We start from the raw sequence: 54,308 nt of genomic DNA, 5'->3' as shown, positions 1-54,308 counted from the left end.
CCCTGCGGGCTGATGCTAAAATTGCCCCATACTGCGTTACAAATCTCGCTAAGGCATCTGCATTATCGTCGCTTTGTGCCTTGTCTGGAACAATTTTAGCAATCAGCAGTGCCTATTTGCGAATGTTCAACACGCCCTAAATCAGCCACCCAAACAGGTGGCTTTTTTATGTTTGATAAAACAGTTGGGTGTGAGGCCGCTTATAAAACTAGTGCTTTAGCAGTAGTAGGCTTCTTTGTCTTTTAGCGCGTCTTGCAAATGCGCGACCAGTTGTTTGAGCTTTTGGTCAGGCTGGCGCGCTTTAGGATACACCGCGTACATGCCCATGCGTTTACGGGTAAAGGGCTGCAAAATCTGCGTGAGGCGCTGCTCTTGTAACGCGTTATAGACCAAGGCTTGCGGCAAAAAGGCAATGCCCAAATCACTAAGCGCGGCGTGCTTGATCGCGCTTAAATGATTGCTATAAAAGCGTCCATAGACAGGCAGCAACAGCTCTGTGCCGTCTTCAAATAATGGCCACAAGTCGCTGCAGGTATTGTCAAATTTATAAATCAAGCATTCGTGGTTTTGCAGTTGTTTTGGTGTCTTTGGCGTGCCGTATTGGTTGAGATAGTTTTGCGTGGCGCAGATGACCCATTGACTGTCAATCAAGCGTTTGGCAATTAAGGAGGAGTCCTCAAGCTCGGCGGTTCTGATGGCCAAATCAAAGCCTTCTTCGACCAAATCTATGATGCGGTTGGTAATCTTTAGCTCAACGGTGATTTCAGGATATTTTTTACAAAACTCGGCAATCGCTGGGCTTAATAACAAATCTGCGGACACCACAGGGGTGGTGATACGGATATGACCTGTCATATTTTCGCCGTAGCCTGTGACCGCGTCTTCGGCCTCTTGTAGCGCGAGCCTCGCGATTTTGGCTTTGTTGTACAGCGTGCGCCCTGCATCGGTCAGGCTGAGTTTGCGCGTGGTGCGATACAGCAACTGCACGTTGAGACTGTCCTCCAAGCGAGCGATGCGTTTACTGACCACTGAATTGGTGAGCGCTAGCTTCTCAGCAACGCGAGAAAACGAGCCTTCATCCACCACCAAAACGAACAGTATCATGTCATCAGCTTTGGTCATCCTTGTCCCTGCCTGTTCTATAATTGGAATAATAAAAATTTGATTATAGCAAAAAAAGAAAAAAACATTGTCTGTAAAGGCAATTTATTTTGAGGAGAACAAAGCGTAGAGTGTCAGGTTTCTGCCCAATAACCATGCAGCCATCAAGGAAAAAGATGGGTGATGTGCTGGCAGATATGTCAAGGAAGCATTCACGATAACAGGGAGAAGGGACTGTGAATCAGACCATCTACGGGCTACTTGCCCTCTTGCCAATAGTACTTTGTGGTATTTTTCTTATCGGCCTTCAGTGGTCCGCCAAAAAAACCATGCCCATCATCTTAGCGGTGACGGCAGCCATCGCGCTATTTGTGTGGGACATGACGTTTAACCGTGTGTCGTCCTCGATTCTTGAAGGCAGCGTAATTACGGTATCGGTGCTGTGGATTGTGTTCGGCGCGCTGTTCTTATTAAATACGCTCAAGCACACGGGTGCTATCGGCGTGATTCGCGCAGGCTTTATTAATGTCTCACCTGACCGACGTGTGCAAGCCATCATTATTGCGTGGTGTTTTGGTACGTTTTTGGAAGGTGCATCGGGCTTTGGCACGCCAGCGGCGATTGCCGCACCGCTTTTGGTGGCAATTGGTTTTCCAGCGCTGGCGGCAGTATTAATGGGCATGATGATTCAGAGCACGCCCGTGTCTTTTGGTGCAGTGGGTACGCCGATTGTGATTGGCGTCGAAAAAGGCTTGGATACCACCGCGATTGGCGCGCAGCTGGCGCAAGAGGGCAGCAACTGGGCGGCGTTCTTGCAGACGATTACCAGTGAGGTGGCCATCATTCATGCCGTGATTGGCACCTTTATGCCGCTGTTTATGGTGATGATGCTAACGCGCTTTTTTGGTAAACATAAAAGCTGGAAAGAAGGCTTGGAGATTTTGCCATTTGCCATTTTTGCAGGTCTGTCCTTTACCATTCCTTACGCATTAACGGGCGTGTTTTTGGGTCCTGAATTTCCGTCACTGATTGGCGGATTGGTCAGTATTGCCATCGTGATTCAAGCAGCCAAAAAGGGCTTTTTGGTGCCCAAAACCACATGGGATTTTGAGCCACAAAAGTTGTGGCCGAGCGCATGGATGGGCAATTTGGTGGTCAAAAAAGAAGACGTCGTTCTGCCTGAGGACAGCAAAACCATGTCAACGCTCATGGCGTGGTTTCCTTATCTACTGGTCGCAGCGCTGCTCGTGTGCTCGCGTATGTTTGCAGGCTTTAAGACCTTGCTAAACAGTGCGACGATTGATTTTACGACCATTCTTGGTGAGGCGGATATCAGCGCGAGCTTTAGCCCCTTATATTTGCCAGGCGGTTTGCTACTGATTAGCGCCTTAGTCGCTGCATTTATGCAAACCAAAACACCGACCAAAGCACTGAGTAAAGCCTTTGGCGAATCGGGAAAGACGGTTATAAGCGCAGGATTTGTACTGATTTTTACCATTCCGATGGTGCGTATTTTTATCAATTCAGGCGTGAATATGTCAGACATCGCCAGCATGCCTGTCGCCAGTGCCGAGCTGTTTACCAGCACCTTTGGCAATGCGTTTCCGCTGGTCAGCTCGACCATTGGCGCGCTTGGGGCGTTTATCGCAGGCTCTAACACGGTGTCAAACATGATGTTTAGCCAATTTCAATACGAGGCGGCGATGAGTCTGAATATCTCGCCCTCTATCATCATCGCGGCGCAAGCAGTCGGTGCGGCGGCGGGCAATATGATTGCGATTCATAACGTGGTGGCGGCGTCGGCGACCGTGGGCTTGCTTGGTATGGAAGGCGCGACATTACGCAAGACGATTTTACCAACGATTTATTATGTCACCTTTAGCGGTATTATTGTGATGGCGGCGATTTATATTTTTGGTTTCCAAGGGCCTTTGGCATGATAAATACGATGACGCAGCAACTGGCAACACACAGCGCGCAGCATTATATGTCTAATGCAGCAGTGAACCGTGAGCTTAGTTCGTCCAAAATACTCGATAAGTTTACTCAGATATTGGGCGCAAACCATGTGCAAGCCGACCCTGAGAAAAATGAGCACTACCGTAAAGGGTGGCGCTCGGGCGAAGGCAGCGCGCTTGCGGTATTGTTTCCGCAGACCTTATTTGAGATTTGGCAGTGCTTGGAGGTGTGTGTAGAGGGTGATTGCATCATCATCATGCAGGCGGCCAAGACAGGGCTGACCGAAGGTTCAACGCCGAGTGGCAATGACTACGACCGCCCTGTGGTGGTCATCAATACGCTCGCGGTCAATCAGCTGTATTTGATTAATAACAACGAGCAAATCATCAGCCTACCAGGGGCGACACTGCATCAGTTGCAAAATGAACTCAAAGCGGTCAATCGCGCCCCGCATTCGGTGATCGGCTCGTCCACGCTGGGCGCATCTATCGTTGGCGGCGTGTCCAATAATTCAGGCGGCGCGCTCGTGAAGCGTGGGCCTGCGTATACCGAGCTGTCTTTATTTGCCCAAATCAATCGGCACGGTCAATTAATGCTGGTTAATCATCTGGGTATGCAGCTTGGACGCTCGCCTGAAGAGATATTGACCAATTTGCAACATGGGCATTTTGATATGGATGGCGTGCCAAGCAGTGACAAGCTGGCGTCGGACAAGGAGTATATCGAGCGCATCCGCGATATTGATGCCAGTACGCCGAGCCGCTTTAATGCCGATAAGCGCAGACTGTATGAAGCAAGCGGCTGCGCGGGCAAGATTGCGGTATTTGCGGTGCGTCTAGACACGTATCCGACAGCGAAAGCGGAGCAGACCTTTTATGTCGGTAGCAACAGCGTGCGCGAGCTTACCGAGCTAAGACGGCAAGTGTTGTCAACGTTTAAAAATATGCCTGAGGTGGGCGAATACCTGCACCGCGATATCTTTGATGTGTCAGCAAAGTATGGCAAAGATACCTTTTTGAGCATCAAGCATCTGGGCACGGACGCGCTACCCAAACTGTTTGCTATCAAAGGGAGCATCGATGCCAAGCTGCATAAGTGGTCATGGCTGCCCAATCATCTGACCGATAAACTGATGCAAATGACAGCACAAGTCTTGCCGCAGCATTTGCCCAAGCGCATGCTTGAGTACCGCAACCAATATGAGCATCATTTGATTATTAAAATGAGCGATGCGGGGGTTGATGAGGCGGCACACTTTTTACAGCAGTTTTTTGCCGCATCAAGCACGGGCGATTATTTTGCCTGTACGCCCAAAGAGTCCGAAAGCGCGTTTTTGCACCGCTTTGCTGCTGCGGGCGCGGCGATACGCTATGAAGTCATGCACGAGGAAGAAGTCGGGGAGATGCTGGCACTCGACATTGCTATCCCGCGTAACGAACTCGACTGGCTGGAAATCTTGCCCGAGTCCATTACCCAGCATTTAGAAAAGCAGCTGTATTACGGACACTTTTTTTGTTATGTCTTTCACCAAGACTACATCCTAAAAAAAGGCAGCGATGCCAAAATGGTCAAAAAAATGATGCTCAAACTATTAAACGAGCGCGGCGCAAAATATCCCGCTGAGCACAATGTGGGGCATCTGTACGAAGCTGAGCCTGATTTACAGCAGTTTTATGAGCGCCTTGACCCGACCAATAGCTTTAACCCAGGTATTGGCCTAATGCCAAAAACCAAGCGCAATTGCTCGTGTTGTTTATAACCTTTTAAAGACCGTTTTTTTACGCGTCACCTTGCCCAATACGTTCCGCCAACGCTTGTAACTTAGGCACAATCAGCGCCGCATAGTCATCGCTGTCTCGGCTGGCACGCGGCACGCTGGCGTTCAGCGAATAGGCATATGCGCCTGTCACCACATCATATACTCCCACCGCAACCGCAAGAATATCGGGCGAAAACTCGCCATCGGACAAGGTATAGCCGTGCGTTTGATAATGCACGGTGGCGTCCGCCAATTGCTGCTTTGCTTTGGTAAAGGCAGGGGCGGGCAAGTGCTCTTGTAATCTTGCTTCAATGTCCGCGCGCTTGCTCGGCGTGCTGATGGCATAAAATGCGCGTCCAATCGCCGTATCGTCAACGGGCACTGCCGAGCCAACTTGCAGATTGACCGACAGGCGAGCAGGACTACGGCAGCACGCCAAATAACGCATCTCACCATCCACTTCGGTCGCCAGATTGACCGACACTTCATGCGTGCGCGCAAACTCACGCAGCAGCGGCTCAGCGAGCGCCACCATATCATGCCGCCCCCACGCTGCCATGCTCAGGCGTAGCGCACTGCTGCCCAAGCGGTATTGTCCATCATTTGTCGTCGCCAAAAATCCCAATGTTATTAGCGTATGAATCAGGCGCGTCACTGTGGCTTTAGGCAAGACGGCGGCTTGACACAATGCCTGATGGCTTAACTGGTCGTGATGTTCAAAGGCGGCAAGTAAGGCAAGCCCGCGCCCAAGTGCGGTCACAAACTGGCGGTCGCCATTGTCTTTACTGTCCGCAAGACGGGTATTTAAGGTCTCAAGTAATGGGGTCGGGTACTGATTAGATACGCTCATTTTATCGCCAATTCATAAATATGGGTTTACAAGATACAGGTATTCTGCTTAAATGGTTTTGTAATGTGAAACTTAGTTTCGCATAATGGAACTAAATTAGCAATAAGCAATTATTAAGAAAAAGATGGCAAGAATAAAACGGCAAGGCAAAGATAATCAAGCAAAAGCAGTAAGCTGAGGACAGACCGTCAAAGTAGCGCTCGCTGTTTTATTCTTCCGTTTTTATTTATCTATGACACGCACACCAAGGACAAGGGGCACGACATGGCACAGCAACAACGCGCACACTTTGATTGGCAAGACCCATTTTTATTACGCGAGCAGCTCACCAGCGATGAACGCATGGTCACTGACAGCGCACATCAGTTTTTTCAAAAATCATTGATGCCCAATATCATCGAGGCAAACCGCAACGAGCACTTTGACCGCAACATCATGCGCGAAATGGGTGAGATGGGACTGCTCGGCGTGACCATTGACGGCTACGGCTGTGCGGGGCTCTCCAGCGTCGCTTATGGCTTGATTGCCAAAGAAGTCGAGGCGGTGGATTCAGGCTATCGCTCGGCGATGAGTGTGCAATCGAGCCTTGTCATGCACCCGATTTGGGCGTATGGCACCGAGGAGCAAAAAGAAAAATACCTGCCTAAGCTGGCAAGTGGCGAGTATGTCGGCTGCTTTGGCTTGACTGAGCCTGACTCTGGCTCTGACCCTGCGTCGATGAAAACGCGTGCGCGCACCGTGGACGGCGGCTATCAGCTTTCAGGCTCGAAAATGTGGATTACCAACAGTCCGATTGCCGATGTGTTCGTGGTTTGGGCAAAGGACGATGCGGGCGATATTCGCGGCTTTATCTTAGACAAAGGCATGAAGGGGCTGTCCGCGCCCAAGATTGAGGGTAAGTTTTCATTACGTGCCTCGGTTACAGGCGAGATTGTCATGGACAAAGTCTTTGTGCCCGAAGCCAACGCCTTTCCTGATATTCGCGGTCTTAAAGGACCGTTTGGCTGCCTAAACAAAGCGCGTTACGGCATCGCATGGGGCAGTATGGGCGCGGCGGAATTCTGCTGGAAAGCGGCGCGCCAATACACCCTCGATCGCACCCAGTTTGGTCGCCCGCTGGCTGCCACTCAGCTGATGCAATTAAAACTTGCCAATATGCAAACCGAAGTGACGCTTGGGCTACAAGCCGCACTGCGCGTCGGTCGCTTGATGGATGAAGGCAAAGCCGCGCCTGAGATGATTTCGATGATTAAGCGCAACAACTGCGGCAAGGCGCTCGATATCGCGCGACAGGCGCGGGACATGCACGGCGGCAACGGCATCTCGGACGAGTACCACATCATCCGCCACGTGATGAACCTAGAAGCCGTCAACACCTACGAGGGCACGCATGACATCCACGCACTGATTTTGGGTCGTGCGCAGACGGGTATTCAAGCATTTTATTAACAGCAGTATCAGACCGCCTCAAGCAGGACGCAACGGGCGGTCATAGATAACAAAGCATAGCAGCAAAAAAGCGGTACAAGGGAAATAGCAAACCATCAGCGATAAGGGATAATCATGAGCATGGCGCACAACAAGCAGACAACCCACGCGGTGCAGGCAGGCGAGTACAGCGATAGCGAACAACCGAACTACCCTGCCAAAGGCGCGTTGCATGGCATCAAAGTGCTGGATTTGTCCCGCGTCCTCGCAGGTCCGAGCTGCACGCAAGTACTCGCAGACCTAGGCGCAGAAGTGATAAAAATCGAGCGCCCCAACATCGGTGATGAAACGCGGCATTGGGCGCCACCGACTTTTAGTGACGACACCTCCGCCTATTACGCCACCATCAACCGCAACAAACAATCCCTCACCGTAGACATCACCACCGCGGAAGGACAAGCCATCATCAAGCAGCTCGCCGCAGACAGCGACGTGCTGGTCGAAAATTTCAAAGTCGGTGGTCTAAAAAAATACGGCTTGGATTACGCCAGCTTGCAAGCCATCAATCCGCGTCTGATTTACGCCTCACTCACAGGCTTTGGACAGTCAGGCCCCGATGCCAGCCGCGCAGGGTATGACTATATTATTCAGGGCTTGTCAGGGCTGATGAGCGTCACAGGGCCAAGCGATGGCGCACCGCACAAGGTTGGCGTCGCGGTGGTGGACTTGTTTGCAGGTTTGCAGCTGACCATTGGTATTGAGGCAGCGCTGATTGCGCGCACACGCACAGGCGAGGGGCAACACGTCGATGTGGCGCTACTCGATAGCGCCATTGCCATGCTTGCTAATGTCGGTATGAACCATCTGGCGACAGGCGATGTGCCGCCGCGCCTTGGTAATGACCATCCGAACATCGTACCATACCAAGTGTTTGCTGCGGCGAATGGGGGTTATTTTATTTTAGCTTGCGGTAATGATGCCCAGTTTGCCAAGCTTTGCCAGTTGCTTAACATTGACCTATATCAAGACGAGCGTTACGCCACCAATCCCGCCCGCGTGGCACAGCGCGAACCATTGACCAAGCTCCTTGCCGACCATTTTATCCAGCAGCCGCGAGATTATTGGCTAGACAAACTCAATGCTGCAGGTGTGCCATGCGGTGCGATTCATAACGTCATGGAGGCTCTAGCCATGCCGCAATTACAAGCGCGAGAGATGATTGTGGACTTTACCGACAGTGGCAGCCCTGTTCGCGCCCTTGGCAATCCGATTAAACTCTCAGCCTCGCCTGTCACCTATCGTAGCCCGCCGCCACGCCTGAGCGAGCATACTGACAGCACGTTACAAGCGCTCGGCTATGACGCTGCAACCATTGCCAAGCTTAAAGCGGATGGGATTGTATAATCGATTCATAAAAACCCCACGCAAAGGAATGCCCCACATGAAAATCTATAGCCATGATAATTTAAGCCTGCACCGTCCGCTACCGTATTATTCTTATGGCAAAATGTTCGAGCCATTAGAGATACCCGAGCGCATGACCGAGCTATTAAAAGCGCCCGCCGCGCTTGGCTTGGATGTGACGACTGCCATAGACATTGGTATGGCACCGATATTGGCGGTGCATGATTTTGGTTATGTGGACTTTCTAAAAAATGGCTATCACGAATGGATGGCACTGGAGGAAGACTTGGGCGCGCAGGTGCAGACAGGCATTTTTGTGCCTTATGACAATCCAGCCATCGGCATTATGGCAAAAGCCGCCAAGTACCAAGCCGATGACAGCGCGCCCATCAGCGAGCATTCTTGGACGTCAATTTATTGGTCGGCACAAACGGCACTAAACGCCGCCGAAGCCTTATTAAATAATAGTGATGATAAAGACACGCACATTCAGCTGTGCTTTTCGCGTCCGCCGGGTCATCATGCGCGCAAAAGTGCGGCAGGCGGATTTTGTTATCTGAACAATGCTGCCATCATTGCTGAGCATCTACGGCAAAAATACGCCAAAATCGCCATTATAGATACTGACATGCACCACGGGCAGGGCATTCAAGAGATTTTTTATGAGCGCAGCGATGTGCTGTACACCTCGGTACACGGCAGCCCTGTTAACTTTTATCCTGCGGTTACAGGGCACGAGTTTGAACAAGGCAAAGGTGCAGGCGAGGGCTACAATGTCAATTATCCCATGCCGCATGGCACGGACGAGGCAGGATTTTTTACCTATGTAGATAAGGCACTGGACACGGTTGCCCTGTTCGATGCCGATGTGATTGTTCACGTTTTGGGCTTTGATGTCTATGAATCTGACCCTGAAGCGCGCTGCAGCGTCAGTACCGAAGGCTTTAAGACATTGGCACAAAAGATGGTCGCGCTGAACAAACCCATCATCATCTTGGTCGAGGGCGGCTATTATTTGCCCAAGCTTAATGAAAATTTACAAGCGTTTTTGTCGGGGCTTCATGGCTTTAATGAATAAATAACGGATAAACTCTAAAGCAAATCGATACTGTTTTGACTGGCTGCTTTTATTGAAAACCATGGCGGAAACCGCGCCGCCATGTCCCAAAACACCTACTAACCACTGTGCCCAAAGCCCAAACGCTGCTCCATCTGTTTGGCCAAATCAATCAATAGCGCGCTGACCTCTTCACGTTTCATCTCATATTCTGCTTGCAAAAAGCTCACCGCCATCGCTGCCACCGCCTGCCCCGACGCATTACGCACATACGTGCCCATACAGTACATCCCATCGCGCAGCTGCCCATCATCGAGTGAGATGCGCGTTTTTTGTACTTCTAACAGCTCTGCTTCTAGTGCCTCAAAGCTCTGCACACCATTATGATTGAGCGGGGTGGGGAACACACCGCCATACAACGCCTTAATCGCAGGCATCGACATGGTCGAGAGCATCGCCTTACCCGTCGCCGAAAACACCGCAGGAATACGCACGCCAGCACGAAACGTAAAGCCCAGCGGCGCGGGCGTCTCATGACAGGTCAAAAACACCACCTCACCCACATCGAGCTTGGACAGCGTTACTGTATGTTGGCGCAGCGCAGGATACTGCACGATTAAATCTTTAAACAATTCAACCACGCCATGCTGCTGCTCATACCTTCCCGCCCAATACAGCAAATACGAGCCAAGGTGGAAGCGGTTTTCGGTATCTTTAAATATCACATGCTTATCAAGCAAGCTTTGCAAAATATTGTGGGTGGAGCTGCGGGCAAAGCCCAGCGTCTTGGCAATCTGCGCCGCGCTAAGGGGCTGCGGGTGCGCAGTAATCAAATCAAGAATGTCAAAAGTCTTGTCTAAAGCGGGAACCGTCGTCGTACTCATAAAAAAAGCTCATAAATATCAAAAAGAGAATAAAAAAGGCAAAAATAGCATCTAAATCAAGGCAAATCACCCATCAAACCACAAAAAATCCCATAAAAGACAATAAATGCAGATTTTAAATCGTAATAAGGGTTGCAAAATACAATCCGTTGTTTCTATAATGATGTCTCATATATTGAATCAATGTTCATTATACTGAACAAGTAGGGAAGCATCAATCATTAAATACACTAAAGATTAGAATTTCTAACGACAGATAGATTGATGACCAAACCACATCACAAGGAGTGTTTTATGCAATCGCTAACCAACCCCGAACTGTTTAAAGAACAGTGCCTTATCAATGACCGTTGGCAAGATGCCAGTAATGGCGCTCGTATTGAAGTGACCAACCCTTTTGATGATAGCGTCATTGGTCATGTACCTGATTTAACCGAAGATGATGTCAATGCTGCCGTTGCCCATGCCACCACCGCACAGGTGAGCTGGGCGGCCAAAACTGCCGAAGAGCGTGGCGCACTGCTACAAAAGTGGGCAGATTTGATTGACGAAAATAAAGAAGATCTCGCTATTATCATGACCACCGAACAAGGTAAGCCAATCGGCGAGTCACGCGGTGAAATTGGCTATGCCAACAGCTTTATCCGCTGGTTTGCGGAAGAAGGCAAGCGCGTCTATGGCGATGTTATTCCTGCACCAAAATCTGAGCTGCGTTATGTGGTTTTAAAACAACCTGTTGGCGTCTGCGCTGCCATTACACCTTGGAACTTCCCAGCGGCGATGATTACGCGTAAAGCCGCGCCCGCACTGGCTTCTGGCTGTACGATGGTCATTAAACCTGCTTCGCAAACCCCTTATTCTGCACTTGCCTTGGTCGCGTTGGCCGAAAAAGCAGGCATTCCAGCGGGCGTGATTCAAGTGGTGACAGGTGATGCGGCGATGGTCGGTAACATTTTGACCTCAGATGAGCGTATCAAAAAGCTGTCATTCACAGGTTCAACCAACATTGGCCGTAAATTGATGGCGCAGTGTGCGCCTACCATCAAAAAACTGTCACTAGAATTGGGTGGCAACGCGCCATTTATCGTTTTTGAAAGTGCAGATCTTGAAAAAGCGGCTGAAGGCTTAATCGCTTCAAAATTCCGTAACGCAGGTCAGACATGTGTTTGCGCCAACCGTGTCTATATACAATCAAGCGTTAAAGACAAATTCTTAGACATCTTTACTAAGAAAGTTGAAGCCCTAAAAGTGGGTAACGGCATTGATAAAGACACCGATATTGGCCCGCTTATCACTGAAGATGCGCTGAAAAAAGTCGAAGGTCTGCTAAAAGACGCGACCGATAAAGGCGCGACCATCGTGACAGGCGGCAAGCGTCATGACGCCTCGGCATTGACCTATATGCCAACCGTTATCAGCGGTGTGACCGACGATATGGACATCGCTTCTGAAGAGATTTTTGGCCCAGTAGCGCCGATTTTCTACTTTGATGATGAAGCTGAGGCGATTAAAGAAGCCAATGATACCATTTATGGTTTGGCAGCTTATTTCTACAGCAGTGACTTTGCTCAAGGCTGGCGCGTGACTGAGGCGCTAGAGTACGGCATGGTTGGTCACAATACAGGTATGATTTCAACACAAGTTGCGCCGTTTGGTGGCGTTAAACAATCAGGCTTTGGCCGCGAAGGTTCAAAGTATGGTATGGATGAATACGTCGTCACCAAGTACTGGTGCGCGGACGTCAGCTAAATAATGTCTTGCTGGCAGGCAACTGCTGTCTGCCAGCAAAGCATTGTAGGACTAATGATATAAAGACAAGGATATTTTTATGAGCACCAATCAATCACTACTTGAGCGCCGCCTAGCGGTATTGCCAAAAGGTCTTGGCGTTGCGTTTCCTATTTTTGCTGAGCGCGCCAAAAACGCTGAGCTTTGGGATGTTGAAGGCCAGCGCTATATCGACTTTATTGGTGGTATCTCTGTATTAAATACAGGTCACAGCCATCCAAAAATCACCCAGCGCGTGCATGAGCAGATTGATAAGTTTACGCATACTGCGGCGCAAATTGTCAGCTATGAAAGCTATGTTGATTTGGCAGAAAAGCTGTGTGAAAAAGCACCTATCAGTGGTGAAAAACGCGCTTTGTTCTTAACCACAGGTGCCGAAGCGGTCGAAAACAGCATCAAGATTGCCCGTGCAAAAACAGGCCGTCCAGGTGTGATTTCTTTTGTGGGTGGCTGGCATGGCCGTACCCTGATGTGCATGAGCCTAACGGGTAAAGTATTGCCATACAAAAAGAACTTTGGCCCAATGCCAGGTCCTGTTTTCCACGCGCTATTCCCAGCAGAAGAGCTGAACGTCACCGAAGCGCAAGCATTACACAGCCTTGAGATGATTTTCCAAGCGGATATCGACCCAAGCGAAGTGGCAGCCATGATTATTGAGCCAATACAAGGCGAGGGCGGTTTCCACCAAGTCACCCCATCATTTGCCAAAGCGCTGCGCGAGATTTGTGACGAGCATGGCATCGTGCTGATTTTTGATGAAGTACAGTGCGGCTTTGCACGTACAGGTACGCTATTTGCGGGTGAGCAGTTGGGCGTTGAGCCTGACTTGATGACCACCGCGAAGAGCTTGGCGGGCGGCTATCCGATTTCGGCGGTTGTTGGTCGTGCAGACATCATGGATGCGCCACAAGTTGGCGGTTTGGGTGGTACGTATTCAGGCAGCCCAATTGCTATCGCAGCAGCATTAGCAGTTATCGAAGTCATCGAAGAAGAAAACCTACTCGAGCGCAGTGTCGAAGTGGGCGATAAGATTGGTAATTTCTTAAAAGACTTGAACTTAGACACCATTGGCAATATCCGCTACAAAGGCGCGATGCTGGCATTTGACTTGGTGGACAGCGAAGGCAAGCCTGACCCTAAAGCCACAGCGAATCTAAAGCAAAAAGCCTTTGAGCAAGGTCTATTATTGGCTTCTTGCGGCATGTACGGCAATGCCATCCGCATCATGGTACCACTGACCGTTGAAGACGAGGTGCTACAAGAAGGTCTTGATATCATCAAGTCTATACTCGTCGCCTAAGTTGCTTTAAAACCATCCTTTGATGGTGTGTGAATCCTTTAAATACGCAAGGTCACTTTTGCAGCATAGCGCGTCATGCATATGCTAGATAACGGCGCCTTGTAATAACAAGGCGCTTTTTTATTGGCAGGACGATTATTCTGCTACGTGTATTAAAGGCTAAAAAAATAACGATATAGGGATAAGACGGTGCAGGTTCGTTGTCCTATCTAGCGTATACAAGGCTGCACTCGCTAGCTGACATATACCACGCCCAAAGTCAAAAGCAGTCAGGAATAGACCGCTAAGGAATGGTCGCTTTTGATAGGGGCAGATAAGGATTTTGCAAAAATGAATGGTGCATACCGCGATAGGACAGTACGTTACCGCAGATGCATCATGATATATAGGGACTGTTTGAGCAGGGCAAGCTTATGCAGTCTGTAAAGGATTGAGATGGATGACAAACGGACAAGGAGTAGAGTATGTCTGGTTTAAAAAAATCGTTAGGGGTATTTGACATTGTCGCGCTGGCATTTGGCGCAATGGTCGGTTGGGGCTGGGTCGTTCTGGCAGGCAGCTGGATTATCTCAGCAGGTATTTGGGGCGCAATCAGTGCCTTTATCATCGGCGGTCTCGTCGTTATCTTAATTGGTGTGACCTATGCAGAGCTTGCCGCATCCATGCCGATTACGGGGGGCGAGCACACGTATACACACCGTGCCCTTGGTGTGAACGTGTCTTTTATTTGCTCTTGGAGCATTTTATTCGGTTATTTTTCTGTCGTTGCTTTCGAGGCAGTGGCACTACCTACGGTGGTCGAGTACATCGTGCCCAATTATAGCCAAGGCTATTTATGGAATGTCGCAGGCTGGGACGTTTATGCCACATGGGTCGCGGTCGGGATGCTCGGCTCTATCATTATTACATGGCTCAACATCCGTGGTATGGAAGTCAGTGCTTGGTTCCAAAAGCTTGCGGTTGTGGGCATCTTCTGTGTCGGTATCTTGTTGTTCGTGGGCGCATTGCTGTTTAGCCCTGAGACCTCAGATTCGGTACAAGCACCGAACTTTATCGGCGGTATCGGCGGCATCATGACCGTCATGGTGATGGTTCCTTTCTTATTCGTTGGCTTTGACGTGATTCCACAGGCCGCCGAAGAGATTAACCTCACCCGTCCAAACATCGGTAAATTTTTGATTGTCTCTATCATCATCGCGGTACTGTGGTACATCGGCGTGGCATGGAGTGTGGGCAAAACCTTGCCACTATTACAAGCGCAAGATTCTACCTTAGCCACAGCGGATGCAATGACCAATGCATGGAATGGCAAATGGGCAGGTATCTTACTGGTTATCGGTGGTGTTTTGGGTATTCTATCGAGCTGGAACGCGTTCCTTATCGGTGGTAGCCGCTTGCTATATGCGATGGGCAAAACGCACATGCTGCCACAGTTTTTGTGCAAATTGCATCCAAAGTACAATACCCCAGTCAATGCAATTTTATTGATTGGTGGTCTAGCGACACTTGCGCCCCTGTTCGGTCGCAAAATGCTGGTTTGGATTGTCGATGCGGGCGGCTTTGGTATCGTCATCGCGTACACCTGTGTGGCGATTTCATTCCTAGCGCTACGCTATCGTGAGCCTGAGATGGTACGTCCATTTAGAATCCCTGCGGGTAAATTGGTCGGCGTCATCACCATTATCTTAAGCCTTGGTATGGTTGCGCTATACCTCCCTGGTATGCCATCTGCGCTTGTGCCTATCGAATGGTGGATTTTCCTAGGTTGGACCGTGCTTGGTATCGCGATGTATGGCTATGCGTCAATGAAAAACCCAGGTAAGAGTAAAGAAATCATGGATCATGAGCTGGTAGAGCTTAAAGCCTTGAACCAAGAGTGGCTAAAAGAGCAAGGCTATAAATAAGCTTAAAGGTTACCTTTAAAATCCCTGCTGATTACTTTAAGAGTTGAATCCATTAAAGTAACGCCGCTTTTATAAGCATTCTTATAGAGCCACAACCCAGCGTTGTGGCTTTATTTTTTTTGTGTATGTAAACATTTAAGCAGTAAATAAGGCTTACAGCCGAATTTTTATAAAATAGATATAGCGAGATAGAACGGCATTTTTCGCAGCCTCTGGAGACGTAGTCACAGCAAGCAAGAAAAGTGCCGTTCTATTGAGCGCTTTATTCACACTTGGCTATATCTCATTATCAAACGACTTTACTCTTATAAGCCAATACATCAAAGATTACGCACTCTTTGGTGACTTATCACGGATAAGCTTGTAGTTTAAAAACTCCGTGATGCCAAGGTTGCCCAGCTCACGCCCAAAGCCTGATCGCTTGACACCGCCAAATGGCGTGTTTGCCTCACTGCCTGAGTCTGAGTTAATGGTGACCATGCCCACATCCAAACGCTCGGCGATGTCTTCGGCAAGGGCGCTGTCTTGAGTCTGAATCGATGCACCCAAACCAAACGGCACATCATTAGCAATACTGATGGCGTGGTCGATGTCTCGTGCTTTGTAGACGACTGCGACAGGACCGAACAGCTCCTCGCGATAGGCATCCATGCTGCTATCAACATCGGTAATCACGGCAGGGGCAAACCATGCGCCCGCTTTATCGCTTTGGTGTCCGCCTTCGACCAAGACGGTCGCGCCTGCGCTAATTGCAGCATCGAGCTGTTTTTGTAGGTTTTCCGCCGCCGCAACAGAGGATAATGGCCCCATTTTGGTGCGCTTGTCCATGGGATCTGCAGGCGTGATTTCTTTTACCTTCGCGGTAAAGCGCTCAACGAAGTCATCATAAATATCATCGACGACAATCAAGCGCTTTGCCGCGTTACACGCTTGTCCTGCATTGCCAAAACGTCCAGAAATGGCGTTGTCTACTGCCAGCTCAATATCAGCATCCGCCGCCACAATAAAGGGATCAGAGCCGCCAAGCTCTAACACCACTTTTTTGAGCGCCTGTCCTGCTTCTTTAGCGACCGCTTGTCCCGCACGCTCCGAGCCTGTCAGCGACACCCCTTGAACGCGAGCATCATGGATGATATCGGCGGCTTGTTCATTGGTCACAAATACATTGTTATAAATGCCTTTGGGCGCGCCTGCCGCTGCCATAATCTCGGCAATGGCATTGGCGGTGCTTGGGCATTGCGGTGCGTGTTTTAGGATAATTGTGTTGCCCGCCATTAGGTTGGGCGCAACAAAGCGTGCCACTTGATAGTGCGGATAGTTCCACGGCATGATGCCGAAGATGACGCCGACAGGACGCTTTTCGACTTTGGCACTGCCGCTGTCCACGTCAATGGTATTGGGCGCTAAAAACTGCTTGGCATTGTCGGCATAGTAGCGAAAAATCTCGGCGACAAATGCCACTTCGCCTTTGGCTTGCGCGATGGGTTTGCCCATCTCACGAGTGACGATGCTGGTAAGCTCGTCTTGACGTTCGATATATAAGTCAGCGATTTTGTGCAGTAAGGCGCTGCGCTCGTCCAGCGAGACGCTCTGCCATGCGGCGTAGGCGCTGTGGGCGTCCTCAATCGTTTGCGTCACTGCCGCATCGGTTGCGGTGTCAAAGGTGGCTTCGGTTTCGCCTGTAGCAGGGTTATTTACTTGATATTGTGTCATTTTTATTCCTTTGGTTTATTTATAAATAGATGATAAATAATTGAAGTCTATTATTGCCGATAGCTTTATTTCTTCCATTTACAAAGGCTAATCGGTGGGTCGTCTTTTCATTTTGATAAATTTTGAGTGACCAGCGCTTTATGATAAAGCGCTGATACGCCCTTATATTTATCGTTTTCGTGTCGTTACGTTATTATCGTTTTTACTGAGTGCATGGCTGCTGCTGGGTAATACAGTGAATGTTGCCGCCGCCGTAGACAATCTCGCGGGTACGCACGCCGACCACGCGATGCTTGGGAAAAATCGCCGCAAGCTGCTGTAGAGCCAGCGCGTCATTGGCATCATCATACTGTGGCACGATGACGCCCTCATTACAAATTAAGAAATTGACGTATGAGGCGATACATAAGTCGTCACTGTTGCGATCTTTGGCGTGTTCAGAGCTTGTGACATCGTGGCTTTCAGGCAGTGTCACATTGCCCTTGGTGCAGCACAGCTTATGCACGGTCAGCTTGCGCCCCTTAGCATCGGTCATTTCACTTAGCTGCTGGTAGGCCTTTTGTGCCGCTTCATAAAAGGTATGCTCAGGATCATCAGTGTATAGACAGACAACTTCACCTGGACGCACAAAGCAGGCCACATCATCGACGTGCCCAGTGGTCTCATCAGGGTCGATGCCATCATCGAGCCACAGTACTTTTTCGGCGTTCAGATAGTTTTTAAGATACGTTTCAATCTCTGTCTCGCTTAAGTGCGGATTGCGCCCTTCGCTTAGCAAGCACATACGCGTGGTCAGTACCGTTCCCTCACCATCGACGTGAAACGCACCGCCTTCTAACACAAAGTTATCAGGACGATAGCGCGGGATACCAAGCTTGGCAGTCAGGCGCTCCGCCAACTTATCATCATCATCCCACGGACTGTAGAGTCCATCAAAGTCGCCGCCCCATGCATTAAAATGCCAGTCACAAGCGCGCAGCTCACCGTCATTATTCATCACAAAGGTCGGCACAATATCTCGCGCCCACGCATCGTTGCTGGGTAAGGTAATAATGTCAATCGACTCAGGCAAATGAGCACGGCAGTCGGCAAAGGTATCGTCGGTCGCAATGACCGTCACATCGCAAAACTGGCTGATGGTCTCGGCAACCGCCGCATACGCCGCCTGTGCAGGACGCGCCCCATCACGCCAGTTGTCCAAACGATAGGGCCAAATCAGCCACACGCGCTCTTGCGGGGCGAACTCAGCAGGCATAAAAAAGCCATCTTCTTTCGGGGTAGTTTTGGTAATCACTAATGACATAAATGCAGTCTCAGTAAGATAAATGTGGTAGCACGAGGCGCGTGCTGCAAAAAATTAGGGTAAGCGCAGAAGAATTACTGACCGTGCGTTAAGAGAGGTGCATACATAGAGGGACGGCGATCACGGAACACGCCCCACTGAATACGCTCACGCGCCAGCTGATCCAAATCAAAGGTCGCGCTGATAAATTCACTCTTGTCGGTTGACGCCTCTTCAATCACCTCGCCGCGACCGTCAGTAATAAATGACGTGCCATAAAAGGTCATGGTGTTATCAGCGCCTTTGTGGGTGATGGTTTCTGTGCCAATACGGTTTGCGGCAATTACAGGCATCAGGTTCGCCGCAGAATGTCCCTGCATACAGCGCTGCCAATGACGGCGCGAGTCAATATCTAGAGTTGGCTCATTACCAATGGCGGTGGGGTAAAACAATAGTTCTGCGCCCATCAATGCCATGCTGCGTGCGCACTCAGGGAACCATTGATCCCAGCAAATGCCCACACCGATTTTGGCAAACTTGGTATGCCACACCTTAAAGCCTGTATCCCCAGGGGTGAAATAAAACTTCTCCGCATAAGGAATGCCATCGGGAATGTGCGTTTTTCGATACGTGCCTAAGATGGCACCATCGGCATCAATGATGGTCACGCTATTAAACAAGGCGTTTCCTGATTTTTCATAAAAGCTAATCGGTAGCACCACATTTAGCGACTTTGCGATTTCTTGAAAGTGGGCGATGGCAGGATTGTCTTCAACCGAAGTGGCTAAATCTTGATATTCAAAATCATGCACTTGGCAAAAATACGGCGTCTCAAACAGCTCTTGAATCAAAATGATATTCGCGCCGGCATTGGCCGCATCCGTGACCAGCGCAGTGGCCTTGTCAATATTTTCTTGTCTGTCCCAACCACAAGCGATTTGGGTAGCAGCGACGGTGACGTTTCTCATAACAAGTTCCTTTAATCAATAATAAAAATAATGGGTGCGTAATCACGGTAAACCATCAACGAGACATCGGGCAGTGTATAACATTTGCGCCAGCAAACATCACGGCGCAAATGCGGTCAGTGGCTGCCTTATGCCATCATGATGCCTAAGCCTAAGAAGGTACAAATGGCCAATACCGCGCCGAGCATGGCGTACGGAAACTGGGTGAATGCGTGCTGCATTGGCGTACAGCCTGCGCCTTGGGCAGCGAGTAGCGAAGAATCACTAAAGAAACACGCATGGCTACCAAAGGATGAGGCCGAGAGTAGTGCGCCAATCATCAACGGCGTGCTGACGCCGAGCGCCTCTGCCACAGGAAATACAATCGGCATTGCTAAGATGTACAGACCCCAGCTCGAAGCGGTCGCAAAGGTTAAGAACGCCATGACCGCAAAGATAACCGCTGGGAAAGTGGACGCTGTCATATATGGCGTGATGCTCTCAATCACATAGGTGGTCATACCCAGCTCATCGTTGATGGCTTTTAAGAAAAAGCCGCCAATAACCGTAGAGAGTGGGTATAGCATGACTTTAAAACCTGTAAAAATCGCCTCGACCTGCGTATCAAAGTTTAAGATGCCTTGTACCCAATATAAGATGACCGTCACAAAGCACGTGAACAACGCCCCTTGTAATAGGTCAACATCAAAGTAAACGGTTGAGCCAATCAGCAATGCCATTGGCAATAAAAAGTTGATGATATTGGCGCGAAAAGAGACGTCACGTTTGGCTTGCACGTTAGATACCAGCTCTTGTTCTTCAAAGGCTTCAGGCACAGGTTTGCCTTGTGCGGCGCGCTCTTCCGCCTTTTTCATCGGTCCCCAGTTACCGATAACCCCAAAGACCACTAAGAAAACAATAATCAATGCCAGCCACGCATACGCCATATAAGGAATGGCGCTGATATACACACTCATGCCTTGATTTTCACCAGCGACGCCGTTTTCTTCGAGTAGGCCTGCAAAGTAGACGGCCCACGTTGAGATAGGCACGATGACACACATCGGCGCTGCGGTTGAATCCACGATATAGGCAAGTTTTTCGCGAGAGACGTTGTACACGTCGGTGAGTTTTTTGACTGAGGTAGATACGGCAAGGCAGTTGAGATAGTCATCAATAAAGATAATAATACCGAGGGCAGCGGTGGCGGTGAGGGCTTGGCGGCGGGATTTAATGACTCGCTGGAGCCAATCGCTAAAGCCGTTTAAGCAACCACTGATTTCAAAGAGTTGAATCAACCCCCCCATCAGACCACAAACAAGAACAATCCAAATAATGGTTTCATTGCCAAGTACCGTCGACATATTGTCAGCAAAAGGGCCGATAAGATCAAAGGGGTTGAGCATCACGAGGCCAGCAACACAGCCTGCAATCATAGACTCAAAAGGTCGCCGCGAGATTACGGCCACGACCAATACGAGTAAGGTGGGTAATAACGACATCAGGCCCCAAGAGCCTGTGTCACCCCGTACATAAGACAATCCGACAAACACCACATAAATTGCAATACCGACCAGCAGCATTAAGAAAAAACGTTTTGGCTCATACCGTCGCTCAACCGCATCGTTGAGATTCATATTCATAGTTACCTTTCCTTGTAAACGTTGAATCCATTCATCATGATTTGATAGCGTCATCTTCTTACGCGGGCTAAAAAGATGACTTATAGCAGCACAGTATAAAAGTCAATACGCCTTACAATCCCGTTTGGTCTTTAAACGCATACCACCATGAGCCGACCACTGAGTACGGCACACGCAAGGCGCGACCACCTGGAAACGGAATCCATGGAATCTGCGCAAAGGTGTCAAACTCTTTGGTATCGCCGTTGATGGCATTGGCTAAGATTTGTCCAAATAAGTGCGAGCCTGTCACCCCGTGTCCACTATAGCCGTGTGCAAAATAGACATTTTTATGCAGTTGACCCATTTGCGGCACGCGGGAGAACGACAAGGCAAAATTGCCACTCCACGCATAATCAATCTTCACATCTTGCAGCTGCGGAAAAATCTTATTCATATTCGGGCGGATTTTTGCCGTGATGTCGGCAGGGTCTTGACCACCGTAAACTGTACCGCCACCAAACAGCATGCGTTTGTCCGCTGATAGACGGTAATAATCGAGAATGTAACGCACGTCCTCAACACAAACATCAGAGGGTATCAGCTCATCGGCAAGGTTGCCAAGCGGTTCGGTGGCAATAATTTGCGTAGACACAGGCATCACGCGGTCAGTCAGTTTGGGAATGACTTTGTTTAAGTAAGCATTACCGCAGATGACGGCCTTTTTACAGGTGACTGTACCAAATTCGGTAATCACTTTTACCTTATCATCGCCGTATTCCACATCGACCACGAGCGTGTTTTCATAGATGATGCCGCCGCCACTTTCAATCGCGGCCGCTTCGCCAAGCGCAAGGTTTAAAGGGTGGATGTGTCCGCCTGAATGGTCAATCATCCCACCGACATAGGCGTCAGTATTGACATATTCTTGAATCGCGTTTTTGCCCAGCATCTCACGGTCGTGCATGCCGTAGCTTTCCCACAGCGCGTGCGTGGCTTGCAAATCGCGCATCTGTCCTTGGTTAAAGGCGGCAAAGATGTTTTTTTCTTTTAAGTCACAATCAATGTTGTAATCACGGATAAAGCGGCGGATGATTTTGCCCCCGCGTGTCACCAAGTGCCCGACAAAGTCAGCATTTTGCTGTCCGTAAGATTTTTTGATTTTCTCTAGACTGGCGTTTAGACCATTTACGATTTGCCCGCCGTTGCGCCCAGAGGCGCCCCAACCAATCTGCGCGCCCTCTAGTACCACAACTTCATGATCACTTTCAATCAAATGTAGTGCGGTTGACAAACCACTGTAGCCGCCGCCGACCACGCAAATCTCGGTCACGATATCGTCTTTTAAGGTTGGTCTGTCAGGCTTCGGATTACGGCTCGCGGCATAATAACTGTCAGGATAGGTGCCATGGTCAGAATAATGCGGAATCTGACGTTTATTATTGTTTACGCTGTTGTTTGTATTGGTGTTGGTAGTCGTAGTCATATTAGGCGTCCTGTAGATAAGTGAGGTATTCAAGATTGGTGACTTGCTGCGCAAAACGTTTGGCTTCTTGTTTTTTTACCGCAATCAATAGCTCAATCATCTCGACAGGGAACAGCGAGTGAATCACCTCACTGTCTTCGAACTCGCGAATGGCCGACAGCCAGTCGAGGGGCAGCGTGTCGATATCATCAGCATCGTAGGTGATGTCATTGATAGGGGCTGGGGGCGTCAGTTTGTTTTCAATACCATAGAGCATGCCAGCCAGCACGGCACTACAAACAAGGTAAGGGTTGGCATCGGCACCTGAAACGCGATGCTCAATGCGGCGGGCGTTGGTGTCGCCGCCTGGGATACGTACGGCGGCGGTACGGTTTTCATAGCCCCAAGAGATGTTATTGGGCGCAAGCGTACCAGGGATAAAGCGGCGATAAGAGTTGACGTGCGGCGCAAAGAGCAGTGTGCAGGCAGGCATGGTCTCTAGCAAACCTGCGACCGCGTGGCGCAGCATGTCAGAGCCTTCATCTGAGCCGTCGTCAAAGATATTGTTGCCGTCTTTGTCCAAGAGGCTGCAATGCACATGAAAGCCATTGCCCGATTGTTTACCAAAGGGTTTTGCCATAAAGGTCGCTGTCAGTCCGCGCTGGGCAGCGACCGCCTTAACCACTTGTTTAAACAAAATGGCATCGTCAGCGGCTTTTAATGGATCATTGACGTGTAATAAATTAATTTCAAATTGACCACAGCCATTTTCAGCCAGCGCCGCATCGACAGGGATGTCTAATTTGCGGCACTGGGCGTACACATCATCTAAAAAATCATCAAATTGCAATAAGTCATTGATGCTCAAAATGGAGGTTTTGTTGAGGCGCAGGCCGCTTTTGGGGCGAATGGGCGGTTTTGGGGTTTCGCCTTCAGTATAGTCGAGCAAATAAAATTCCAGCTCGGTCGCCATGACAGGCGTGATTTCTAAGGCTTTGAATCGTTCGGTAATGTGGCGCAGAACATGACGTGCGTCGCCGTAATAAGGGTCGCCATTTTCATGAAATAGGCAGACGGGCAGTAGTGAGGAAGGGCTGTTGGTGTTAATCAAACGAAAAGGAGCGCGTCCTGTGGGTCTTGCGATGGCATCAATATCGCCATTGCATTGAGACGACTCGATAACGTCCGCGCCCCAAATATCCACACCCAGTACAGAAAGCGGTAGGCGGATGCCATCATCGCTGACCTTGGCAAATTGCTTGGCAGGAATACGCTTGCCACGCAACAAGCCATTGATATCACTGACCGCAACATAGACATACTCACTATCACGAATCGTATCGACCATTCCTTCGGTTACTAACATATCCAATATCCTTATTATGGGTATTAATAAGAGATGGTCTGTCCATGAGCCGTCAATCTTGTGCTTGTCTTAGTCTCAACGGTTATAGCCATCTCGCATAAGCATATACTCAATATATGGGTGAAATTTATATATGTCAATTTTTATTTTTAAACTCGTATTAGTAATTTATATACGACATAAATAAATTTTTTAGAATTTATCGTTATATATATTTTACATTTTAAGTGAAGTTATGCTAGATTTGAGGCGTTAGCGTATCAATGACGACGCTTAAGGTTGGAATGTTTTTGCTTAATTGCGCAAGGTTAATGCTTATAAATCAAAAGGATAGGTACTATGAAGCCAGTCAAACCCATCATCGCTGTTGTCTGCTGTCATAAGATGGTAGACAACCAAGCCTCGCAAACGGTATATCAAAAATATATTGATGCCATAGAGTTTCATGGCGGCATTACGATTTTGTTACCCAACACAGCCGCCGAAGCGGACAACTTCAGTGCGCTGATGCCGATGGTCGATGGGATTGTGTTGACAGGCAGCTACAGTAACGTATCGCCAAAGCGTTATGGTGCAACGCATATTGAAGAAAAAGAAGATTTAGACCGTGATGCGCTCAGCTTTCAGTTGCTCGACCACGCCAAAAACAATGACGTGCCATTACTCGCTATTTGTCGCGGCCTACAAGAGATGAATGTTTATTTCGGCGGGACGCTATATCCTGATTGGCGTACGGTTGGGACGTTTTATGAGCAGCACCTCGAAGACAGTACCGCGCCACAAGCCGTACAGTATCAGCCGGTACATGATGTGGTGATAGACGAGGCGGGCAGCTTGGCGGCCTTTACGAAAGACCAAGGGGTGACATGGCGTGTCAATTCGCTTCATAAGCAAGCAATCGACCGTGTTGGCGATGGACTTACGGTTGAGGCGCATGCTCCTGATGGTTTGGTCGAGGCCATCAGTTTGTCACAACATCCTTTCATGATTGGTGTACAATGGCATCCAGAAGTCAGTTATGATAATGATGAGTTGTCCAAATTTTTGTTTAGAGAATTTATTGATCATGCCAGAAGAAAAAAACACCGTTCTACCGCCGAAAGCCAAGGCGAGCAAGCCTGAAGCGCCCACTGAGCACGTCGAATTTGATGAAGAAGATGTGGGTAAAAAAATCAACCAGCTGCGCCTTGCTAAAGGGTTTTCTCAGCGTAAGTTGGCACGGATGGCAGGATTGACCAACACCTCAATCAGTGCGATTGAGCGTAACAAGGTCAGTCCTGCTATCAATACTTTAAAAGCAATTTTAAACGTGCTGGGTTCAGACTTGGCAACGTTTTTTAGTGATGAATGGAAAGAGCGCAAACCCCGCGTGGTGGTGACGCAAAACGACTTGATTGAACTGAGCGAGCCGAACAGCCGCGTGTCTTTAAAGCAAGTGTATAACTGTAGCCCAAGTCGAAATTTGGGATTTTTGATTGAAATGTATGAGCCAAACAGCTCAACAGAAGACAAAATCACCCATGAAGGCGAAGAGATTGGCACGGTGATTGAAGGGCAAATCATGATTCGTATTGATGATACGACTTATGTGCTGAACGAAGGTGACAGTTATGTCATTAATACCTCACACCCGCACACCTTTATCAATCCGAGCAACCAGCGCACACGCATTATCAGCGCGCATACGCCTGCAACGTATTAGGGCGTGTTGACCGTTCGACCATAGCACTGACAGCGACTATTTCTTATGCCGCCGCAGTGCGTATTGCTCTTTGAACGCTTGTGCTTCTTCTTGCAGCTCGTTATACAGATCTTGATACACTTCCAAGGTTTCGTCAATCATTTGGCGCATCGTAAATTTGGTGGTCATCTGCGGGCGAGTGACGCCATCGAGCTGATGCTTGACCGCTTTACATAGCGCTTGCGCGTTGTATTGTTTGACCAATCCTTGAGGGTAGAGTGGCTGCAAAATCTCATGAAACGCCGCCTGATCCCAGCCAATGACAGGCGTGCCCAGATGCAGCGCCTGTAGGGCATTGATACCAATAGATTCAGGCTGATTGGCAAGTGCCATCACCACGTTTGCCGCCGCCAACCATTCGCGCATGTCATTACGCTTGCAGCCGACATAAGTAATGCGCTTGTCCAGCCCTAGTGCGGCAGTACGCTGATAAAAGTCTTCGTAGGCCACATCACCTTCACGTTTGTCATCATCCATAATCACGGCGTGCAAATTGGGAAACTGTTCTTGCAGATTGCCCAAAATATCAATCAGCCACTCTTGCCCATATTCCGCGCCGATAATAGTGGGAAAAACCAGCCATTTTTTGTGCTCAAGCTCAGGATGTTCGGCAAAGGTACGCCGTAGCCAATACACCGATGGGTTGTGCCGATACGGATAGCGGCGTGTGTCCACTCCGCGATAGATACGCCGTACATGCTTGAGGCGTTTGGGCGGCGCGTCCTCACGGTATAGGCGCTTGGACAGATATTGCGTCACGCTATCGGATACCGTAATCAAGGTATCAACATCGAGCAGCGCTTGCGAATATTTATTAATCGGATAAAAGCCATACATGGTGGAGACCAACTTGGGCATACGCTTGACGCGTGCGCGGCGCAGTGCCAAATGCAGTATCCATGCAGGTGTGCGCGAATGCACATGGATGATGTCGGGACTGTATTGCTCAATCAGATGACGCAGCGGCGCCACTTGCATGAGCGCCAGCCAAGACTTTTTACCGATATGTAGCTGGTGATAGAGGTTGCCGTCGCGCTCAAGGCGCTTGACCAGATTGTTATCCTCATTTGCGCTCGCCACAATGATCGAAGTATGCCCGTTTTTGACCAAAGCGCGCCCCAGATGAAAAATACCGCGTTCGGATTCATCATGTTTGAGCGACGATAGCAGGCGCATCACTTTCATAAAGGCAAGGTCTCAAAGAACGAATATCAAACCGCTATTGTCAAGTAAAAGCGGCAAAAACTCAACCTTAAACGCCGCGCCGCTTTTCTAAATGCGCCGCATTGGGTGCAACTTGCTTTTCGCTCAAGTAGCGCCAATAGCGCTGCGGCAAGTATTGACGGTGCAATTTGGGATTTTTGCGCTCTTTGATATTCACGTTGGCAAAGTAGCCTTGCCAAAAACGCTGGTAGCGCGCTTCCTCCGCGCTGTGAATGCTGCTTGGGGCGCGCAATACCTGCTCATCAATATCACTGATGGTCTGTAGTGGCGCAAGGCGTTTTGGCGTGCTCTGCGCCATATCAAAATAAATACCATAGCCACGGCGCAAGTCATAAATCGCCCAGTTTTGGTCTTGATAACGCTGGCGGAAATGACTGCCAATCAGCGGCAGTACATTAAAATCAGGGTCAATACGGGCAAAATAAATGTCCTCTGTGGTATGCTCAAAGCGCACAAAAGCTTCCATACGGTGCTTTTCGCGTCCCACCGATTTGACCGTCTGCGCAAAAGTCAAAACGTCCATATTGCCCAAGTCCTGCATGATGTCGCGTTTGGGGTAGGCCAGCGCGTAGTGCACGATACGCAGCAGGCATGTGCCGATATTGGGCTGCTCAGAGAGTAGTCCCCACAGCAGCTGGCGCATGCCCGATGGCCTAAGCTGTTTTTCTAAGCGCTTAAACACCCGCGCCGCATTGTCTTCATCAATCGGTACATGAATCACAGTATCGAGCAAGGAGGGCACAAAATCCTCAGGCGTCATCAGGCGCAGCGCCTCATTGTCCTGCCAGTGATTGGCATACACCGCAAATACTGCGCTCAGCCAGCCCTCAAAGCATGGCTCATAAGTGACCACGGTTGGCTGGATGTGGGTCAGTTCAGTCATACGCGCGTCCTTCTAACACTTAAGTAAACATCCTCGATTAAGCGATATTTTTTTTGCTTGCTGTGACTACGTCTTTTGATGCTGCGCAAAATACTGCTTAATCTTGCTATGCCAATTTTGTAAAAACATAACTGTATCAAAACAATGCCAACTGACCGTTTCGCTGGTCGGCAAATTTGGTCTGCGTTTGCGCGAGCACATATTGGCGAAAGTTCTCACGGGTTAAGTGTTTTAAATGCTCGTTTTTACCGTTTAAGGCAATAAAGTACTTGGCGCGATTGACCGCCGCGCCCATCTTTTTAAGGTGCTCAAGCGTTAATTGATTAAATTTGCGCGCTTTTAAGATTTTCTTTGCCGTCTTTACGCCAATCCCAGGGATACGCACAATCATCTCATAGGGCGCAGTCTGAATATTGACAGGAAAATGCGCGCGATGACGTATCGCCCACGCAAGCTTAGGGTCGCAATCCAAGTCCAAAAAAGGCGCATCGCTCTCGACAATCTCATGCGCACCAAAACCATAAAAGCGCATTAACCAATCGGCTTGGTACAGGCGGTTCTCGCGCACCATCGGTACAGGCGTACCAATGGCGGGCAAGCGCTTGTCACTCAGCATCGGCACATAGCCTGAATAGTACACACGCTTTAAGTCATAGCGCTGATAAAAGTGGCTGGAGAGCTGGATAATCTGCAAGTCCGTCTCCTTACCCGCACCGACAATCATCTGACTGGTCTGACCTGCGGGCGCAAAGGCGGGCGCTTTTTTGTGCTTTTTTTGGCTGTCACGGATGGTGATGATTTCTTCGGTGATGGTTTCCATCGGCTGCTTGAGCTGCTCGTGTGACTTTTCGGGCGCGAGCAATGCCAGCCCTGACTTGGTGGGTATCTCGATATTGGCGCTCAAGCGATCGGCGTATTGTCCCGCTTGTTTGAGCAGTTCAGGCGAGCAGCCGGGAATGGTCTTTAAGTGGATATAGCCGTTAAAACGCTCGCGCTCACGCAACAGGCGCGCCACCTCAACCAAACGCTCCATAGTGTAGTCGCCATTTTTAAAAATACCTGAGCTTAAAAACAGCCCCTCAATATAGTTGCGGCGATAAAACTGCATGGTCAGCTCGACCACTTCTTCAACCGTAAAGGCAGCGCGCGGCGTGTCGTGGCTACGCCGTGACGTGCAATAAGCGCAGTCGTAGATACAGTGATTGGTCAATAAAATCTTGAGCAAACTGACGCAGCGCCCGTCTTCGGTGTAGCTGTGACAAATGCCCGATTGTGCGGCATTGCCCAAGCTGTCCCCTTGGTTTTTGCGCGTACTGCCAGAGGAGGAGCAAGACACGTCGTATTTTGCCGCATCTGCCAAAATATTGAGCTTGCCTTGCAATCGTTCATAATTGATGGCTGCCATAATCGTATCCTATCGCGTCAGTGGTCATTATTGTTCGCGTTTTTATAACCTTTATTTTATCAAAAATAGGATAAGTGATTGTAAAATAAGAAAAATTGGTAAAAATAAAACGACATCTGGTGTCGCTTGTGGTAAGGGGTATGGATGTATTGAAGCAGTATGAAAGCTTTATTTGAAACGTCGCTTTATAAACTGAAGCGCTGTATAAATGGGTTGGAATAGTAAAAATCGTTGCGCTAAGCCGTCGCTTACATCAATAACTTGGCTATACAACGGCGGTAGTGGTTCTGATATCTGCCAGCCCATATACTGTTCAAAATCTTTTGCCATCGTATGTAGGACTTGCCATTCTGGACTATAGACAAAGTTATTATCGTACCAGCAGTCTGCCAATTCTTCTTTCTGTATGATCATATATAGATAGGTATTTAAAGGTTCAATTTCCTTAAGTTGATCAGCAGATAAAATACATTGGATGTTAGATAAGTCTTCATCTACCACCCCTTCATATTGTTGTACTAGTTCAAGAGGGACAAAATCTCCTACTGGTAACAATTTATATAACTGCTTTGGATCTAAAGCTAAAGCATTAATAATCCATTTTAACTGGGATAAGTAATAATTCATATGTTTCCTATTTATAAATCATCGTATCCTATCGCGTTAGTGGTCGCAGGGATTGGGCAACGTTTGAATCACTTCATCTGAGAAATTTTCTTTGACAATAAGACGTCCTTTTTGGTCAAACTCAACACGATATTTGGGATAAGCGGCAAACGCAAATGTATCAGGGTCATAGGTCGAAGGCAACAAACTTTCTTTATTAGAAAAGAAACGACGCGCAACCCATTGTTTTTTGTCATTATCGTATTCAATAGTACATCGACTGTTTGCATGACGATCAAAGTATAGACCAAAGTCTTGCTCCTTACTGTCACGACCAAATAGCATATTTGCACCGCACGAAGTACCGCAGCCAACATAGACGTGATAAGTCTCAGTGTCAATTTTATTAATAGAAATATGATTCCAACCGTAAGCACCAATTTCATCCATTAAGACGGTTTCTTTGGTTTGACCATTTGCTAATGTTTCGCTTTTAAGAATATACCCATCGTCGCAATATTCAGCGTCATTTTGAGTCATATAAGAAGTGCAAATTTTTGATATATAAAAGCTATTGTCAAATTCTGGTTCAGTGGATTTCGCCCAAGAAGTGGAACTCAAAATACAACCGTAAATTATGAAGATCAATGAACAAAAAGAAGTCACTCTATACATGCAAATAATAACCAGATATTTGTTTTTAATTATCAGCACTATAGCAAAATTCTGATTATAAAAATGTATTTTTAGCAAACAAAAAAGGCTTTTTCCGTTATTTTAAAACGTACAAAGCCTTCTTCTAGTACACTATGATTGACTTAATAATATGGTATTAAATCCTTAAAACCTACTGTACTTTTGCACGAATCACCACCGTTTGCGGTGCGTCCGTGGTCACGTTTGCCAAATCCCAGCGCAGTCCAGAATAGTTCTCTTGAATCACCGTGGTGTTGCCCATCTGCTGGATGGTCTGATAGCCATTGCCCGTGGTAGCAAGTGTCGGTAGCGGGCTATTTAAAGAGACCAGTTGAACATTGCTCGGTAGGGCAACGGTTGCATTGACATTGCTAATCGGTTGCGCGCTGGTATTGGTATAGGTGGTGCGGTATTCAATCACGTCACCAGGGGCGATGTGATTGGCAGGCACAGCGACATCACGTCCATCACTATTTTTTAAAATTTTCATAATCTTGGTATTGGCATTAACCACATTTGGCGTGCTAAAGGTCGGCTGCAACTGCAAAGTGTCAATCGAAACGGTGGTCACTGCGGGCGCTGTCGTGATAACAGGCGGCGCAACTGTGGTCACGGGCGTCATAACGGTGGTGTCTGGCGTGACTGTCACCGCTGGCGCAGCAACCACAGTCGGGGCAACGGTCACAGGTGCGGGCAAGGTCATAGCCGTGGTCGCCCCTTGACGGATGCTATAGCGCGGTGTGGTGTTGATGGTCGTGACCGAATAGGGCATACCATCACGCATGGTAATACCGCTGGGCGAGGCGCTGATGGTTGATACCGAGCCATCTGAGTGCTGCTCGATCACGGTGGTTGTGCCGCCGACATTGGGGGTTACGTACACTTCGGTGGCAGCGTATGCGCTGATGCTTAGCATAGCGGCGAATAAGGCGCTTAAGGGGGCAGTGATACGCGTAGAACGTGATAAAACAGAAGACATCATCATAACAAACTCCTAAATAACGAAACCCAAGCATGGAAAAACAACGTAAATAAGATAAAATCTGCATACATAGACACAGAAAACCCCCGTGTCCTAACACTATCAATGTCAAAACACGAGGGCGCAAAAGCTGATGACGATAGCACTGCATCAGTGGTCACAAGACGTTTAACACGGGACGTACCGTAAATTATGCGGTAATTAAGGCGTGATAAAAAAGCAGTATTATGTAATCAGGGCGTGTCTCTAATTCAAACGTTTATCACAAGTTCTGAAATAAATGCACGCCCTAACCAGACGAAAATTTTATTCGTAAATGATTTCCATCACTTCGTACTCTACCGTGCCGCTCGGGGTTTGAATGCGTACTTCGTCGCCTTCAAACTTACCAATCAAGCCGCGAGCGATAGGTGAGTTTACTGAGATTTTGCCCGCTTTAAAGTCGGCTTCGTCATCGCCAACGATTTTGTAGCGTTTTTCTTCTTCGGTGTCCATGTTTTCGATGACAACGGTCACGCCGAAGACCACGCGTCCTTCTTGAGGTAAGGTCGTTGGGTCAATGATCTGTGCGCCACCGAGCTTGGCTTCGATGTCACGGATACGCGCTTCGCAGAATCCTTGCTGCTCACGGGCGGCATGATATTCGGCGTTTTCTTTTAAGTCGCCGTGTTCGCGTGCTTCAGCGATGGCGGCAGTGATACGTGGACGGTCGACACTTTTGAGCTGCTTGAGCTCAGCTTCTAGAGTCGCGTGTCCTTGCGGGGTCATAGGGTAGCGTTGCATGTGATGTCCTTTAATTGCTTTGGTTCAATGGTATAAATCAGGTTTTTGGCGCGATACAGCGCGCATAAATCATACAATCAGCAACCGACAGTAGGTTAAGTAGGTTGCCAAAATTATAGACGCACGATAACAAAAACGCCCAAGAAACTGGGCGTTTTTGTGGTCAAAAAATCATTATGTTTGTATTTTTATTGCAAAAACACCAATGGTTAGAATGTTTGATAGCATTCAAATAGGGCATGTTTTGCGTAATAAGGTTTACAACAATCCATTTATTCTACCTGTATGCGGTGCTGCTAAGCAAGGGGCTGAGCGGCAATATGGGTAAAAGATTGTAAGTATTTTGAGTCTTATAAAATTAAAAATGCCCCGATAGCAAAATGATATCAGGGCATAGTATAACGTCTGTTTTTAATCCCTGAGAGTAGAATAAAACAATGATTCTACTGCCAGTAACAGACGTTTTATTTTACACTTACTCAGCAGTTTCTGCTTGTGCATGTAGGTCTTGAAGTTTGTAGACTTCAAATGGCAAGTCGATGGCGTATGACTTACAGACCGCATCAGCCGCGCCAAGCGTGGTCACATAGAACACTTTACCTTGTAGCGCACTGCGGCGGATAGAGAACGAGTCCTCTTGTGCCTGCTTGCCTTCGGTGGTGTTGATGATTAAATCAATCTGACCATTTTTTAGCGCGTCAACGATGTGCGGACGACCTTCGGTGACCTTGTTGATACGCGCACACTCGATGCCTTCGGCTTCGATGGCTTTTTGCGTGCCTTCGGTCGCGACCAGTTTAAAGCCATAATCTGCCAATTGCTTCGCAACCGCTGGGATTTGCGCTTTGTCGCTGTCACGTACAGAGATAAAGACGGTTTTGGTCTCGCCGTCAACAGGCAAGCCTGGCAGACGCTCGTTACTGCCGATGATGGCTTTGTAGAAAGCTTCGCCAAAGGTTTTGCCCACGCCCATCACTTCGCCAGTTGATTTCATCTCTGGGCTTAGGATAGGGTCAACGCCAGGGAACTTGGCAAACGGGAATACCGCTTCTTTGACCGCGTAGAATGATGGTTTAATCTCTGCGGTAAAGCCTTGTTCTTCTAGGCTAGAGCCAGCCATGCAGCGGGCAGCAACCTGCGCCAGTGACGTGCCTATGCATTTTGATACATACGGTACGGTACGCGCGGCGCGTGGGTTCACTTCAAGGATGTATACGGTTTCGCCTTTTACTGCGAACTGTACGTTCATCAAACCAACCACGCCAAGCTCTTTTGCCATGGCAACAGTTTGCGCGCGCATCACGTCACACAGCTCGTCTGATAGCGAGTATGGTGGCAATGAACATGCTGAATCGCCTGAGTGGACGCCTGCCTGTTCGATATGCTGCATGATACCGCCGATAACGACGTTTTTACCGTCACTGACGCAGTCAACGTCAACTTCGATGGCGTCATCTAAGAAGCGGTCAAGTAACACAGGCGCTTCATTTGACGCTTGTACGGCAGTGCGCAAGTAGTGCTTTAGCTCGTCTTCGTTATAGACGATTTCCATCGCACGACCGCCTAAGACGTAAGAAGGACGGACAACGAGTGGGTAGCCCACGTCTTTGGCTTTTACCAAACCATCTTCAAAGCTGGTCGCTAGCGCGTTGGATGGCTGGGTTAGGTTCAGCTGCTGAATCATGTGTTGGAAGCGCTCACGGTCTTCAGCGCGGTCGATAGCGTCTGGGCTGGTACCGATGATTTTTACGCCCGCAGATTCCAGTGCGCGTGCCAGTTTTAGTGGCGTCTGACCACCGAACTGGACAATAACGCCGTCTGGGTTTTCAACACGGACAATCTCTAGCACGTCTTCTAGCGTGATTGGCTCAAAGTACAGACGGTCAGAGGTGTCATAGTCGGTTGATACCGTTTCAGGGTTACAGTTGACCATGATGGTTTCAAAGCCGTCTTCACGCATGGCAAGTGCCGCGTGTACACAGCAGTAGTCAAACTCAATGCCTTGACCGATACGGTTTGGACCACCGCCGATGACCATGATTTTTTTCTTGTCGGTTGGGTTTGCTTCGCACTCTTCGTCATAGGTTGAGTACATATACGCGGTGCTGGTCGCAAATTCTGCGGCGCAGGTATCGACGCGCTTGTATACAGGATAGACGCCCAAGTCCCAGCGCTTTTGACGAAGCTGTTTTTGCGAGACGCCAAGCAGTTCAGCAAGACGCAAGTCAGACAGACCTTTACGTTTAAAGCTGCGTAGGTTGTCTGCATTTAGACCACCAAAGCCAAGGGTTTTGACTGCCGCTTCACTTTTTACGATGTCCTCGATTTGTACCAAGAACCATGGGTCGATTTTGGTGTAATTAAACACGTCATCGACGCTCATGCCCACGCGGAACGCATCTGCAACATAAAAGATACGCTCAGGCGTTGGCAAGGTTAGGCGGTTGGTGATTTCAGTGCGCGCTGCGTCTTTGCTGACTTTGGCAAAGTCGATTTGCTCATCAAAGCCGTTTGCGCCTGTTTCCATGCCGCGTAGCGCTTTTTGCATGGACTCTTGGAAGTTACGACCAATTGCCATGACTTCGCCTACAGATTTCATCTGCGTTGATAGCACGTTGTCCGCTTTTGAGAATTTTTCGAAGTTAAAGCGTGGAATCTTAGTCACAACATAGTCAAGCGCAGGCTCGAAGCTTGCTGGGGTTTTGCCGCCAGTGATGTCGTTTTGTAGCTCATCTAGCGTATAGCCTACTGCCAATTTTGCAGCGATTTTGGCAATAGGGAAGCCTGTCGCTTTTGAGGCCAGTGCCGATGAACGTGATACACGTGGGTTCATCTCGATGACGACCATACGACCTGTTTTTGGGTTCAGACCGAACTGTACGTTTGAGCCGCCAGTCTCGACACCAATTTCACGCAGTACCGCGAGTGAGGCGTTACGCATGATTTGATATTCTTTGTCGGTCAAGGTTTGCGCTGGGGCAACGGTGATTGAGTCGCCTGTGTGCACGCCCATGGGGTCAAAGTTTTCGATGGCACAGATGATGATGCAGTTGTCGTTTTTGTCACGAACCACTTCCATCTCGTACTCTTTCCAGCCGATGAGCGATTCATCGATGAGTAGCTGATGGGTCGGTGATAAATCAAAGCCGCGCTCACAAATCTCGATGAACTCGTCACGGTTGTACGCGATACCGCCGCCTGAGCCGCCCATGGTAAATGATGGACGAATGATACACGGATAGCCCATTTTTGCTTGGGTAGCAAAGGCTTCTTCCATGGTCTCAGCAACTTCAGCGCGTGGGCACTCAAGACCGATACGCTTCATCGCTTTGTCAAATAGGTCGCGGTCTTCTGCCATTTCGATGGCGTCTTTGGTCGCGCCAATCAGCTCGCAGTTGTATTTGGTTAAGACGCCGTGCTTGTCTAATTCAAGCGCGCAGTTTAGTGCCGTCTGACCACCCATGGTGGGCAGAATTGCGTCTGGACGCTCTTTGGCGATAATTTGCTCAACCGTCTGCCAAGTGATTGGCTCGATGTAGGTGGCGTCTGCCATGACAGGATCAGTCATGATGGTCGCAGGGTTTGAGTTGACCAAAATAACGCGGTAACCCTCTTCACGCAGTGCTTTACACGCCTGTGCGCCTGAATAGTCAAACTCACACGCCTGACCGATGACGATAGGGCCTGCGCCAATGATAAGAATGCTTTTTATGTCGGTACGTTTTGGCATAGTTGTGGCAACCTTCGTTAAATATTAAAAAAATAAGTATGAAAAAAAGAAGTCACGGTACTTGGTTATCTGCTAGGTGCGGCATAACAGGCGCGATAGGGTGTACCGCGCCTGTCTGTCGTCCTATCCGCTAGGCAGATAATGACCGCATACGCTTATGCTTGTTCTGTTTTTGCTGCTTCCATCAAGGTAATAAAGCGATCAAATAATGGCGCGCAGTCGTGTGGACCTGGGCTGGCTTCTGGGTGACCTTGGAAGCTAAAGACAGGCTTGTTGGTCAGCTCGATGCCTTGGTTAGTACCATCGAACAATGAACGGTGCGTTGATTTGACATTGTTTGGTAAAGTCGCTTCATCAACCGCAAAGCCGTGGTTCTGGCTGGTAATCATCACCGTGCCTGCGTCCACATCTTGTACAGGATGGTTGGCACCGTGGTGACCTGTTTTCATCTTCATGGTGTTCGCGCCGCTGGCAAGACCAACGAGCTGATGGCCTAAGCAGATACCAAAGGTCGGAATATCGGTGCTTTCGATGATGTGACGCACGTTGTCAATCGCATAGCTACAGGCTGCTGGGTCACCAGGGCCATTTGATAAGAAGATGCCGTCTGGATTCATCGCCAGTACGTCAGCGATTGGCGTCTCGGCAGGCACGACCGTCACGCGGCAGCCGCGGTCAACGAGCATGCGTAGGATGTTGGTTTTGGTGCCAAAGTCGTAGGCAACGACGTTGTATTTTTCGTCGATGTGTTTGCCAAGCTGTTTAAAAAAGCCGCCCGTATCTGTGTCAAAGCTGCCTTCAACATCACGGTTGAGTAGGGTATCTGACAGCTCCCACGTACCTTCTGTCCACTCAAAGCCATCAGGGTCGCAGCATTCTTTTGCCAAGTCCATACCTGATAGACCCGCAAAGCCTTTTGCCAATTCAATCGCTTTTTGCTCGTCATCAGAGGTGATGGTGTTGCCTTCGGCTGGGGTCATGATGCAGCCATGCTGTGCCCCTTGATCACGTAGGATACGCGTCAGCTTACGGGTGTCGATATCGGCAATCGCGACCGTGTCATTGCGCGTGAGGTAATCGGTTAATGATTCGGTGTTACGAAAGCTTGAGGTTGCCATAGTGGCATCACGGATAATCAGACCTTCTGCCCATACTTTATGGGTGTTGCCAGATTCGCTGTCTTCACTGTTGGTACCAGTGTTACCAATATGCGGATAGGTCAAGGTGACCAACTGGCGGGCATAACTTGGGTCGGTCAGTATTTCTTGGTACCCTGTCATGGCTGTATTAAATACGACCTCACCGACACGATGACCACGGCTACCGATACTCACACCACGAAAAATTGTACCATCTGCTAGTGCCAAAATTGCTTGTATATCTGCCGATGAATTCAAGGTTTGCCTCCGTTATGATAGGTAAGTGCCCGAGCATTTGTGCCAAATTTTTGCTTAAAAAATGAACGAAAAATCGCCCAAAAGGCAAAAATTTTCCACAAAAAAGCGAGAAGACATCTGAATGAGAACTACAAAAATCACCAAGTGGTGAAGAGTAAGTCGCATCATGTCCGCTCGCTTAGGCACAGATTTTGCGCATTATACTAAACTTTTACGATTAGGGCTAGCTTTGAATATGAGCTTGGCGGTTAAATTTTTCTTAAAACTCATAATGTGCCACGAATCCATAGTAATCGGGTGCGATATTGGGCGCAACGCTCAGCCCATCACGCTCATACGGTGTCACGTAAAAGCTCGTTAAGCCGCCAATCGCCGCCCCTACCAGTACATCGGTAGTGTCGTGTTTGTCCGCATGAACACGGCTGTAGCCGACAAAGGCGGCGCCCACATAGGCAGGAATGCTGTATTCAAGCCCATAGCGTTTATGAATAAAACTTGCCCCGCCAAAGGCAAGCGCAGTATGTCCTGAGGGAAACGAGTCGTTGTCGCTGCCATCAGGGCGCTCTTTATCCACCACAGTTTTTAGGGCATAAGTCGTCGCCACATTCGCGGCAAACGCTTTATAAAACTGCGTACGCCCTGTTTTGTCATCCATATAGTAGGTGCTGCCATAGGCTACAGCGGGAATGGTCAGCGCCAGCACATCGCCTGCACGCTCAATATCCGATGCCGCTTGCGTCTCTATACTTAAAAATAGCGAAGAGGCCAGCAAAGTAGCGGGCACAACAGAAGTAAAAGTGGCATGCGAAAGATAAGAAATTGAGGTGTGAGAAGCTATGGTCGAAAAAAACGGTCTGGGCATGATGGTCACTCGTTATGGTCTGTCTATCATCTGTACCCGCATGGCGCTATACTGTCACTATTTATAAAGGCATTTATAGCGGCTCTATCAAATATAGATAAGTGCACCATATAGGGCGGCGTCTAGCGCGTTACTATACTGTGTATTTGCAAAAAAAGGGCGATAAGGCGCATTTATTTTTAAATAGTGTTCAATACGCCCGAGCCAATAAGCACCAACAAGGACAAGTTATGATACTTCAATATAAGGATAAGACCCCACAGTTTGCTACGCCATTTCAAGGCTTTGTTGCTGACAGCGCGCGCGTGATTGGTGATGTGTATTTGGGGCATCAGGTCAGCATTTGGTTTGGCGTGATGATACGCGGTGACAATGCGCGCATTCATGTCGGCGACAATACCAATATTCAAGAAAACACCGTGATTCATACCGACGCGGGCATTGAAATGCAGATTGGGGCAGGGGTGACGGTGGGGCACATGGCGATGCTGCACGGTTGTGAGATTGGGGACAACAGCCTGATTGGTATCGGCGCGGTGATATTAAATAATGCTAAAATTGGCAAAAATTGTATCATTGGTGCTAAGGCGCTCGTGACCGAAGGTAAAGTGATTCCTGACAATTCATTGGTGATGGGCGCGCCTGCCAAAGTGGTCAAAACCTTAACTGATGAGCAAGTTGAACAGCTCAAGCTGTCTGCCGCGCATTATGCCAAGCGTGGGCAAGACTTTAGCCAGCATTTGACTGAAGTGGCGCTGCCTAACGAATAGCACGCTGCTTTTCTTATTAAACACCTTTTGCCTTTTTATTATTTTATAGAGTCAAATTTTCATACAAAGGTATAACGAGATTAAACGCTTTTTTTCGTAGCATCAAAAGGCGTAGTCACAGTAAGCAAGAAAAATAGCGTTTAATCGAGTGTCCTTATTCCAATGCATGGTTTGAATTTGACTATGTTAACTTGTGCTTTTTTATTGCTTTTACTCTTATTGTTTATTTTATCCTTTTTATTTTTATACTTTATATAGGAACGTTATGACGCAAGCGACCAAGTCAACCATCGAGCCAACCGCTAAACCCATGACCACGACCGAAGCCAGCCAACCCGAGCTGGCTTTGTTTGACCTTGACCATACCTTGCTCGATGTCGATAGCGACTACCTTTGGGGCGAGTATATCGTCAAAAACGGTCTGGTTGATGAAGCCGAATACCGCACCGCAAACCAAGCCTTTTATGAGCAATATATCGAAGGCACGCTCGATGCAACCGAGTACAATGAGTTTGTGGCGCAGTTTTTGACCACCTTGCCGATGGCGCGTTTGCACGCGCTGCGTGAGGACTATATCCAGCAGGACATCGAGCCGCATATCCGCCCGCAAGCCGTCGCGGCGATTAAAAGTCACCTAGAGCGCGGACATGATGTGGTGATTATCTCGGCGACCAATGACTTTGTGGTATCGGCAATCGCGGCGCGTTTTGATATTATGGCAGCCAATGTATTGGCGACGCCGCTTGAAATCAAAGACAACCGCTATACAGGTAAGCTCACGGACAAGCCCAACTTTCAGGCGGACAAGCTGTATCATTTAGAAAAATGGCTAAACAATAAGCGCGAGGCGGGCGTGAACTACGCAAAAACTTACGCCTATTCGGACTCCAAAAACGACTTGCCGCTATTAGAATGGGCGGATGTACCTGTCTGTGTGTCGCCTGATGAGGTGCTACACGCGCACGCCTTGGCACATCGCTGGGCGGTTGAAGACTGGGCGATATAGCGAGTTACTAGCTTTGGGCTGTGTATTGTTAGCCTATATTATTTATTTTTTATGGCAAAGTCAGTGCCTTGACTGACATTAGGAAGTGTTATGGAAATCAATCAGTATCAAGAACGTATCAAAGATTTAAGCGCCCGCGGGCAAGACCTTCGGGGGTATCTTTGACTTAGATGGCAAGCAAGAGCGCCTAGAAGAAGTCAACTTAGAGCTAGAAAATCCTGAGCTGTGGAACGACCCTGAGCGTGCGGCAAAAATCAGTAAAGAAAAAAGCCAGCTAGACAGCGTCATCGGGGTAGTGACTTCGCTCGAAGACAGCCTAAACGATGCCAATGCCATGCTGGAGCTGGCAGTAGAAGCCGAAGACGAATCGTTACTGACCGATGTTGATAGTGAGCTGGATGGTGCAGAAGAACAGCTGGCGGAGCTAGAGTTCCGCCGTATGTTTAGCGGCGAGATGGACGCCAATGACTGCTACTTAGACATTCAGTCAGGAAGTGGCGGCACCGAGGCGCAAGATTGGGCAGAAATGCTATTGCGTATGTACACGCGCTGGGCGGAATCGCACGGCTTTAAGGTCGATGTGATCGAAGTTTCGGCAGGTAGCGTGGCGGGCATTAAGTCGGCAACCCTTGCGATTAAGGGCGATTATGCCTTTGGTTGGTTACGTACTGAGATTGGCGTGCATCGCCTCGTGCGCAAGTCACCGTTTGACAGTAACAATGGCCGTCATACCTCATTTTCTGCCGTGTTTGTGTCGCCTGAGATTGATGACAATGTCGAGATTGATATCAATCCTGCCGATTTGCGCATTGATACTTATCGTTCATCGGGCGCGGGTGGTCAGCACGTGAACACCACAGATTCTGCGGTACGTATCACCCACATGCCATCGGGTGTGGTCGTCGCCTGTCAGAATGAGCGCAGTCAGCACGCCAACAAAGACACCGCGATGAAAATGCTACGCGCCAAGCTGTATGAATTAGAAATGCAAAAACGCATGGAAAAACAGCAAGCATTAGAAGACAGCAAGTCGGATATCGGTTGGGGCAGTCAGATTCGCTCGTACGTCTTGGACGACTCGCGTATTAAAGACTTGCGTACAGGGGTTGAGACCTCAAATACAGGCGCGGTGCTGGATGGCAACCTTGATCAATTTATTGTCGCGAGCCTAAAAGCGGGGCTATAATTATAAAGGTCAGTGCCAAAGGTTTGTGCTTAGCGTATCGCTTTATTAAAAACAGGTAAAAAATATAGGTGACAAAACGGCTGTGATAGCGTAAAAATGACAGAGCAACACGCCCTAATGACTATTTCTAAGGACAGACCATGCCTCGTGTGAACCAATACTTTAACAACCGTGTGACCTCTATCGCCTTTCAAACCACCAGCAAGCCCGCCACTGTGGGCGTGATGAGTGTTGGCGAATATGAATTTGATACGAGTGAATTTGAAACCATGACTGTCGTCAGCGGCGCACTGACCGTAAAGCTGCCTGATACAGACGACTGGCAGACCTTTAATGCTGGTGAGCAGTTTAATGTTGAAGCCAATAAAAGCTTCGGTGTTAAAGTAGATGTCGAAACGGCTTACTTGTGTACCTATGGTGAATAAATAAGTAGACAAATAGCTCAAAACAACAAACGCCAAACTCACACGGGTTTGGCGTTTTTTTATGCTGCTCGTAAAGCAGCGCCTTAATTATAAATCCTTGCGGTATTGCACCATCTCGGTTTTATTCGCCACGCGCCAAAACCAAAAATAGCACTGTCTGTATCCACAATTTTGCGCCATGTCGCAACCGTTGTTTCCGCTGGCAAGTCGGTATCATAAAAGCGCAAATAGTTATGCCATAGCGTCTGCCAAGTTTCAAAATCATCAGCAGTCAATGGCCGTATCTCAGGCGTAGCAGTCATGGCATTTCTCTTCTTTATGGGTTTAATGTTGAGGGTTGGTGACAAGCTTACACAGTATTACATATTGCCGCTGGCAAACAAACAGCATCATAAGCATGAACGCCTTATGCTCATATTATCGTCGCGTTATGGCTTGTCTTATTTCTACTTTTTAAACGAACGTCTTTTAAAAGTTAAGCAATGCTAAGCGGTTAAATTTTTTTATAACAACAACTATCTTAATAACCATTACTAGAGCCATTTATGAGTACCACCACCGCCCAAACCAGTACCGACCTGCGCCACGATTACGAATATTTGGCGCGCTGTGCCAACCTGCGCTACGTCAGTGACGAAGAGCCAGGCTATACCCGCCGCCGCTGGGGTCGCGGCTTTAGCTATCGCGATGTTAATGGCAACACTGTCAAAGATAAGGCATTGCGCGCACGTTTTGATGGCTTAGGTATCCCGCCGATGTGGTCACAGGTGTGGATTTGTCAGCATGAAGACGGACATTTGCAGTCCACAGGACGCGATGACAAGGCGCGCAAGCAGTATCTGTATCATCCCGATTGGGAGAGCGCCCGCGACAAAGCCAAGTTCGATGCCATGATTGGTTTTGGGCATGGGCTACCCAGTCTGCGCGCACAGGTTGAGCGTGATTTGGAAGCAGTGGCATTGTCTCGCGCTAACGTATTGGCGGCGGTGGTGAAACTTTTAGAAACGACATTAATCCGTGTCGGCAATAGCCGCTATGCCAAGCAAAACAAAAGCTATGGGCTAAGTACGCTACGCAGTAAGCATCTGAGCGAGACCGAAGACGGGCTGGCGTTTGATTTTGTGGGTAAAAGTGCTAAGCAGCACCATATTGAGCTGCAAGACGAGCGCTTGATTGAGATTGTTCACGCTTGCTCAGAGCTGCCAGGCTATCAAATTTTTAAATATCTTGATGAGGGTGGTGATAAGCAAGTCGTGGATAGCAGCGATATTAATGACTATGTACGCGAGCACCTGGACTGCGAAACGGGCGTGCTATACAGTGCCAAAGACTTTCGCACATGGATGGCAAGCGTACTGGCCGCCGATTATCTGTACCACGCGTGCCAAGGCAACCTGCCCACCGAGCAAAACCCGATAGACGAAAAAGTCGTCCCGCCCGCGAGTAGTGATATTCTTGCCAGCGAACCTGACAGCAAATTGCGCCAGCAAGTGGTGGTCGATATGGTCAAGTCTGTCTCCACTGCGCTTGGCAACACGCCCGCCGTATGCCGTACATCTTACATTCATCCTGTGATTATTGAATCCTTTTTGGCAGGCGATTTTTATGAGCCTTATAAGAATGCTCGCCGTGGACGCACACGTAACCATCAGCAATGCGAAGAAAAGGCGCTGCTTAGCTTTTTAGAAGATATGGCAGCACAATAATCGCCATGATGATTAAATGGCTAAAAAAATAGCATTTAATCGAAAGCCTCTCTTATGCAAATTGGTCACGCATTTGTCATGAGAAAATGGCATAAATAATTATAAAAAAGACTTGAAAAAGAATAAATAAGCGCCGATATAGAAAAACAGAAGCATATCAATAGTTATAAAATGGGTATAAGTAGATATTAACAGTCGATGTTTTAGACCTTAACAAATTTAAGTCGATCGACTTGAAACGCATCTGCACATACCCTATATCATTAGCATGATAGCAAGCGGTAACATACCTAAAACAATCTGCCGCTGTACATTGAACTGATAAGGATTTGACAATGAGATTTGACAAATTTACACAAAAACTGCAGGCCGCTATTCAAGAAGCGCAAAGTCTGGCACTGGGTCGCGACCACACAGGTATTGAACCCATGCATATTTTGGCGGTGCTGCTCCAAGACGAAGCCAATCTGTCGATTTGCCAGCAGGCGGGCGGCTCGATTGCGGCGCTAAAAAACGGTGTGGCAAAGGCGCTGGACAACCAAGCGGTAATTGGCGAACCGACAGGCGAAGTGAACCTATCGCCCGCTTCGGCAAAGGTACTGAATCTTGCTGACCGCCAAGCGCAAAAGGCAGGCGATGACTTTATCGCTACCGAATGGGTATTGCTCACGTTAGCCGAGCAGGGCGATACCAAAAAAATCTTTGAAAACGCGGGCATCACTGCCAGCAATCTAAAGACCGTCATTGAGCAGCTACGAGGTAATGATACGGTGAACAACCAAAACGCTGAAGACCAACGCGATGCGCTAAATAAGTACACTATCAACCTCACCGAGCGTGCAGAAATGGGCAAGCTTGACCCTGTAATTGGGCGTGATGAAGAGATTCGTCGCACCATTCAAGTGCTGTCACGCCGTACCAAAAACAACCCTGTATTGATTGGTGAACCAGGTGTTGGTAAGACCGCGATTGTTGAAGGCTTGGCTCAAAAAATCATCAATGGCGATGTGCCTGAAGGCTTGCGCCGTAAAGAAGTGTTGTCGCTCGATTTGGGCGCGCTGATTGCAGGTGCTAAGTATCGCGGTGAGTTTGAAGAGCGTCTAAAAGGGGTACTCAGCGACCTTGCCAAACAAGAGGGCAATGTCATCCTGTTTATCGATGAGCTGCATACCATGGTTGGCGCGGGCAAGAGCGATGGTGCGATGGACGCGGGTAATATGCTAAAACCCGCCTTGGCACGTGGCGAGCTACACTGCGTTGGCGCGACCACGCTGGATGAGTACCGCCAATATATCGAAAAAGATGCCGCCCTTGAGCGCCGTTTTCAAAAGGTGTTGGTCGATGAGCCGACCGTCGAAGACACCATCGCCATTTTGCGCGGGCTAAAAGAGCGTTACGAGCTGCACCATGGCGTTGATATTCAAGACAGCGCGATTATTGCCGCAGCGCGCATGAGTCATCGCTACATCACCGACCGCAAATTGCCTGATAAGGCGATTGACTTGGTCGATGAGGCAGCAAGCCGTCTGCGTATGGAAATGGACAGCAAGCCTGAATCGCTTGGCAAGCTAGACAGCCGCTTGATTCAGTTAAAAATGCAGCGCGAAGTGCTCAAGAATGAAGAAGACGCGGGCGCAAAAGCCGAGTTAAAAGCGCTAAATACGCAAATTGAGGAGTTAGAAAAAGAATACGCTGACTTGAACGAAATCTGGCAATCAGAAAAGGCACTGGTTAAAGGCAGTCAGCAGCTCAAAGACGAGCTGGATAAAGCGCGTATTGCCTATGACAAAGCGAGCCGCGAAGGTGACTACGAAGCCATGTCCAAGCTGCAATACGAGACCATCCCGCAGCTGGAGCGCCGTATTCATGAGTCGGATTTGGCCGAGCAAAAAGAGCAAACCAGCAGTGCAGGCGTAAAGCTGTTGCGTAATAAAGTGACGGACAATGAAATCGCCGAAGTGGTCAGCGCGGCAACGGGCATTCCTGTCACCAAGATGCTGCAAGGCGAGCGTGATAAGATGCTGGCGATGGAGTCGGTATTGCATGAGCGCGTGATTGGACAAGAAGAAGCGGTCAATGCAGTGGCGAATGCCGTGCGCCGTAGCCGTGCGGGGCTGGCTGATCCGAATCGCCCATCAGGTTCGTTCCTATTTTTAGGGCCGACAGGCGTGGGTAAAACCGAGTTGACCAAGTCGCTGGCGAACTTCTTATTTGACTCAGAAGATGCATTGATTCGTATCGATATGAGCGAATATATGGAAAAACACAGCGTCAGCCGTCTGGTCGGTGCGCCTCCAGGCTATGTCGGTTATGAAGAAGGTGGCACGTTGACCGAAGCGGTACGCCGTAAGCCTTATAGCGTGGTGCTGTTCGATGAGGTCGAAAAAGCACATCCTGATGTGTTTAACATCTTGCTGCAAGTATTGGACGATGGGCGCTTGACTGACTCACAAGGGCGCGTGGTGGACTTTAAAAACACCGTCATCATCATGACCAGCAACTTAGGCTCGCACCGCATTCAAGAGATGGCGGGCGAGGACTATGACGATATCAAAGATGCGGTCATGGAGTCGGTAAACAGCCACTTTAGACCTGAATTTATCAACCGTATTGACGAGATTGTGGTGTTCCATGCGCTCGGTCAAGCGCAAATGGCAGGCATCGCGGACATTCAAATCGACCGCTTGCGCCGCCGTCTGCAAGAGCGTGAGCTGGACATTACTTTGAGCGATGCGGCGATGCACCAGCTGGTATCGGTAGGCTATGACCCTGTATATGGTGCGCGTCCGCTCAAACGCGCTATCCAGCAAGAGATTGAGAATCCGCTATCGCTTAAGCTATTAGCAGGCGACTTTGTGGCAGGCGATATCATCCAAGTCGATGTGGATAATGAAGACAAGCTCACTTTCAATAAGCTTAGAATGAGCTAATCGTCATAGCACGGCTTTGATTATTATCAAACAGTAATCACGGTATTTATGACCCAGCCCCTTATTCATTGAAATGAGTAAGGGGCTTTTTTGTTACTGATTATATACGCAGACTACGATATAACGCACGGAAACAGTGCGGCAATACCGTTAATATAAATGCAACTATAAAAAAAACATCGATAAGGGACGACGTATGATAACGGAAATCAGACAACCCAAACGCCCGTGGATGAGTATCACTTTAGGGATGCTGGTGTTCGGTGTGGCGTCTTGCTCAAACGGTACAGTCAGTGACAATACAGCAGCTGAGCAAGGCAATAATACCACCAATACGACGACCACCAATACTACGAACAGTGCTGAGAGTGATAGCAATCAAGTTGCTGTCAATCAACAGCAAACCCCAACTACCAGCCAGCAAACCAATGCCGATACGCGCCAAAATGGACAAAATATCAATACCACAGGCAGTGCATCGCAGCAGCAAAAGCCAGCATTTACGCAAAAGGCCATCGCAACTTTTGATGAGCCTTGGGCCATGTGTGCGCTGCCACAAAGCCAAGGTAAAGCGCAGCGGCTACTGGTCACAGAAAAAGGCGGCGCGCTGTTTGTGGTAGATACCCAAACGGGCGTAAAAAATCGCATTCAAGGCGTGCCCAAAGTTGCTTATGGTGGTCAAGGTGGCTTCGGTGATGTGGCGCTTGCGCCTGACTTTGCTAAAACTCAAGACATTTATCTGAGCTATGTTGAAGAAACGGCCAACAAATATGGCGCGGTAGTCATCAAGGCAAGTATAAAAGATTTAGATACCACGTCGCCCAAACTTATCAATCAGCAGCGCATCTGGCAGCAAGTGCCCAAAGTTTCAGGACAAGGGCATTTTAGTCATCGCTTATTATTTTCCCCTGACGGACAGTATTTATATATCAGCTCAGGCGAGCGGCAGAAGAAAACTCCTGCACAAGACATGAGCGTGAATTTGGGTAAAATCCTACGTCTTAATCCTGATGGCAGTGTGCCTGAGGACAATCCATTTACCGACACAACCAGCGATGACAGCGCGTCCAGTAGCGAACGTGTTACCGCTCAAATTTGGAGCTTGGGTCACCGCAATGTCTTGGGTATGCAGTTTGATGACACAGGACGGCTATGGGCGAATGAGATGGGGCCGCGAGGTGGCGATGAGCTAAACCTCATTAAAAAAGGCAATAATTATGGCTGGCCTGTGGTATCTAATGGGCGCAACTATTCAGGTATCGATATTCCTGATCACGATACCCGTCCTGATTTTACACCGCCACACGTGTCGTGGACACCTGTCATCTCGCCTGCTTCCATGACGTTTTATAACTCAGGCAACCAGCAAGATTTTCCTGCATGGCAAGGCAATATGCTGATCAGCGGCTTGTCTTCTAAATCGCTGGTGGTTATCAGTTTACCTACGGACAGTAGCAGCCAAGCTAAAGAACGCTATCGCTACAATATGGGTGAGCGTATGCGTAGTGTGTTGGCAGTCAATGGCGCAGTATGGGTACTTGAAGATGGCAACGAAGGCCGCTTGCTCCAGTTGGTTCCTAAATAAATATAAAATAATTAAAATTGGCAAATGTTTACAAAAATTAATCAAATTTGATAGTTTTAGGTTATCTTGTTATGGTAGATGACCCTAATAAAAGAGAAAATCTATGGATCATGTTAAAGTTGGTCGCTTAGGGCCGTTTCCTAAAGTCAGCAAGCCTGTCTTTATTGTCTCCAGTATTGCTATTGTCGGATTTATTATATTCGGTGCTTTTTTTACAGAGCAAGCAGGAGCACTGTTCGATACGCTACAGAGTTTTATTACCCATAAGTTTGGTTGGCTGTTTGTAATTTTAGTCAATCTAACATTGGGACTGTGTCTTTATCTAGCCATGAGCCGTTACGGGGACATCCGTTTGGGAGCGCAGACAGAAACGCCACAATACAGCCTATTATCGTGGATTGGTATGCTGTTTTCTGCGGGTATTGGTATTGGCTTGGTCTATTGGGGTACTGCTGAGCCGCTGTATCATTTTATGGCACCGCCCCTAGGTGAAGCAGAGACCATAGAGTCTGCCAAGCAGGCGATGAGCATTTCATTTATGCACTGGGGACTGCACGCTTGGGGCATTTATACCATCGTGGCCTTGGCGCTTGCTTATTTTCATTTTCGCCGTGGGTTACCGCTGTCTATACGCTCAACCCTTTATCCACTGCTGGGTAAAAAGATTTATGGCCGGTGGGGGCATACTGTAGATATTTTGGCAGTATTCGGTACGATGTTCGGTGTTGTCACCTCGTTAGGCCTTGGCGTCATGCAAATTAACTCAGGTTTGACCAACTTATTTGGTATTCCTGATAGCCTAGGTATCCAGTTTGCTTTGATTGCCTTTATTACAGTTTTAGCCGCGATGTCCGTGATGATGGGCCTTGATAAAGGGATTAAACGTCTTAGTGATCTTAATATTGGTCTGACTGTATTGCTACTTGTATTTATGGTTATCCTCGGTCCAACACTTTTTATCTTTGACAGCTTTTTAGAGAACATCGGTAATTATGCGACTTCTATCATTCCGTTAGGAACGTGGGGTGAGGCTTATAATAATGGTGACTGGCGTAGTGCATGGACGATATTTTATTGGGCATGGTGGGTCAGTTGGTCACCATTCGTGGGTATCTTTATTGCGCGTATTAGCCGTGGTCGTACCATCCGCGAGTTTATTTGGGGTGTGCTCTTAATCCCGATGACGATTTTGTTCTTCTGGTTTACGACCTTCGGTGGTGTCGGTATCCATATGGAACTGCTCGGTGATCCTGGTTTGGTCGCGGCAGTGCAAGAAGATACAGGTAGTGCCATCTTTAAGCTGGTCGAATACTATCCGTTTGCACAGCCTATCACTATGATGATTGTGGTGATGATTATCTTATGGTTTGTGACCTCATCAGATTCAGCCAGCTTCGTTATTGACATGTTGACCGCAGGTGGCGATACGGATCCACCGAAAATTCAGCGCTTATTTTGGGCATTGACCGAAGGTGCGATTGCCGCTATCTTGCTTGCCGCAGGGGGCTTGGCAGCGTTACAGTCTGCTGCAATTATCGCAGGCTTGCCATTTGCTTTGGTTATCTTTGTGATTATGTATGCTCTGCTTCGTGGCCTCGGTCGCGACCGTCTAATTCTATACCGCAATCAACAGCGCTTTATCACGGATGAATCTGCGGAACACAACTCAGCCAATGAATTTGTGGACGAGCATCTGCTCAAAGGACCACCAAAGATTGTGAAAGGTGATTGATTCATAGTTGAATAATTAGACGTTTAACAAAAAAGCCCCAGTCCGAGAACTGGGGCTTTTTTTTAGCATAATATATTCAGAAAATTATGCTTAAATAGCGTGATTTATTCAGCGTCGCCATCAGCTTTATTCAGCTGAATGTACTTTTCAAAGTTTTGCGCATAATCGGTGAGGTTGTCGCTCAGCATTTGACGATACTGTTTGACATAAAATTCGATGATGTCTTCTTTTTCTTTAGCAAAGTCATCGCCTTTAACAAAGCCGATAGACGCAACCGAAGCGCTATAGCGAGCCGCAGCGTATAGCAATGATGCGCCGACTTGACCAGAGTGCGCGTCAGGGCCGAGCTGGCTGTTCGCCAAAGCAATAACACTGTCTGCACGCTGATAGAAGGCTTGCATTTCAGGGGTGATTTCGACGTTGTTTTGAGTGTCTTGCGACATATAAATGCTCCTAAGCGATAATTACAATTACAGTCCAGCGTCTGCGCGTAAGACGTCTGCTTTGTCCGTCTTTTCCCATGTAAATTCAGTTTCAGAACCGATACGGCCGAAATGTCCGAACGTGGCAGTCTTTTGGTACATAGGCTGAAGAAGGTTGAGCATACGCGTGATGCCATAAGGACGCAAGTCAAAGTGCGTGCGAATCAGACGGATAATCTCGTCATTGCTGACTTTACTTGTGCCAAAGGTGTTAACCGAAATTGATGTTGGCTCAGCGACACCGATAGCATAGCTGACTTGCACTTCACAGCGTTCAGCAAGACCTGCGGCGACGATATTTTTGGCGACATAACGTACCGCGTAGGCAGCACTGCGGTCAACCTTTGAAGGATCTTTACCACTGAACGCCCCGCCACCGTGACGCGCCATACCGCCATAAGTGTCAACGATAATTTTACGACCAGTCAAACCTGCATCACCGACAGGGCCGCCGATGACAAATTTGCCCGTTGGGTTAATGTGGTAACGGGTATCCGCGTGCAGCAAGTTGGCAGGAATCACGTGCTTGATAATCGATTCCATGACCGCTTCTTGCAAGTCTTTTTGTGAAATGCTGGGGTCATGCTGGGTTGAGAGTACCACCGCATCAATCGCGGCTGGCGTGTTGCCGTCGTACTTTAGGGTAACCTGTGCTTTGGCATCAGGACGTAACCAAGGCAGCTCACCTGAACGGCGCAGCTCTGATTGGCGCTCCATCAAACGATGCGCAAACTCAATCGGTGCAGGCATCAGTACTTCCGTTTCGTTACTGGCATAACCGAACATCAAGCCTTGGTCACCAGCGCCTTGCTCTTCAGGGTTGCTGCGGTCGACACCTTGGGCAATCTCAGGTGACTGCTTACCAATCATATTGATTACTGCGCAGGTCTCACCATCAAAGCCGAGGTCTGAATGATGATAGCCAATGCCGTTGACGGTATCGCGGACGATACGCTCGATATCAATGTTGGCTGAGGTGGTAATCTCACCCGCCAATACCACAGCACCCGTTTTTACCAACGTCTCACAGGCAACGCGTGCGTGTAAGTCTTCGCGCAAGATAGCGTCAAGTAAGGCATCAGAGATTTGGTCAGCCATTTTATCAGGATGGCCTTCGCTTACGGATTCAGAAGTAAATAGATTGTAGTCACGCATAGTGGAGTCGCTTAGTTGAATCAATAATGAGAAAAACACATGATACGAGCAGGCAGCGCTAATAAAGGCGCCGCACAGCACAGATTCGGTACATATGTTCGTGGATACTGCAAGTGTAGGAGTAAGGGTCGGTATCGGTGCGCCAAATTTGCTGCGGCGGTATGACCCGAACGATCTACCGTAATAGAAAAATAGGCCTATTCTACCTTGAAATGCACTAAAACTCTAGTGAGCAGCATTTAGTCTGCGCTAAAGAAGCTTCATGTTGAAGCTGATGAATCGCTTGCAAAGTGGTATAGCAGATTGTGGCTCATGTGCTACTGGGTCGCAAAGTCCGCTTTGTCCTTAAACATGCATTCCATATATACAGGGCACGCGCCGCATTTGGGTGTACGCGCTTGGCAGGTATAGCGCCCGTGCAATATCAAATAATGATGCGCATCTAGCATGTAAGGCTCAGGAATGCGCTCTACCAGCTTGTCTTCGACGATGCGTACGTTTTTGCCTGTGGCCAGTCCAGTGCGGTTGCCCACACGAAATATATGCGTATCGACGGCCATAGTAGGCTGACCAAAGGCAGTGTTCAGCACCACGTTTGCGGTTTTACGTCCCACGCCTGCCAAGGACTCTAGGTCTTTACGGTTGTCAGGGACAATGCCGTCAAACTTATCCAACAAGTCGCGGCAAGTTTTCATGACGTTTTTGGCTTTATTGTTATATAGGCCGATGTTTTTAATATAATTTTTTAAGCCGTCTTCACCCAGTTCTAGTATCGCCTCAGGCGTGTTTGCAACGGGATACAGCTGGTCGGTAGCGATATTAACGCTGACATCAGTCGCCTGCGCGGACAAAATCACGGCGATGAGTAGTTCAAAATTGCTGCTATAGTTCAGCTCGGTGACAGGCGCGTCAATGGTCGCGGCGAGCTTTTCAAAAAATGGCATCACTGAGCGATTGGGCATGCGGCGTGATGGCGGGGTTTCGGCAGTTTTGTGGCGGACAGTTTTACTCATAGCGTTTGGCTGTTTGGTTATTATTTATCATAAGGTAGGTCAAAAATAGCATAAAAAAAGCACGGTTATGCAGCAAAGTTCAGGCAAAAAGTAACGGACACGATTTTTTTAGTATCACTTATTAAGCACCCAGCTGTGCAAGCTCGGCTTGTAGTTCGCTTAACTGTTGTGCTTTTTGGGGATTGGGGCGTACAGACAGCTGTTTTTCTAACTTTTTGATTTGGCTACGCAGTTTTGCTGCTTTAATCGTATTACGCGCTTCGTCTTCACTGATGTCGATGCTTTGATTGGTAGCGTTGTTGATTTTTGCCTCAACCATACTCACGACAGGCTTGGTGTTGCTGCGGTCACTTAGTTGGTCAGCCACGCGGCGTAAGTGGGTGTGGTAACGGGTGCGCAAGGCATCTTCTTCATCTTCGCGCGCCGCCTCAGTCAAGTCGCGCTCAATAGGTTCAAGGTCGATACAATCAACAGGGCAGGGCGCAAGGCACAGCTCGCAGCCCGTACACAGGTCGGTCATAATGGTGTGCATGTGCTTGCCTGTACCAATAATGGCATCGACAGGGCAGGCGGGAATACATTTGGTGCAGCCGATACACTCGTCTTCACGAATGATGGCGCGCACTTCTTGCGGACGGCCACTATCGTTATCCAGTGGCCATTTTGATGGCGCAGCATCAAGCGGCGTACGACGCAAAATCTCAGCGATGGTATCGGCCACAGGTTGACCACCGGGTACGCATTTATTATGTGCTTCGCCTTCGGTGACAATGGCGGCAGCATAAGGCAAACAGCCATCAGGATGCTCGCACAGTCCGCACTGGGTCTGCGGCAGGCAGTCGTCTACGGCGGCGATTTGCTGCTGGATAGGGACGGGCAGCTTTTCTAAGGCCAACGCATCAAACAAAATGGGCAAACCCACAAAGCGTACGGGCGCTTCGTCTGTTTGGGTTGTCTGAGTATGGGGGCGTGTAGCGGCTACCATCGGAGTCTGTCCTGTCTTAACAAGCGATAAAAATAAAGCGCAAAGGGTAACACATCACGCCTCAAAACGCTCAGTTATAAAATCAATAAACAAGCGTACTCTGCATGGAATGTTGGCACGGTGACGATAGAGCAGATGACAGGTACGCGGTTCATTGCTCCATTCAGGCAATACAGGGACGATTTGCCCTGACGCAATCAGCGGTTTGGCGATATTATCAGGGATAAAACCAATACCAATACCAGCAATAACCGCTTGTGTCAGCACCTGCATGTCATTGACCCACATCCGCACATTCTCTGTCGTCACAAACTCATAACGCGCCCCTGAGCGATCATGCTTAAAGTGTCTAGGCACAATAGGACGCATCAGTATTTTTGGCACATCAATCAAGTCTTTGGGATGACGAATATGGTCTGTACTTAACTGCGGCGCAGCGCAGACCATCATATGCGTTGAGTACAATGCACGCCCAACCCAATCGGCATGTGTATGCTCGCCCACTCGAAATGCCACATCAATGGCGTCTTCTTCGATATCAATGTGCCGATTCGACAAGCGCAAATCGAGCTGAATGTCAGGATAACACTGCAAAAATTCCGTAAATAACGGCGCAAGGCTTTGTTGACACAAGCTGATAGGCGCAGTGACACGTACCGTCCCGCTGGCAGCCTGATTGTTCTGTTGTAGCGTGCCGACGGTATCGTATAAACCATCTAACCAGCTCATACTTTTTTGATAATAGTCTTGTCCTTCTTGTGTCAGCTGTACTTTATGCGCGTCACGGTGTAGCAGCTTTAGATTCAGCTGATCTTCAAGGTGGGCAATGCGGCGGCTGAGCGTTGATAACGGCATGTGCAGCGCACGCGCTGCCTGCGTAAAGCTGCCATAGCGCGCCACCATACAAAAGCCATATAAATCATCGAGTGAGCAATTAAGTTTCATATATGGGAAATGTGCTTTTATTTTTGCTTATTTATATCATAAATAAAATCTATAGACTAGAGCCCATAAACGATGAATACAATGATGATAAGGAGCGTACGATGTACCTCTCCAAAGATATTAAGGCCATTGGTCTTTTGCTTATTTGTACCGCTTTTTGGGGTGCCAGTTTTCCAATTGGTAAGCATGCGTTGACCGAAGTGCATGCCTTGACTCTGATTTTGTGGCGTTTTGGTTTGGCTGCATTGTG

The 54,308-nt window shown here is 48.6% G+C and carries 44 protein-coding genes (1 of these 44 only partly in view); 19 read left to right on the top strand and 25 right to left on the bottom strand.

Going from position 1 to position 54,308, the window contains the following annotated elements:
• Positions 1-216 precede the first annotated feature (216 nt).
• Positions 217-1,122: a LysR family transcriptional regulator gene (locus tag JIE71_RS03285; protein WP_199507299.1), complete on the bottom strand. Its 906-nt coding sequence runs from the start codon at positions 1,120-1,122 to the stop codon at positions 217-219.
• Between the two features lie 215 nt (positions 1,123-1,337).
• Between JIE71_RS03285 and JIE71_RS03280 the strand changes: the two genes are divergently transcribed.
• Both JIE71_RS03280 and dld read left to right on the top strand, forming a co-directional pair.
• Positions 1,338-3,041, top strand: a complete 1,704-nt coding sequence (locus JIE71_RS03280) for an L-lactate permease (RefSeq protein ID WP_199507298.1) — start codon at positions 1,338-1,340, stop codon at positions 3,039-3,041.
• A 47-nt stretch (positions 3,042-3,088) separates the two neighbouring features.
• Positions 3,089-4,819 (top strand): D-lactate dehydrogenase, encoded by a 1,731-nt coding sequence (dld, locus tag JIE71_RS03275; protein WP_199507309.1) that lies wholly within the window; start codon positions 3,089-3,091, stop codon positions 4,817-4,819.
• Between the two features lie 19 nt (positions 4,820-4,838).
• On the opposite strand, the gene JIE71_RS03270 is transcribed toward dld, so the two are convergent.
• The gene (locus tag JIE71_RS03270) at positions 4,839-5,669 is read right to left on the bottom strand and encodes an IclR family transcriptional regulator (RefSeq protein ID WP_199507297.1); all 831 of its coding nucleotides are present in this window, start codon (positions 5,667-5,669) and stop codon (positions 4,839-4,841) included.
• A 264-nt stretch (positions 5,670-5,933) separates the two neighbouring features.
• Here JIE71_RS03270 and JIE71_RS03265 point away from each other — a divergent pair, with 264 nt between their 5' ends.
• The 3 genes from JIE71_RS03265 to JIE71_RS03255 all read left to right on the top strand — a co-directional run bounded on the left by JIE71_RS03265 (position 5,934) and on the right by JIE71_RS03255 (position 9,579).
• The gene (locus tag JIE71_RS03265; RefSeq protein ID WP_199507296.1) at positions 5,934-7,118 is read left to right on the top strand and encodes an acyl-CoA dehydrogenase; all 1,185 of its coding nucleotides are present in this window, start codon (positions 5,934-5,936) and stop codon (positions 7,116-7,118) included.
• 120 nt (positions 7,119-7,238) lie between these two features.
• A complete protein-coding gene (locus tag JIE71_RS03260; RefSeq protein WP_199507308.1) occupies positions 7,239-8,501 on the top strand; it encodes a CaiB/BaiF CoA transferase family protein in 1,263 nt (420 codons plus the stop codon).
• A gap of 37 nt (positions 8,502-8,538) precedes the next feature.
• On the top strand, positions 8,539-9,579 hold the full coding sequence (locus JIE71_RS03255) for a histone deacetylase family protein (protein ID WP_199507295.1): 1,041 nt from the start codon (positions 8,539-8,541) through the stop codon (positions 9,577-9,579).
• 98 nt (positions 9,580-9,677) lie between these two features.
• Here JIE71_RS03255 and JIE71_RS03250 read toward each other — a convergent pair whose 3' ends face one another.
• Positions 9,678-10,442, bottom strand: a complete 765-nt coding sequence (locus tag JIE71_RS03250; protein WP_199507294.1) for an IclR family transcriptional regulator — start codon at positions 10,440-10,442, stop codon at positions 9,678-9,680.
• A 294-nt stretch (positions 10,443-10,736) separates the two neighbouring features.
• Here JIE71_RS03250 and JIE71_RS03245 point away from each other — a divergent pair, with 294 nt between their 5' ends.
• From JIE71_RS03245 to JIE71_RS03235, 3 genes are all read left to right on the top strand, one after another.
• Positions 10,737-12,191 carry an NAD-dependent succinate-semialdehyde dehydrogenase gene (locus tag JIE71_RS03245; RefSeq protein ID WP_199507293.1) on the top strand — a complete coding sequence of 485 codons (1,455 nt, stop codon included), beginning with the start codon at positions 10,737-10,739 and terminating at the stop codon, positions 12,189-12,191.
• Positions 12,192-12,270: 79 nt separating this feature from the next.
• Positions 12,271-13,530, top strand: a complete 1,260-nt coding sequence (gene gabT / locus JIE71_RS03240) for a 4-aminobutyrate--2-oxoglutarate transaminase (RefSeq protein WP_199507292.1) — start codon at positions 12,271-12,273, stop codon at positions 13,528-13,530.
• Positions 13,531-13,994: 464 nt separating this feature from the next.
• Positions 13,995-15,434: an APC family permease gene (locus JIE71_RS03235; RefSeq protein ID WP_199507291.1), complete on the top strand. Its 1,440-nt coding sequence runs from the start codon at positions 13,995-13,997 to the stop codon at positions 15,432-15,434.
• 327 nt (positions 15,435-15,761) lie between these two features.
• Here JIE71_RS03235 and JIE71_RS03230 read toward each other — a convergent pair whose 3' ends face one another.
• The 6 genes from JIE71_RS03230 to JIE71_RS03205 form a co-directional block, all read right to left on the bottom strand.
• The gene (locus JIE71_RS03230; protein ID WP_199507290.1) at positions 15,762-17,147 is read right to left on the bottom strand and encodes an NAD-dependent succinate-semialdehyde dehydrogenase; all 1,386 of its coding nucleotides are present in this window, start codon (positions 17,145-17,147) and stop codon (positions 15,762-15,764) included.
• A gap of 202 nt (positions 17,148-17,349) precedes the next feature.
• Entirely contained in the window at positions 17,350-18,450 is a 1,101-nt protein-coding gene (gene aguA / locus JIE71_RS03225) for an agmatine deiminase (RefSeq protein ID WP_199507289.1), read from the bottom strand.
• 74 nt (positions 18,451-18,524) lie between these two features.
• Positions 18,525-19,397, bottom strand: a complete 873-nt coding sequence (aguB, locus tag JIE71_RS03220; RefSeq protein WP_199507288.1) for an N-carbamoylputrescine amidase — start codon at positions 19,395-19,397, stop codon at positions 18,525-18,527.
• Between the two features lie 128 nt (positions 19,398-19,525).
• Positions 19,526-21,019: a Na+/H+ antiporter NhaC family protein gene (locus JIE71_RS03215; protein ID WP_199507287.1), complete on the bottom strand. Its 1,494-nt coding sequence runs from the start codon at positions 21,017-21,019 to the stop codon at positions 19,526-19,528.
• Between the two features lie 112 nt (positions 21,020-21,131).
• Positions 21,132-22,484 carry an NAD(P)/FAD-dependent oxidoreductase gene (locus tag JIE71_RS03210; protein WP_199507286.1) on the bottom strand — a complete coding sequence of 451 codons (1,353 nt, stop codon included), beginning with the start codon at positions 22,482-22,484 and terminating at the stop codon, positions 21,132-21,134.
• Between the two features lies 1 nt (position 22,485).
• Complete coding sequence (locus JIE71_RS03205) at positions 22,486-23,829, bottom strand: glutamine synthetase family protein (RefSeq protein ID WP_199507285.1); 1,344 nt, start codon at positions 23,827-23,829, stop codon at positions 22,486-22,488.
• Positions 23,830-24,168: 339 nt separating this feature from the next.
• On the opposite strand from JIE71_RS03205, the gene JIE71_RS03200 reads away from it, so the two are divergent.
• Together JIE71_RS03200 and puuR are read left to right on the top strand one after the other, a co-directional pair.
• Positions 24,169-24,951 carry a gamma-glutamyl-gamma-aminobutyrate hydrolase family protein gene (locus tag JIE71_RS03200; protein WP_199507284.1) on the top strand — a complete coding sequence of 261 codons (783 nt, stop codon included), beginning with the start codon at positions 24,169-24,171 and terminating at the stop codon, positions 24,949-24,951.
• Positions 24,896-25,531 carry an HTH-type transcriptional regulator PuuR gene (puuR, locus tag JIE71_RS03195; protein ID WP_228284516.1) on the top strand — a complete coding sequence of 212 codons (636 nt, stop codon included), beginning with the start codon at positions 24,896-24,898 and terminating at the stop codon, positions 25,529-25,531. Before JIE71_RS03200 ends, puuR begins: the two co-directional genes overlap by 56 nt.
• Positions 25,532-25,567: 36 nt before the next feature.
• Here puuR and JIE71_RS03190 read toward each other — a convergent pair whose 3' ends face one another.
• From JIE71_RS03190 to JIE71_RS03145, 10 genes are all read right to left on the bottom strand, one after another.
• Positions 25,568-26,755: a glycosyltransferase gene (locus JIE71_RS03190; protein WP_199507282.1), complete on the bottom strand. Its 1,188-nt coding sequence runs from the start codon at positions 26,753-26,755 to the stop codon at positions 25,568-25,570.
• A gap of 67 nt (positions 26,756-26,822) precedes the next feature.
• A complete protein-coding gene (locus JIE71_RS03185) occupies positions 26,823-27,677 on the bottom strand; it encodes a TIGR03915 family putative DNA repair protein (protein WP_199507281.1) in 855 nt (284 codons plus the stop codon).
• Positions 27,678-27,813: 136 nt separating this feature from the next.
• Positions 27,814-29,082 carry a putative DNA modification/repair radical SAM protein gene (locus tag JIE71_RS03180; protein ID WP_199507280.1) on the bottom strand — a complete coding sequence of 423 codons (1,269 nt, stop codon included), beginning with the start codon at positions 29,080-29,082 and terminating at the stop codon, positions 27,814-27,816.
• A gap of 168 nt (positions 29,083-29,250) precedes the next feature.
• A complete protein-coding gene (locus JIE71_RS03175) occupies positions 29,251-29,709 on the bottom strand; it encodes a hypothetical protein (RefSeq protein WP_199507279.1) in 459 nt (152 codons plus the stop codon).
• A gap of 36 nt (positions 29,710-29,745) precedes the next feature.
• On the bottom strand, positions 29,746-30,309 hold the full coding sequence (locus JIE71_RS03170) for a hypothetical protein (RefSeq protein WP_199507278.1): 564 nt from the start codon (positions 30,307-30,309) through the stop codon (positions 29,746-29,748).
• A 226-nt stretch (positions 30,310-30,535) separates the two neighbouring features.
• Positions 30,536-31,369, bottom strand: coding sequence for a hypothetical protein (locus JIE71_RS03165; protein ID WP_228284515.1), 834 nt, complete (start codon positions 31,367-31,369; stop codon positions 30,536-30,538).
• 303 nt (positions 31,370-31,672) lie between these two features.
• Positions 31,673-32,149 carry a transcription elongation factor GreA gene (greA, locus tag JIE71_RS03160; RefSeq protein ID WP_199507277.1) on the bottom strand — a complete coding sequence of 159 codons (477 nt, stop codon included), beginning with the start codon at positions 32,147-32,149 and terminating at the stop codon, positions 31,673-31,675.
• A gap of 475 nt (positions 32,150-32,624) precedes the next feature.
• Positions 32,625-35,879, bottom strand: coding sequence for a carbamoyl-phosphate synthase large subunit (gene carB, locus JIE71_RS03155; protein ID WP_199507276.1), 3,255 nt, complete (start codon positions 35,877-35,879; stop codon positions 32,625-32,627).
• 155 nt (positions 35,880-36,034) lie between these two features.
• Positions 36,035-37,276: a glutamine-hydrolyzing carbamoyl-phosphate synthase small subunit gene (carA, locus tag JIE71_RS03150; RefSeq protein WP_199507275.1), complete on the bottom strand. Its 1,242-nt coding sequence runs from the start codon at positions 37,274-37,276 to the stop codon at positions 36,035-36,037.
• A 259-nt stretch (positions 37,277-37,535) separates the two neighbouring features.
• Positions 37,536-38,048, bottom strand: coding sequence for a phosphatase PAP2 family protein (locus JIE71_RS03145; RefSeq protein ID WP_228284514.1), 513 nt, complete (start codon positions 38,046-38,048; stop codon positions 37,536-37,538).
• Positions 38,049-38,368: 320 nt separating this feature from the next.
• Here JIE71_RS03145 and JIE71_RS03140 point away from each other — a divergent pair, with 320 nt between their 5' ends.
• The 4 genes from JIE71_RS03140 to JIE71_RS03125 all read left to right on the top strand — a co-directional run bounded on the left by JIE71_RS03140 (position 38,369) and on the right by JIE71_RS03125 (position 41,525).
• On the top strand, positions 38,369-38,908 hold the full coding sequence (locus JIE71_RS03140; RefSeq protein WP_199507273.1) for a gamma carbonic anhydrase family protein: 540 nt from the start codon (positions 38,369-38,371) through the stop codon (positions 38,906-38,908).
• A gap of 310 nt (positions 38,909-39,218) precedes the next feature.
• Complete coding sequence (locus JIE71_RS03135) at positions 39,219-39,914, top strand: HAD family hydrolase (protein WP_199507306.1); 696 nt, start codon at positions 39,219-39,221, stop codon at positions 39,912-39,914.
• Between the two features lie 90 nt (positions 39,915-40,004).
• Positions 40,005-41,100 (top strand): peptide chain release factor 2 gene (gene prfB, locus JIE71_RS03130; protein WP_199507272.1). Its coding sequence is split into 2 segments (ribosomal slippage): positions 40,005-40,076 and positions 40,078-41,100, totalling 1,095 coding nucleotides; the frame shifts between segments, so codons are not numbered across the junction.
• 140 nt (positions 41,101-41,240) lie between these two features.
• Positions 41,241-41,525, top strand: coding sequence for a pyrimidine/purine nucleoside phosphorylase (locus tag JIE71_RS03125; RefSeq protein WP_199507271.1), 285 nt, complete (start codon positions 41,241-41,243; stop codon positions 41,523-41,525).
• Positions 41,526-41,608: 83 nt separating this feature from the next.
• Here JIE71_RS03125 and JIE71_RS03120 read toward each other — a convergent pair whose 3' ends face one another.
• A complete protein-coding gene (locus JIE71_RS03120) occupies positions 41,609-41,827 on the bottom strand; it encodes a hypothetical protein (protein WP_199507270.1) in 219 nt (72 codons plus the stop codon).
• Positions 41,828-42,070: 243 nt separating this feature from the next.
• Between JIE71_RS03120 and JIE71_RS03115 the strand changes: the two genes are divergently transcribed.
• From JIE71_RS03115 to JIE71_RS03100, 4 genes are all read left to right on the top strand, one after another.
• Positions 42,071-43,231, top strand: a complete 1,161-nt coding sequence (locus JIE71_RS03115) for a DNA topoisomerase IB (protein ID WP_199507269.1) — start codon at positions 42,071-42,073, stop codon at positions 43,229-43,231.
• 335 nt (positions 43,232-43,566) lie between these two features.
• The gene (gene clpB, locus JIE71_RS03110) at positions 43,567-46,161 is read left to right on the top strand and encodes an ATP-dependent chaperone ClpB (protein WP_199507268.1); all 2,595 of its coding nucleotides are present in this window, start codon (positions 43,567-43,569) and stop codon (positions 46,159-46,161) included.
• Positions 46,162-46,357: 196 nt separating this feature from the next.
• Positions 46,358-47,746 (top strand): PQQ-dependent sugar dehydrogenase, encoded by a 1,389-nt coding sequence (locus JIE71_RS03105; RefSeq protein WP_228284513.1) that lies wholly within the window; start codon positions 46,358-46,360, stop codon positions 47,744-47,746.
• A gap of 103 nt (positions 47,747-47,849) precedes the next feature.
• Positions 47,850-49,478 carry a BCCT family transporter gene (locus JIE71_RS03100; protein ID WP_199507267.1) on the top strand — a complete coding sequence of 543 codons (1,629 nt, stop codon included), beginning with the start codon at positions 47,850-47,852 and terminating at the stop codon, positions 49,476-49,478.
• 104 nt (positions 49,479-49,582) lie between these two features.
• On the opposite strand, the gene JIE71_RS03095 is transcribed toward JIE71_RS03100, so the two are convergent.
• The 5 genes from JIE71_RS03095 to JIE71_RS03075 all read right to left on the bottom strand — a co-directional run bounded on the left by JIE71_RS03095 (position 49,583) and on the right by JIE71_RS03075 (position 54,058).
• Complete coding sequence (locus tag JIE71_RS03095) at positions 49,583-49,921, bottom strand: DUF3144 domain-containing protein (protein WP_199507266.1); 339 nt, start codon at positions 49,919-49,921, stop codon at positions 49,583-49,585.
• A 27-nt stretch (positions 49,922-49,948) separates the two neighbouring features.
• A complete protein-coding gene (gene metK / locus JIE71_RS03090) occupies positions 49,949-51,115 on the bottom strand; it encodes a methionine adenosyltransferase (protein WP_199507265.1) in 1,167 nt (388 codons plus the stop codon).
• Between the two features lie 317 nt (positions 51,116-51,432).
• Complete coding sequence (nth, locus tag JIE71_RS03085; RefSeq protein ID WP_199507264.1) at positions 51,433-52,128, bottom strand: endonuclease III; 696 nt, start codon at positions 52,126-52,128, stop codon at positions 51,433-51,435.
• Positions 52,129-52,249: 121 nt separating this feature from the next.
• Positions 52,250-53,113, bottom strand: a complete 864-nt coding sequence (locus JIE71_RS03080) for an RnfABCDGE type electron transport complex subunit B (RefSeq protein WP_199507263.1) — start codon at positions 53,111-53,113, stop codon at positions 52,250-52,252.
• 54 nt (positions 53,114-53,167) lie between these two features.
• A complete protein-coding gene (locus JIE71_RS03075; protein WP_199507262.1) occupies positions 53,168-54,058 on the bottom strand; it encodes a LysR family transcriptional regulator in 891 nt (296 codons plus the stop codon).
• Positions 54,059-54,159: 101 nt separating this feature from the next.
• Between JIE71_RS03075 and JIE71_RS03070 the strand changes: the two genes are divergently transcribed.
• Positions 54,160-54,308 carry the start of a DMT family transporter gene (locus JIE71_RS03070; protein ID WP_199507261.1) on the top strand. The gene runs 784 nt beyond the window's last position, so only the first 149 of its 933 coding nucleotides appear in the window; the start codon lies at positions 54,160-54,162; the stop codon falls past the right edge of the window.

This window comes from Psychrobacter sp. bablab_jr014 (genome assembly GCF_016464015.1).
Classification (GTDB): Bacteria; Pseudomonadota; Gammaproteobacteria; order Pseudomonadales; family Moraxellaceae; genus Psychrobacter.
This window is presented reverse-complemented; position numbering and strand designations above follow the sequence as displayed.

What these genes read in the sequence shown, in the direction of transcription:
- JIE71_RS03105 (WP_228284513.1), top strand. Translation starts at nt 46,358, where the DNA reads ATGATAACGGAAATCAGACAACCCAAACGCCCGTGGATGAGTATCACT.
- puuR (WP_228284516.1), top strand. Translation starts at nt 24,896, where the DNA reads ATGCCAGAAGAAAAAAACACCGTTCTACCGCCGAAAGCCAAGGCGAGC.
- JIE71_RS03245 (WP_199507293.1), top strand. Translation starts at nt 10,737, where the DNA reads ATGCAATCGCTAACCAACCCCGAACTGTTTAAAGAACAGTGCCTTATC.
- aguB (WP_199507288.1), bottom strand. Translation starts at nt 19,397, where the DNA reads ATGAGAAACGTCACCGTCGCTGCTACCCAAATCGCTTGTGGTTGGGAC.
- dld (WP_199507309.1), top strand. Translation starts at nt 3,089, where the DNA reads ATGTCTAATGCAGCAGTGAACCGTGAGCTTAGTTCGTCCAAAATACTC.
- JIE71_RS03255 (WP_199507295.1), top strand. Translation starts at nt 8,539, where the DNA reads ATGAAAATCTATAGCCATGATAATTTAAGCCTGCACCGTCCGCTACCG.
- JIE71_RS03080 (WP_199507263.1), bottom strand. Translation starts at nt 53,113, where the DNA reads ATGGTAGCCGCTACACGCCCCCATACTCAGACAACCCAAACAGACGAA.
- greA (WP_199507277.1), bottom strand. Translation starts at nt 32,149, where the DNA reads ATGCAACGCTACCCTATGACCCCGCAAGGACACGCGACTCTAGAAGCT.
- JIE71_RS03140 (WP_199507273.1), top strand. Translation starts at nt 38,369, where the DNA reads ATGATACTTCAATATAAGGATAAGACCCCACAGTTTGCTACGCCATTT.
- JIE71_RS03165 (WP_228284515.1), bottom strand. Translation starts at nt 31,369, where the DNA reads ATGATGATGTCTTCTGTTTTATCACGTTCTACGCGTATCACTGCCCCC.
- JIE71_RS03180 (WP_199507280.1), bottom strand. Translation starts at nt 29,082, where the DNA reads ATGGCAGCCATCAATTATGAACGATTGCAAGGCAAGCTCAATATTTTG.
- JIE71_RS03115 (WP_199507269.1), top strand. Translation starts at nt 42,071, where the DNA reads ATGAGTACCACCACCGCCCAAACCAGTACCGACCTGCGCCACGATTAC.
- JIE71_RS03210 (WP_199507286.1), bottom strand. Translation starts at nt 22,484, where the DNA reads ATGACTACGACTACCAACACCAATACAAACAACAGCGTAAACAATAAT.
- aguA (WP_199507289.1), bottom strand. Translation starts at nt 18,450, where the DNA reads ATGTCATTAGTGATTACCAAAACTACCCCGAAAGAAGATGGCTTTTTT.
- JIE71_RS03100 (WP_199507267.1), top strand. Translation starts at nt 47,850, where the DNA reads ATGGATCATGTTAAAGTTGGTCGCTTAGGGCCGTTTCCTAAAGTCAGC.
- JIE71_RS03285 (WP_199507299.1), bottom strand. Translation starts at nt 1,122, where the DNA reads ATGACCAAAGCTGATGACATGATACTGTTCGTTTTGGTGGTGGATGAA.
- JIE71_RS03230 (WP_199507290.1), bottom strand. Translation starts at nt 17,147, where the DNA reads ATGACACAATATCAAGTAAATAACCCTGCTACAGGCGAAACCGAAGCC.
- JIE71_RS03185 (WP_199507281.1), bottom strand. Translation starts at nt 27,677, where the DNA reads ATGACTGAACTGACCCACATCCAGCCAACCGTGGTCACTTATGAGCCA.
- JIE71_RS03260 (WP_199507308.1), top strand. Translation starts at nt 7,239, where the DNA reads ATGGCGCACAACAAGCAGACAACCCACGCGGTGCAGGCAGGCGAGTAC.
- JIE71_RS03270 (WP_199507297.1), bottom strand. Translation starts at nt 5,669, where the DNA reads ATGAGCGTATCTAATCAGTACCCGACCCCATTACTTGAGACCTTAAAT.
- JIE71_RS03190 (WP_199507282.1), bottom strand. Translation starts at nt 26,755, where the DNA reads ATGAAAGTGATGCGCCTGCTATCGTCGCTCAAACATGATGAATCCGAA.
- JIE71_RS03235 (WP_199507291.1), top strand. Translation starts at nt 13,995, where the DNA reads ATGTCTGGTTTAAAAAAATCGTTAGGGGTATTTGACATTGTCGCGCTG.
- carB (WP_199507276.1), bottom strand. Translation starts at nt 35,879, where the DNA reads ATGCCAAAACGTACCGACATAAAAAGCATTCTTATCATTGGCGCAGGC.
- clpB (WP_199507268.1), top strand. Translation starts at nt 43,567, where the DNA reads ATGAGATTTGACAAATTTACACAAAAACTGCAGGCCGCTATTCAAGAA.
- JIE71_RS03125 (WP_199507271.1), top strand. Translation starts at nt 41,241, where the DNA reads ATGCCTCGTGTGAACCAATACTTTAACAACCGTGTGACCTCTATCGCC.
- JIE71_RS03250 (WP_199507294.1), bottom strand. Translation starts at nt 10,442, where the DNA reads ATGAGTACGACGACGGTTCCCGCTTTAGACAAGACTTTTGACATTCTT.
- JIE71_RS03200 (WP_199507284.1), top strand. Translation starts at nt 24,169, where the DNA reads ATGAAGCCAGTCAAACCCATCATCGCTGTTGTCTGCTGTCATAAGATG.
- JIE71_RS03205 (WP_199507285.1), bottom strand. Translation starts at nt 23,829, where the DNA reads ATGTTAGTAACCGAAGGAATGGTCGATACGATTCGTGATAGTGAGTAT.
- JIE71_RS03215 (WP_199507287.1), bottom strand. Translation starts at nt 21,019, where the DNA reads ATGAATATGAATCTCAACGATGCGGTTGAGCGACGGTATGAGCCAAAA.
- JIE71_RS03175 (WP_199507279.1), bottom strand. Translation starts at nt 29,709, where the DNA reads ATGAATTATTACTTATCCCAGTTAAAATGGATTATTAATGCTTTAGCT.
- JIE71_RS03075 (WP_199507262.1), bottom strand. Translation starts at nt 54,058, where the DNA reads ATGAAACTTAATTGCTCACTCGATGATTTATATGGCTTTTGTATGGTG.
- JIE71_RS03095 (WP_199507266.1), bottom strand. Translation starts at nt 49,921, where the DNA reads ATGTCGCAAGACACTCAAAACAACGTCGAAATCACCCCTGAAATGCAA.
- metK (WP_199507265.1), bottom strand. Translation starts at nt 51,115, where the DNA reads ATGCGTGACTACAATCTATTTACTTCTGAATCCGTAAGCGAAGGCCAT.
- JIE71_RS03120 (WP_199507270.1), bottom strand. Translation starts at nt 41,827, where the DNA reads ATGACTGCTACGCCTGAGATACGGCCATTGACTGCTGATGATTTTGAA.
- JIE71_RS03135 (WP_199507306.1), top strand. Translation starts at nt 39,219, where the DNA reads ATGACCACGACCGAAGCCAGCCAACCCGAGCTGGCTTTGTTTGACCTT.
- gabT (WP_199507292.1), top strand. Translation starts at nt 12,271, where the DNA reads ATGAGCACCAATCAATCACTACTTGAGCGCCGCCTAGCGGTATTGCCA.
- nth (WP_199507264.1), bottom strand. Translation starts at nt 52,128, where the DNA reads ATGAGTAAAACTGTCCGCCACAAAACTGCCGAAACCCCGCCATCACGC.
- JIE71_RS03265 (WP_199507296.1), top strand. Translation starts at nt 5,934, where the DNA reads ATGGCACAGCAACAACGCGCACACTTTGATTGGCAAGACCCATTTTTA.